58 protein-coding genes (1 of these 58 only partly in view) are annotated in these 54,688 nt (G+C 71.0%); 29 read left to right on the top strand and 29 right to left on the bottom strand.

The annotated features are described in order from the left end of the window. Positions 1-425, top strand: the final stretch of a protein-coding gene (locus tag ACGFI9_RS04560; protein ID WP_393174841.1) for an ATP-binding protein. Its footprint begins 1,000 nt before the window's first position; only the last 425 of its 1,425 coding nucleotides appear in the window; its start codon lies off the left edge, out of view; the stop codon is at positions 423-425. A gap of 138 nt (positions 426-563) precedes the next feature. Here ACGFI9_RS04560 and ACGFI9_RS04555 read toward each other — a convergent pair whose 3' ends face one another. After that, positions 564-1,319, bottom strand: coding sequence for a PIG-L deacetylase family protein (locus ACGFI9_RS04555; protein ID WP_393174839.1), 756 nt, complete (start codon positions 1,317-1,319; stop codon positions 564-566). 84 nt (positions 1,320-1,403) lie between these two features. Here ACGFI9_RS04555 and ACGFI9_RS04550 point away from each other — a divergent pair, with 84 nt between their 5' ends. The 3 genes from ACGFI9_RS04550 (at position 1,404) to ACGFI9_RS04540 (ending at position 4,909) form a co-directional block, all read left to right on the top strand. Further along, positions 1,404-2,303, top strand: a complete 900-nt coding sequence (locus ACGFI9_RS04550) for an alpha/beta hydrolase (protein ID WP_393174836.1) — start codon at positions 1,404-1,406, stop codon at positions 2,301-2,303. A 281-nt stretch (positions 2,304-2,584) separates the two neighbouring features. Next, a complete protein-coding gene (locus tag ACGFI9_RS04545; RefSeq protein ID WP_393174834.1) occupies positions 2,585-2,992 on the top strand; it encodes a DUF4345 domain-containing protein in 408 nt (135 codons plus the stop codon). A 393-nt stretch (positions 2,993-3,385) separates the two neighbouring features. Then, positions 3,386-4,909, top strand: coding sequence for a ricin-type beta-trefoil lectin domain protein (locus tag ACGFI9_RS04540; protein WP_393174832.1), 1,524 nt, complete (start codon positions 3,386-3,388; stop codon positions 4,907-4,909). Between the two features lie 365 nt (positions 4,910-5,274). On the opposite strand, the gene ACGFI9_RS04535 is transcribed toward ACGFI9_RS04540, so the two are convergent. Beyond that, entirely contained in the window at positions 5,275-6,165 is an 891-nt protein-coding gene (locus ACGFI9_RS04535) for a helix-turn-helix transcriptional regulator (RefSeq protein WP_393174830.1), read from the bottom strand. Between the two features lie 203 nt (positions 6,166-6,368). On the opposite strand from ACGFI9_RS04535, the gene ACGFI9_RS04530 reads away from it, so the two are divergent. The 3 genes from ACGFI9_RS04530 to ACGFI9_RS04520 all read left to right on the top strand — a co-directional run bounded on the left by ACGFI9_RS04530 (position 6,369) and on the right by ACGFI9_RS04520 (position 8,331). Continuing rightward, positions 6,369-7,391 carry a zinc-dependent alcohol dehydrogenase family protein gene (locus ACGFI9_RS04530; protein ID WP_393174828.1) on the top strand — a complete coding sequence of 341 codons (1,023 nt, stop codon included), beginning with the start codon at positions 6,369-6,371 and terminating at the stop codon, positions 7,389-7,391. A 135-nt stretch (positions 7,392-7,526) separates the two neighbouring features. Next, positions 7,527-7,937, top strand: a complete 411-nt coding sequence (locus ACGFI9_RS04525; RefSeq protein WP_393174826.1) for a cupin domain-containing protein — start codon at positions 7,527-7,529, stop codon at positions 7,935-7,937. Positions 7,938-8,007: 70 nt separating this feature from the next. Beyond that, the gene (locus ACGFI9_RS04520; protein WP_393174824.1) at positions 8,008-8,331 is read left to right on the top strand and encodes a carboxymuconolactone decarboxylase family protein; all 324 of its coding nucleotides are present in this window, start codon (positions 8,008-8,010) and stop codon (positions 8,329-8,331) included. A 17-nt stretch (positions 8,332-8,348) separates the two neighbouring features. Here the strand turns inward: ACGFI9_RS04520 and ACGFI9_RS04515 are convergent, their stop codons facing one another. Both ACGFI9_RS04515 and ACGFI9_RS04510 read right to left on the bottom strand, forming a co-directional pair. Then, positions 8,349-10,592: a hypothetical protein gene (locus ACGFI9_RS04515; RefSeq protein ID WP_393174822.1), complete on the bottom strand. Its 2,244-nt coding sequence runs from the start codon at positions 10,590-10,592 to the stop codon at positions 8,349-8,351. Between the two features lie 85 nt (positions 10,593-10,677). After that, positions 10,678-12,084, bottom strand: a complete 1,407-nt coding sequence (locus ACGFI9_RS04510) for a pyridoxal phosphate-dependent decarboxylase family protein (RefSeq protein WP_393174820.1) — start codon at positions 12,082-12,084, stop codon at positions 10,678-10,680. 502 nt (positions 12,085-12,586) lie between these two features. On the opposite strand from ACGFI9_RS04510, the gene helR reads away from it, so the two are divergent. Next, entirely contained in the window at positions 12,587-14,740 is a 2,154-nt protein-coding gene (gene helR / locus ACGFI9_RS04505) for an RNA polymerase recycling motor ATPase HelR (RefSeq protein ID WP_393174818.1), read from the top strand. A 66-nt stretch (positions 14,741-14,806) separates the two neighbouring features. Here helR and ACGFI9_RS04500 read toward each other — a convergent pair whose 3' ends face one another. Together ACGFI9_RS04500 and ACGFI9_RS04495 are read right to left on the bottom strand one after the other, a co-directional pair. Then, positions 14,807-15,217, bottom strand: coding sequence for a pyridoxamine 5'-phosphate oxidase family protein (locus tag ACGFI9_RS04500; protein ID WP_393174816.1), 411 nt, complete (start codon positions 15,215-15,217; stop codon positions 14,807-14,809). A 39-nt stretch (positions 15,218-15,256) separates the two neighbouring features. Further along, a complete protein-coding gene (locus tag ACGFI9_RS04495; protein WP_393174814.1) occupies positions 15,257-15,721 on the bottom strand; it encodes a MarR family winged helix-turn-helix transcriptional regulator in 465 nt (154 codons plus the stop codon). Positions 15,722-15,927: 206 nt separating this feature from the next. On the opposite strand from ACGFI9_RS04495, the gene ACGFI9_RS04490 reads away from it, so the two are divergent. The 4 genes from ACGFI9_RS04490 to ACGFI9_RS04475 all read left to right on the top strand — a co-directional run bounded on the left by ACGFI9_RS04490 (position 15,928) and on the right by ACGFI9_RS04475 (position 19,129). After that, complete coding sequence (locus tag ACGFI9_RS04490) at positions 15,928-17,139, top strand: MFS transporter (RefSeq protein ID WP_393174812.1); 1,212 nt, start codon at positions 15,928-15,930, stop codon at positions 17,137-17,139. A gap of 82 nt (positions 17,140-17,221) precedes the next feature. Further along, on the top strand, positions 17,222-17,935 hold the full coding sequence (locus tag ACGFI9_RS04485; protein WP_393174810.1) for a type 1 glutamine amidotransferase domain-containing protein: 714 nt from the start codon (positions 17,222-17,224) through the stop codon (positions 17,933-17,935). A gap of 158 nt (positions 17,936-18,093) precedes the next feature. Further along, the gene (locus ACGFI9_RS04480; protein ID WP_393174808.1) at positions 18,094-18,504 is read left to right on the top strand and encodes a VOC family protein; all 411 of its coding nucleotides are present in this window, start codon (positions 18,094-18,096) and stop codon (positions 18,502-18,504) included. A 1-nt stretch (position 18,505) separates the two neighbouring features. Beyond that, positions 18,506-19,129, top strand: a complete 624-nt coding sequence (locus ACGFI9_RS04475) for a glyoxalase (RefSeq protein WP_393174806.1) — start codon at positions 18,506-18,508, stop codon at positions 19,127-19,129. Positions 19,130-19,214: 85 nt separating this feature from the next. Here the strand turns inward: ACGFI9_RS04475 and ACGFI9_RS04470 are convergent, their stop codons facing one another. The 4 genes from ACGFI9_RS04470 to ACGFI9_RS04455 form a co-directional block, all read right to left on the bottom strand. Then, a complete protein-coding gene (locus ACGFI9_RS04470) occupies positions 19,215-21,392 on the bottom strand; it encodes an MMPL family transporter (protein ID WP_393174804.1) in 2,178 nt (725 codons plus the stop codon). A gap of 69 nt (positions 21,393-21,461) precedes the next feature. Next, entirely contained in the window at positions 21,462-22,025 is a 564-nt protein-coding gene (locus tag ACGFI9_RS04465; RefSeq protein WP_393174802.1) for a YceI family protein, read from the bottom strand. Between the two features lie 67 nt (positions 22,026-22,092). After that, positions 22,093-24,090 (bottom strand): multicopper oxidase family protein, encoded by a 1,998-nt coding sequence (locus ACGFI9_RS04460; protein ID WP_393174800.1) that lies wholly within the window; start codon positions 24,088-24,090, stop codon positions 22,093-22,095. After that, on the bottom strand, positions 24,087-24,509 hold the full coding sequence (locus ACGFI9_RS04455) for a DUF6220 domain-containing protein (protein WP_393174798.1): 423 nt from the start codon (positions 24,507-24,509) through the stop codon (positions 24,087-24,089). The genes ACGFI9_RS04460 and ACGFI9_RS04455 overlap by 4 nt, the downstream gene beginning before the upstream one ends. Positions 24,510-24,711: 202 nt before the next feature. Here ACGFI9_RS04455 and ACGFI9_RS04450 point away from each other — a divergent pair, with 202 nt between their 5' ends. From ACGFI9_RS04450 to ACGFI9_RS04440, 3 genes are all read left to right on the top strand, one after another. After that, a complete protein-coding gene (locus ACGFI9_RS04450) occupies positions 24,712-25,950 on the top strand; it encodes a sensor histidine kinase (RefSeq protein WP_393174796.1) in 1,239 nt (412 codons plus the stop codon). Then, positions 25,947-26,648 (top strand): response regulator, encoded by a 702-nt coding sequence (locus tag ACGFI9_RS04445; RefSeq protein WP_393174794.1) that lies wholly within the window; start codon positions 25,947-25,949, stop codon positions 26,646-26,648. The genes ACGFI9_RS04450 and ACGFI9_RS04445 overlap by 4 nt, the downstream gene beginning before the upstream one ends. A gap of 107 nt (positions 26,649-26,755) precedes the next feature. Then, complete coding sequence (locus ACGFI9_RS04440) at positions 26,756-27,706, top strand: exo-alpha-sialidase (protein ID WP_393174792.1); 951 nt, start codon at positions 26,756-26,758, stop codon at positions 27,704-27,706. 30 nt (positions 27,707-27,736) lie between these two features. Here the strand turns inward: ACGFI9_RS04440 and ACGFI9_RS04435 are convergent, their stop codons facing one another. Next, positions 27,737-28,150 (bottom strand): contact-dependent growth inhibition system immunity protein, encoded by a 414-nt coding sequence (locus tag ACGFI9_RS04435; RefSeq protein WP_393174790.1) that lies wholly within the window; start codon positions 28,148-28,150, stop codon positions 27,737-27,739. Positions 28,151-28,172: 22 nt separating this feature from the next. Next, positions 28,173-28,613 (bottom strand): hypothetical protein, encoded by a 441-nt coding sequence (locus tag ACGFI9_RS04430; protein WP_393174788.1) that lies wholly within the window; start codon positions 28,611-28,613, stop codon positions 28,173-28,175. 312 nt (positions 28,614-28,925) lie between these two features. Here ACGFI9_RS04430 and ACGFI9_RS04425 point away from each other — a divergent pair, with 312 nt between their 5' ends. After that, on the top strand, positions 28,926-29,354 hold the full coding sequence (locus ACGFI9_RS04425; RefSeq protein ID WP_393174786.1) for a MerR family transcriptional regulator: 429 nt from the start codon (positions 28,926-28,928) through the stop codon (positions 29,352-29,354). Positions 29,355-29,473: 119 nt separating this feature from the next. Here ACGFI9_RS04425 and ACGFI9_RS04420 read toward each other — a convergent pair whose 3' ends face one another. Next, positions 29,474-30,232 carry a methyltransferase domain-containing protein gene (locus tag ACGFI9_RS04420; RefSeq protein WP_393174784.1) on the bottom strand — a complete coding sequence of 253 codons (759 nt, stop codon included), beginning with the start codon at positions 30,230-30,232 and terminating at the stop codon, positions 29,474-29,476. Positions 30,233-30,344: 112 nt separating this feature from the next. On the opposite strand from ACGFI9_RS04420, the gene ACGFI9_RS04415 reads away from it, so the two are divergent. Further along, complete coding sequence (locus ACGFI9_RS04415; protein WP_393174782.1) at positions 30,345-31,517, top strand: glycoside hydrolase family 3 protein; 1,173 nt, start codon at positions 30,345-30,347, stop codon at positions 31,515-31,517. Positions 31,518-31,615: 98 nt separating this feature from the next. Here ACGFI9_RS04415 and ACGFI9_RS04410 read toward each other — a convergent pair whose 3' ends face one another. Then, a complete protein-coding gene (locus tag ACGFI9_RS04410; RefSeq protein ID WP_393174780.1) occupies positions 31,616-31,921 on the bottom strand; it encodes a glutaredoxin family protein in 306 nt (101 codons plus the stop codon). A gap of 315 nt (positions 31,922-32,236) precedes the next feature. On the opposite strand from ACGFI9_RS04410, the gene ACGFI9_RS04405 reads away from it, so the two are divergent. Further along, a complete protein-coding gene (locus tag ACGFI9_RS04405) occupies positions 32,237-33,658 on the top strand; it encodes an MFS transporter (protein ID WP_393174778.1) in 1,422 nt (473 codons plus the stop codon). Positions 33,659-33,896: 238 nt separating this feature from the next. Beyond that, positions 33,897-34,259 (top strand): YybH family protein, encoded by a 363-nt coding sequence (locus tag ACGFI9_RS04400; protein ID WP_393174776.1) that lies wholly within the window; start codon positions 33,897-33,899, stop codon positions 34,257-34,259. 53 nt (positions 34,260-34,312) lie between these two features. Here the strand turns inward: ACGFI9_RS04400 and ACGFI9_RS04395 are convergent, their stop codons facing one another. From ACGFI9_RS04395 to ACGFI9_RS04380, 4 genes are all read right to left on the bottom strand, one after another. Next, the gene (locus tag ACGFI9_RS04395) at positions 34,313-34,960 is read right to left on the bottom strand and encodes a class I SAM-dependent methyltransferase (protein ID WP_393174774.1); all 648 of its coding nucleotides are present in this window, start codon (positions 34,958-34,960) and stop codon (positions 34,313-34,315) included. A gap of 231 nt (positions 34,961-35,191) precedes the next feature. Further along, positions 35,192-35,599: an arsenate reductase ArsC gene (locus ACGFI9_RS04390; RefSeq protein WP_393174772.1), complete on the bottom strand. Its 408-nt coding sequence runs from the start codon at positions 35,597-35,599 to the stop codon at positions 35,192-35,194. Then, positions 35,596-35,763 (bottom strand): hypothetical protein, encoded by a 168-nt coding sequence (locus tag ACGFI9_RS04385; RefSeq protein WP_393174770.1) that lies wholly within the window; start codon positions 35,761-35,763, stop codon positions 35,596-35,598. The genes ACGFI9_RS04390 and ACGFI9_RS04385 overlap by 4 nt, the downstream gene beginning before the upstream one ends. Continuing rightward, positions 35,760-36,827, bottom strand: a complete 1,068-nt coding sequence (locus tag ACGFI9_RS04380) for an aquaporin (RefSeq protein ID WP_393174768.1) — start codon at positions 36,825-36,827, stop codon at positions 35,760-35,762. Before ACGFI9_RS04380 ends, ACGFI9_RS04385 begins: the two co-directional genes overlap by 4 nt. Positions 36,828-36,841: 14 nt before the next feature. On the opposite strand from ACGFI9_RS04380, the gene ACGFI9_RS04375 reads away from it, so the two are divergent. After that, on the top strand, positions 36,842-37,312 hold the full coding sequence (locus tag ACGFI9_RS04375) for a hypothetical protein (RefSeq protein ID WP_393174766.1): 471 nt from the start codon (positions 36,842-36,844) through the stop codon (positions 37,310-37,312). Positions 37,313-37,390: 78 nt separating this feature from the next. Here ACGFI9_RS04375 and ACGFI9_RS04370 read toward each other — a convergent pair whose 3' ends face one another. Both ACGFI9_RS04370 and ACGFI9_RS04365 read right to left on the bottom strand, forming a co-directional pair. After that, positions 37,391-39,403, bottom strand: a complete 2,013-nt coding sequence (locus tag ACGFI9_RS04370; RefSeq protein ID WP_393174764.1) for a tachylectin-related carbohydrate-binding protein — start codon at positions 39,401-39,403, stop codon at positions 37,391-37,393. Between the two features lie 179 nt (positions 39,404-39,582). Further along, positions 39,583-39,999, bottom strand: a complete 417-nt coding sequence (locus ACGFI9_RS04365) for a hypothetical protein (protein WP_393174762.1) — start codon at positions 39,997-39,999, stop codon at positions 39,583-39,585. 13 nt (positions 40,000-40,012) lie between these two features. Between ACGFI9_RS04365 and ACGFI9_RS04360 the strand changes: the two genes are divergently transcribed. From ACGFI9_RS04360 to ACGFI9_RS04345, 4 genes are all read left to right on the top strand, one after another. Further along, entirely contained in the window at positions 40,013-40,192 is a 180-nt protein-coding gene (locus ACGFI9_RS04360; RefSeq protein WP_393174760.1) for a hypothetical protein, read from the top strand. A gap of 117 nt (positions 40,193-40,309) precedes the next feature. Further along, positions 40,310-40,792, top strand: coding sequence for a HEAT repeat domain-containing protein (locus ACGFI9_RS04355; RefSeq protein WP_393174758.1), 483 nt, complete (start codon positions 40,310-40,312; stop codon positions 40,790-40,792). A gap of 361 nt (positions 40,793-41,153) precedes the next feature. Next, on the top strand, positions 41,154-41,936 hold the full coding sequence (locus ACGFI9_RS04350; protein WP_393174756.1) for a class I SAM-dependent methyltransferase: 783 nt from the start codon (positions 41,154-41,156) through the stop codon (positions 41,934-41,936). 211 nt (positions 41,937-42,147) lie between these two features. Further along, on the top strand, positions 42,148-43,047 hold the full coding sequence (locus ACGFI9_RS04345) for an oxidoreductase (protein ID WP_393174754.1): 900 nt from the start codon (positions 42,148-42,150) through the stop codon (positions 43,045-43,047). Positions 43,048-43,156: 109 nt separating this feature from the next. Here the strand turns inward: ACGFI9_RS04345 and ACGFI9_RS04340 are convergent, their stop codons facing one another. Further along, positions 43,157-44,059 carry a cyclase family protein gene (locus ACGFI9_RS04340; RefSeq protein WP_393174752.1) on the bottom strand — a complete coding sequence of 301 codons (903 nt, stop codon included), beginning with the start codon at positions 44,057-44,059 and terminating at the stop codon, positions 43,157-43,159. Between the two features lie 106 nt (positions 44,060-44,165). On the opposite strand from ACGFI9_RS04340, the gene ACGFI9_RS04335 reads away from it, so the two are divergent. Continuing rightward, positions 44,166-45,089, top strand: a complete 924-nt coding sequence (locus ACGFI9_RS04335; protein ID WP_393174750.1) for a LysR family transcriptional regulator — start codon at positions 44,166-44,168, stop codon at positions 45,087-45,089. Positions 45,090-45,113: 24 nt separating this feature from the next. Here ACGFI9_RS04335 and ACGFI9_RS04330 read toward each other — a convergent pair whose 3' ends face one another. From ACGFI9_RS04330 to ACGFI9_RS04320, 3 genes are read right to left on the bottom strand one after another with little or no spacing between them, the layout of a single operon-like run. After that, positions 45,114-45,449, bottom strand: a complete 336-nt coding sequence (locus ACGFI9_RS04330) for a YnfA family protein (RefSeq protein WP_393174748.1) — start codon at positions 45,447-45,449, stop codon at positions 45,114-45,116. After that, a complete protein-coding gene (locus tag ACGFI9_RS04325) occupies positions 45,446-45,919 on the bottom strand; it encodes a MerR family transcriptional regulator (protein ID WP_393174746.1) in 474 nt (157 codons plus the stop codon). The genes ACGFI9_RS04330 and ACGFI9_RS04325 overlap by 4 nt, the downstream gene beginning before the upstream one ends. Beyond that, positions 45,916-46,272, bottom strand: coding sequence for a hypothetical protein (locus tag ACGFI9_RS04320; RefSeq protein ID WP_393174744.1), 357 nt, complete (start codon positions 46,270-46,272; stop codon positions 45,916-45,918). The genes ACGFI9_RS04325 and ACGFI9_RS04320 overlap by 4 nt, the downstream gene beginning before the upstream one ends. A gap of 402 nt (positions 46,273-46,674) precedes the next feature. Here ACGFI9_RS04320 and ACGFI9_RS04315 point away from each other — a divergent pair, with 402 nt between their 5' ends. Both ACGFI9_RS04315 and ACGFI9_RS04310 read left to right on the top strand, forming a co-directional pair. Next, positions 46,675-47,148 (top strand): hypothetical protein, encoded by a 474-nt coding sequence (locus ACGFI9_RS04315; protein WP_393174742.1) that lies wholly within the window; start codon positions 46,675-46,677, stop codon positions 47,146-47,148. Further along, complete coding sequence (locus tag ACGFI9_RS04310; RefSeq protein ID WP_393174740.1) at positions 47,145-47,558, top strand: hypothetical protein; 414 nt, start codon at positions 47,145-47,147, stop codon at positions 47,556-47,558. Before ACGFI9_RS04315 ends, ACGFI9_RS04310 begins: the two co-directional genes overlap by 4 nt. 81 nt (positions 47,559-47,639) lie before the next feature. Here the strand turns inward: ACGFI9_RS04310 and ACGFI9_RS04305 are convergent, their stop codons facing one another. Continuing rightward, entirely contained in the window at positions 47,640-48,875 is a 1,236-nt protein-coding gene (locus tag ACGFI9_RS04305) for a phosphatidylserine/phosphatidylglycerophosphate/cardiolipin synthase family protein (RefSeq protein ID WP_393174738.1), read from the bottom strand. 201 nt (positions 48,876-49,076) lie between these two features. Here ACGFI9_RS04305 and ACGFI9_RS04300 point away from each other — a divergent pair, with 201 nt between their 5' ends. Then, entirely contained in the window at positions 49,077-49,817 is a 741-nt protein-coding gene (locus ACGFI9_RS04300) for a hypothetical protein (RefSeq protein ID WP_393174736.1), read from the top strand. A 146-nt stretch (positions 49,818-49,963) separates the two neighbouring features. On the opposite strand, the gene ACGFI9_RS04295 is transcribed toward ACGFI9_RS04300, so the two are convergent. The 3 genes from ACGFI9_RS04295 to ACGFI9_RS04285 all read right to left on the bottom strand — a co-directional run bounded on the left by ACGFI9_RS04295 (position 49,964) and on the right by ACGFI9_RS04285 (position 52,621). After that, positions 49,964-50,122, bottom strand: a complete 159-nt coding sequence (locus ACGFI9_RS04295) for a hypothetical protein (RefSeq protein ID WP_393174734.1) — start codon at positions 50,120-50,122, stop codon at positions 49,964-49,966. Between the two features lie 156 nt (positions 50,123-50,278). Further along, positions 50,279-52,111 (bottom strand): glycoside hydrolase family 15 protein, encoded by a 1,833-nt coding sequence (locus ACGFI9_RS04290; RefSeq protein ID WP_393174732.1) that lies wholly within the window; start codon positions 52,109-52,111, stop codon positions 50,279-50,281. A 33-nt stretch (positions 52,112-52,144) separates the two neighbouring features. Next, entirely contained in the window at positions 52,145-52,621 is a 477-nt protein-coding gene (locus ACGFI9_RS04285) for a hypothetical protein (protein ID WP_393174730.1), read from the bottom strand. A gap of 521 nt (positions 52,622-53,142) precedes the next feature. Between ACGFI9_RS04285 and ACGFI9_RS04280 the strand changes: the two genes are divergently transcribed. Further along, positions 53,143-54,210, top strand: a complete 1,068-nt coding sequence (locus ACGFI9_RS04280) for an aromatic acid exporter family protein (RefSeq protein ID WP_393174728.1) — start codon at positions 53,143-53,145, stop codon at positions 54,208-54,210. 49 nt (positions 54,211-54,259) lie between these two features. On the opposite strand, the gene ACGFI9_RS04275 is transcribed toward ACGFI9_RS04280, so the two are convergent. After that, positions 54,260-54,646 carry a winged helix-turn-helix domain-containing protein gene (locus tag ACGFI9_RS04275; protein WP_393174726.1) on the bottom strand — a complete coding sequence of 129 codons (387 nt, stop codon included), beginning with the start codon at positions 54,644-54,646 and terminating at the stop codon, positions 54,260-54,262. Positions 54,647-54,688 lie beyond the last annotated feature (42 nt).

The raw sequence follows: 54,688 nt of genomic DNA, 5'->3' as shown, positions 1-54,688 counted from the left end.
TGCTCGACGCCACCCTGGTCATGCTCCAGGCCAAGATCCCCGCCGGGGTCCGGGTCGTCAAGGAGTACGACCAGGGCCTGCCTCCGGTCCCGGCGTACGCGGCCGAGCTGAACCAGGTCTGGACCAACCTCATCGACAACGCGCTCGGCGCGATGGGCGGGGCCGGTACGTTGACCATCCGGACCGGTCGCAAGGAGGACCGGCTGATCGTCGAGGTCCGCGACACCGGCAGCGGGATCCCGCCGGAGATCCGGCCCCGCATCTTCGAGCCGTTCTTCACCACCAAACCGGTCGGCGAGGGCACCGGCCTCGGGCTGGACATCTCCTACCGGATCATCGTCAACAAGCACCACGGGGACATCCGGGTGCAGTCCCAGCCCGGCGACACCCGGATGATCGTGCTGCTGCCGATCACGCCCGCCTGACGGTGGCGCAGCTGAGCAGGCGGACGGGGCCAGCGGCATCGCCCGCGCCGGGCTTCGCGCACTCAGGACGGACGGGACCTCCGGCGGTCGCCGGCGTCAGATCGCCCGACGGGCTCTCGCAGTGAGTGCCGGCCGGTCTCAGAGCCAGGGTGGTGGGCCCTCGAAGCCGAGGGAGTACACGTCGAACAGGACGGCCGCCTCCACGCCCAGCGCCGGCCCACCCCGGCGCGCCGCCCAGGTGAGGAAGGGCCCCGGTTCCGGACCGGCCACGCCCAGGCCCTTGGTGTACTCGGCGTGCGCGGCCAGCGAGGCGATGCCGCGCTGCAGCGGCTCACCGGTGACGTCCACGCCGTGCGTGGGACGCTCGGCGCCGGCGAAGCAGACGTAGCGCACCCCGCCCCAGGGTGACAGCCCCTCGTCAACCAGCTCGGGGAAGATCCACCGGTTGCCCGCGTCGCGGGCGGCGTCCAGCGTGGCCAGCCCCACCACCCGGTGGTCGGCTTGATTGGCCATCCCGCCCACCATGCGGACACCGAAGTCACCCGAGACGATGACCTCGGGCCGGTGCCGGCGGATCGCCCGTACGATGTCGCGGCGCAGGTCCGGACTGTACTCGACGACGCCGTCGCGGTGGTCGAGAAACTCCACCACGTCCACGCCGACCGCCCGGGCCGCGGCGCGCTGCTCCTCCTCGCGCAACGGCGCGACCTGGTCGGGGTGCATGGCGTCGATTCCTGCCTCGCCCCGGGTGGCCAGCAGGTAGGTGACGTGCTTGCCCTGCGCGGTCCAGCGGGCGATCGCCGAGGCCGCGCCGTACTCGATGTCGTCGGGGTGTGCGGCCACCGCGAGGCAGCGCTCCCAGTCCTCCGGCAGTGCCGGTAGAAGCTCATCCACGGTCCACACCGTAGTCGCCTCTCCGCCGATCCGGCACCGCCGTGTCGGCAACACGGCCCTCCGCCGAGCAGCGATAATGACCGGGTGGACCCCAGCCGGCTCCACCCGCAGGCGCGGGCGGCGATGCAAGTCCAGCAGCGTGTTCCGCTCACCCGGGCGACCCTGCCGGCGGCCCGGCTCAGCATGGTCCAGGCGACTCCGGCCGAGGTGGGCAGCGGACCGGCGGTAAGGTCCGTGGCGACCGTCGATGCCGGCGGCGTGCCCGCCCGCCTCTACCGCGACGGCGCTCACGACCCGGCGCCGGTGGTCCTCTACGCGCACGGCGGGGGCTGGGTGATGGGCAGCGTGGAGACCCACGACGGGCTGTGCCGGCACCTGGCGGCCGCATCCGGCTGGGCCGTGCTCTCCGTGGACTACCGGCTCGCCCCCGAGCACCCGTACCCGGCCGCGGTGGACGACATGGCGTGCGCGCTCGCCTGGCTGCGCGGGCCTGGGGCGGCTCGGCACGGCCTCGACCCGGGCCGGATAGCGGTGGCCGGTGACTCCGTGGGGGGCCACCTCGCGGCGGTGACCGCCCGGCGCGCCCGGGATTCGGGGATCCCTCTCGCGGGACAGATCCTCATCTGCCCGGTCATCGACCCTGCGGCCGACTATCCGGCCCTCGACGAGTACGGCCTGGACCGGGAGGAGATGCGGTTCTTCTGGGACGCGTTCGCCCCGCCCGACGTGGACCGTACGCAGCCGGATCTGGACCCGCTGCGGGCCGACTTCGCCGGCCTGCCTCCCGCGGTGGTCATCACCGCCGAGCTCGACCTGTTGTCGGCCGAGGGGGAGCGGTACGCGGCCGGGCTGCTGGCGGCTGGCGTTTCCGTCACGGCGGCCCGCTACCAGGGGATGATCCACAACTTCCCGCGGAAACTGGCCCTGTTCGACGCCGCCCATGTCGTCCTCGCCCAGTTGGCCGCCGCGTTGCAGAGCTGGTGAGCAGGGCCGCGGTGATCGACGCTGCGGGCCGTGCCGGCCGGGACGCGCCGCGATCCGGGCGCCGAGAACGGCGGCAGCGTGCTCCGTCGAGATGACCCTGGCGGCGAAGGGCGTCAATAGGATCATGGGCGGCCACAGCATGTTCAGGCCCTCGACCGGGGTCGGATTACCGGTCACTAGGGGCCTGGCGCCACCCGACGCCCCGCCATAGAGTGACGGCGATCGGTCTGTGCGTGGCCAGCGACACGACGGCGGGGGCGATGGCGGGGCGGAGAGCACTCATGGTCGTGCTGGCGGCACTCGGCACGGTGCCCGTCGTGTCAGGGCTGGCCGGGCTCCTCATCGGGCCGGCCTTCATACCCGGCGGCACGTCGACCCCGGTCAGCGTCGACAACAACTACCGCTTCATCGACGCCTACTGGCTGGCGGCCGGCGTCGCGATCTGGTGGTCACTGTTCCGGCTCGAGGAGCGGGCGATCGTCACCCGGGCGATCCTCGTGATCGCGGTGGTCGGCGGGTTCGGCCGGTTGATGTCGGTCCTGGCCGTGGGCTGGCCGACTCCGGTGTTCGGGACGGCGTTGGTGTTGGAACTCGTCGCGCTGCCGCTCGTCGTCTGGTGGCACGCCCGGGTCGTCCGCGCGGCCGGGAGGCACCGCGAGCCGGCTACGGAAGCACAGCCGGTGAAGTGACCGCACCGTCGGTGGCGGGCGGGGTGCGGATGTGCTCGTTGCCGCCGGCCCTCACCTGACGGAACGACCCCGCCGGGCCTCTCGCCGGGCGGGAGGAGGCCGGCAGGATGCGATCCACGGCACCCGGCGGGCTGCTTTCGTATTGATATCGGTCAACTCTGTTGCAATGATTAACTTCCTTAACTGTTAACCCCGCCGTCCCCGGCCGAGCTTCCCGACACCGACCCGACCGGCCAGCCCGGACGGCCCCCGGTGACCGGCCTGCCGATCCGGCGGATCGTCCCGCATCGATGACGGTGCGGAAAGGACCAGGACATGTCGCGACGATCGGCCGCCTCCCGGCCCCGTGTCAGATTGGCCGCCGCGGTCGCCGCGGTCACGCTTGTCGTACCCGTGAGCCTGACCGTCGGCATGCCCGCGGCATCCGCGGCCGTCGTGGGAGCGATCATCGGGTACGGCGGCAAGTGTGTCGACGTGGCCGGGGCGAATCCGGCCAACGGCACCGCGGTACAGCTCTACACCTGCAACGGCACTGCGGCGCAGCAGTGGACGGTCGCCGACGACGGCACGATCCGGGCGCTGGGCAAGTGCCTCGACGTCGCCGCGGCCGGCACCGCCGACGGCACCAAGGTGCAGATCTACGACTGCAACGGCACCGGTGCCCAGCAGTGGTCGCACGCGAGCGGACAGCTGGTCAACCCGGCCTCCGGAAAGTGCCTCGATGCGACCGGCCCGAGCTCGGCCGACGGCACCCAGCTGCAGATCTGGACCTGCACCGGCGCCGCCAACCAGAGCTGGACGCTGCCCACCGGTGGCGGCACCCCACCCCCCTCGGGCGGGTTCACGCATCCCGGCGTACTGGTCAACCGTGGCCAGCTCGACTTCGTCCGGTCCCGGGTGCAGGCCGGCGCGCAGCCCTGGGCCTCGGCCTACAACCAGATGATGAGCAGCTGGTACGCCAATCTGTCGCGGAACCCGGCGCCCCGCTCGGTCGTCGAGTGTGGTTCCTACTCCAACCCCAACTACGGCTGCACCGATGAGCGCGAGGACGCCATCGCCGCGTACACCACCGCGCTCGCCTGGTACCTCACCGGGGACGGCCGGTACGCCCAGAAGTCGATCCAGATCATGGACTCCTGGTCGGCGACGATCACGTCACACACCGGCAGCAACGCCCCGTTGCAGACCGGCTGGGCCGGTTCGGTCTGGCCCCGGGCCGCGGAGCTCATCCGGTACACCTACGGCAGCTGGCCCAACGCCGCCCGGTTCGCCACCATGCTGCGCAACGTCTACCTGCCGGTGGTCCGCAGCGGCTCCAACAGCAACGGCAACTGGGAACTGACCATGATGGAGGCGGCGGTCGGCATCTCCGTCTTCCTGGACGACCAGGCGAGCTACGACGCGGCGGTCACCCGCTACCTCAACCGCACCCGGGCCTTCATCTACCTGCCCAGCGACGGCGCCCTGCCGTACACGGTGCCGGGCAGCGGACTTGACACCAGCAGCGAAATCATCAACTACTGGCACGGCCAGTCGACCTTCGTCGCCGGCCTCGCCCAGGAGACCTGCCGCGACTTCACCCACACCGGATACGGCATCTCCGCCATATCGCACATCGCGGAGACCTCCCGTATTCAGGGACGGGACCTGTACCCGCAGGTCGGCGAGCGGTTGCGGCACGCCCTCGGCTTCCACTCGAAGTACCAGCTCGGCGAGCCGGTGCCGTCCTGGCTCTGCGGCGGCAGCCTCAACCGCGGTCTCGGGCCGATCACCGAGGTCGGCTACAACGCGATGGCCAACCGCCTCGGTTACGCGATGACCAACACCCAGACCCTGACCCTGCAGCAACGCCCCGCCGGCAGCAACAACCTCTTCGTCGCCTGGGAGACCCTGACCCACGGCGACAACCCGAGCTGACCACCGCACAGGCACGGACAATCGACCGGGGACCGGGTGCCGGAGGCTCCGCCCGGCCGCGGGGTCGGCCGAGCGGAGCCGGTCGGCGGGTTGGGCCGCGACGCGGCCGGTTGGGCTGACGGGCGCATGCCTCCAGCAGCGCGTCGAGTTGCGTTGCGGAGGGCGCCGTCGCCGCTTGATGACGTGGGGGTCAGGCGAGCGGCTGGCTGCTCGGACTGGTCGCCGACGCCAGCGAGGCGGGCGAGGAACGGCCAGCCGTCATCGCCATCCAGGAAACCTGGTCGCTGAACTGCGGGGGAGTCTCTGATGAGAGGTGTACTGGCAGGGCACCCCTGGCGTGGACCTGCATCACCCGCGGAGCCGCCTCACTCCGTGAAAGCGTTCTGTGCTTCGGTGTTGGTTTCCTGTGACGCGGCCCAGGAGGCGAGCAGGCGTAGCGCGTCCTCCGACGGGGAGGCGGGCTCGGCGGTGTAGATCGTGAAGGTGAGGCCCGGCTCTGCGACCATTTCCAGCCCTTCGTAGGCGAGGGTCAGGTCGCCGACGATGTGATGGCGGAAGTTCTTGGCGCCCGTGCCGTGGTGCCGGACGTTGTGCGCTCCCCAGCGTTTCCGGAACTCGTCGCTGCGGGTGGAGAGCTCACCCACGAGGTCGTGGAGATCCTTGTCGTGCGGATCACGGCCGGCTTCGGTACGCAGGATCGCGACACAGACGTCGGCGGCGACGTCCCATTCGGGGTAGAAGCGGTGCGCCCTCTCGTCGAGGAACGTGTGCCGGGCGAGGTTGGCGGGGCGTTGCGGCTGGGCGTACACCTCGGCGTAGAACGCGCGGCCGAGCTGGTTCGCGGCGAGCAGGTCCATGCGGCCGTTGCGCACGAAGGCGGGGCCCTGGGTGACGGCGTCGAGGGCCCATTGCAGGCTGGGGCGCACCGACCACTGCCTGGCGGCGCGGCGGCGGGGCCGCATGAGGGCCGTGCTGCCGTCCGCGGCGCGGGCCAGGTCGAACAGGTGCGCCCGTTCTGCGTCGTCGAGCTGGAGCGCCCGGGCGATGGCGTTGAGCACGGCGGGTGACGCCCCGGCGAGGGCGCCCCGTTCGAGTTTCGAGTAGTACTCGATGCTCATGCCGGCCAGCGCCGCGACCTCGCTGCGGCGCAGGCCCGGGACCCGCCGGTTGGTGCCGGCGGGCAGACCGGCCTGCTCCGGGCTGATCTTGGCACGTCGCGAGACGAGGAACTCGCGGACCTCGGTGCGGTTGTCCACGCCTCGACCGTACGTGTCACCGCCGGCCGGTGGGGTGCCCTGTCAGTACACCTTCCAGGAGAAACTCCCTGACGGGGCGGTGCGGGGGTTTGCTGGTGGACGGCGACGGACCCAGCCCGATGGCGGCATCATCGCGGCTTGCTCGGGTAGGCCGGCGCGGATAACAGGCCGGATCGCGGCCGGTCCCTGGGAAAGGAAGAACCATGCGCGGTGTTGTGATGCACGCCCCCGGCGACGTCCGGGTGGAAGAGCGGGAGGATCCCCGGAACCTGCTCCCGACCGACGCGATCATTCGCTTGTCCGCGACCTGCGTCTGCGGATCGGACCTGTGGCCGTACCGTGGCGTCGAGGCGGTCAAGGGGCCGGCCCCGATGGGCCACGAGTATGTCGGCGTCGTCCAGGAGGTCGGCAGCGAGGTCAAGAACGTCAAGCCGGGCCAGTTCGTGATCGGCTCGTTCTTCGCCTCGGACAACACGTGCGTCATCTGCCAGGCTGGCTACCAGTCCTCGTGCATCCACCGGGAACTCGTCGGCGGGCTCGGCGCCCAGGCCGAGTACCTGCGCGTCCCGCTGGCCGACGGCACCCTGGTCGCCACGCCCGACACTCCCTCGGACGACCTGATCCCGAGCTTCCTCGCCGCCTCCGACGTGCTGGGCACCGGCTGGTTCGGCGCCGTCGCCGCCGAGGTCGGCCCGGGCAAGACCGTCGCGGTCGTCGGTGACGGTGCGGTCGGGCTGCTCGCCGTGCTGGCCGCCAAGCAGCTCGGCGCGGAACGGATCATCGCGATGAGCCGGCACGAGCCGCGCCAGAAACTGGCCGCCCAGTACGGTGCGACCCACATCGTCACCGAGCGGGGCGATGAGGGCGTCGCGCGCATCAAGGAGCTCACGGACGGTCTCGGGGCGCACTCGGTCATCGAGGCGGTCGGCACCCAGGAGTCGATGATGCAGGCCATCCGCTCCACCCGTCCGGGCGGCCACGTCGGCTACGTCGGTGTCGCCCACGGCGTACAGCTCCCCGGCGAGGAGCTGTTCTTCTCCCACGTCCACCTGCACGGCGGTCCGGCGCCGGTGCGTCGCTTCCTGCCCGAGCTGATCGACCTGATCTGGAACCGGCAGATCGACCCTGGCAAGGTCTTCGATCTCACCCTCCCGCTCGAGGAGGCCGCCGAGGGATACCGGGCCATGGACGAGCGTCGCGCCATCAAGGTCCTTCTCAATCCCTGACATCTGTGCCCCGGAGGAGATGGCCGCCCTTGCAGCGCGGGGACGGCTCAATGAGCTGCAGCGGGAACCAGACCATCTGACCGAATCCGACCATCCGCCGCCGCACACAGGGCAGGGCGTAGACAGGAGGACACCGTGGAGCTTCTGACCACGCACCCGTCGGTGCAGGGACCGGCCGACTGGTTCACCGGCGAGGTCTGGTTCGACCAGATCGTACCCATGACCGGCCCCACCATCGGCCGGTGCAACGCCGTGCATTTCGCCCCCGGTGCCCGCACCGCCTGGCACCGGCACGCCAACGGGCAGCTGCTGCACGTCACCGAGGGCGTCGGGCTGACCCAGTCGCGCGGCGGTGAGGTCGTCGTCATTCGTCCGGGCGACACGGTCTGGTGCCCGCCGGGGGAATGGCACTGGCACGGTGCCGCCCCTGACCACTTCATGACGCACCTGGCCATCTGGGACGGCCTCATGTCCGGGCAGGACGGGCCGGAAACGCAGTGGGGCGAACACGTGACCGACGACGAGTACGGCCGGCAGCCGGCATGACGACCTGCCGTCGGCCGCGTCGTCCCGCGGGCCGGCGGCCCACCACCGGACCACCATGAGGAGCACGGACATGTCCGAACCCGCTCGGCAGAGCGCCGCCCAGAAGATGCTCGGCGACTTCGCGCCCAAGCTCGTCTCCCTCACGGACGACGTGCTCTTCGCCGACGTCTGGGAACGCGCCGACCTCGCGCCCCGCGACCGCAGCCTGATCACCATCGCGGCCCTGGTCGCCGGCGGCAACAGCGAACAGTTGCCGTTCCACCTCAACCTCGGCAAGCAGAACGGGCTCACGCAGGCCGAGATCGTCGAGGCCATCACCCATCTGGCGTTCTACACCGGATGGCCCCGGGCCATGTCCGCCATCGCGGCGGCCAAGCAGACCTTCGAGGGCTGACCATCGGGCCAGCCGGGTCAACGGTCCCCGGGCACCGTACGGCGCAGCCGCTCGGCGAGCTCTCGGACGGCCTCGCTGAAGCGTGGATCGGACTCACCCGGCCAGTGCCCGACGATGGGGGGTGGGACGGTGTCGCTCGGCGGCACCACGACGTCCCAGGGATCGCGCATCCGCCGGTCGACCGAACCGGCCGGCCCGGCGACGGTGGGCGGCTCGCCGGGCCGGTGCGGGGAGAAAACCCAGCTGCCGATCGGGTCCGTGTCCCGCCACAGGTTCAGCCACCGCCAGCCGACCCGCTCGCCCACCTCGTGCAGCACCCTGTCGTCGACGTAGGCCGGGAAGAGCCGCGCGTAGAGGCGGCGCAGCGGCGAGCCGTACGTCAGCAGCGCCACCCGGTCGGCGACGTCCGGTGGCAGTTGGAGCACGGTCGCGGCGAGCAGCACCGAGCCGTGGCTGTGTCCGGTGAGCAGCACCGTGTCGCCGCAGGAGGTCAGGTATGTGATGCGCCGGGTCAGCTCCGGCACGGCGCGTTCGGCGTAGCACGGGGGCGCGAAGGGATGTGCCACCCGGGGCCAGAAGGTGCCCAGGTCCCACAGCACGCCGACGTAGCGGCGAAACTCGGCCGTCCGGTAGGCGAAGAGGCCACCGACCAGGAGTCCGAGGAAGATCGCCGCGATCACGTAGCTGCCCAGCGCGATGCCGAAGTTGACCATTGCTTCGGGTATCCCGGTCCACCGCTCGATCACGTACCCCGGATACCACTCCAGCAGCCCGAGGGTGCTGGTGGCCAGGCCGAGCCCGGCGAGCCAGGCGTACACCAGGGCGAGCGGCTCCAGCCGCTCGGTGAAGCGCGCCCGAGCGATCGCCTTCTCGACCTGCCGGAGCCGCGGCGCGGCCTCGGGTGGGGCGTTCGGGAAGTCGCGGGCAACGGTTGCGGCGGCGGCGCGCCGCCGGCCGGGCCTGGACACCACGGTCACCACGGCGGCTACGAGCAGCGCCGCGAGCACCGCGAGGAAGAAGCCGAAGATCGCCCACTTGTAGGCGAGCGGTGGGCTGGTGGGCGCGCGGTGCACGGTCGGCGCGTCGCGGTCGAGGAAGTCCGCCACCCGATAGACCAGCTCCGCCGAGAACGCCACGGCCACGCCGGCGGCGACGGCGGCGAGGACCGGCGCGCCGAGGCCACGCAGCGGGGCGTCGTCGTGCATGCCATGCCGCTGGCGTAGTACCACCGCCCAGAGCGCGACCAGCAGGACCGTCTGCGCGGCGAACAGTGCGGCGACCATCACGGCGTACCCCGGCAGGCCGTCCCCCGATGGCCACGGTGCCGGATCCGCCGCCACCACGACGACCACCAGTCCGGTGAGCCCGCATGCCACCGCCCGCAGCGCGCGGATCGCCCGGTCGACACCACCGCCCCGCTCCCGACGGTCGACCAGCGGATGGGCGCACACCAGCGCGACGCAGACGACCAGTACCGCGCCGGCGGCCACCGCCAGCGCGACCGTGCCGGCAGAGGCGCCTCCGCCGGCGCGGGCGGCGAGCAGGCTGAGGTCCAGGGTGGCGAACGCGGCGGCAACGTGGATCGCGCGAAGCCGCCCCACCGGTGGCGCGCTGTCCCACTGCGCCAACGCGCTGAGCTGGGGCGCATCGGCGATGGCGGTTCCCGGAAACGCCTCGAAGGCCCGTCTTCTGCGGGCACCGAGCCACCAGACCAGGCCGACGGCACCGGCCGGAACGAGCGCGAGCACCGCCAGCCGCAGACCCGTCGGGCGTCCACCGAGCCAGGACATCCAGGTCCGCCCGGCAAGGCAGCTCGGCAGCGCCATGCACTTCCAGGCGACGATGTCCAGCGCCACGCCGGCGATGGAGAGCACGTACAGCGCGGTCAGCGCCAGCGCCAGTGTCCGGCACAGCCCCTTCACCACCAGTACAGTCCTGCCCTGACTGGCCGGGCGCATCCAGATCGCCACGTTGCAGAGCATGAACGGCAGCAGGAACAACAGCGACAGCGTGCGTACCGCGGTCCCGGAGGGCAGATCACTCCAGCGGTACGCCTCCAGGACCACCCCGCCCGCCCCGCGGCTGTCCGGGTAGCCCGGCCGGGGGCGGTAGAAGCCGCCGCTGCGGTCACCCGCGACCTGCCGGGTGTGGGGCCGGTCCAGAACCAGCGCGGCGTTGGCGCCGGAAACCCCGTGTACCCGCAGTTCGACGACCTCGCGGGAGGCGGCGGGTCGCTCCGACGGCGCTGGCACGTCCGACATTGACCCCCCGAGGCGTCTCTGGCGGCCGGTGGCTCGCCGGCTCGCCGCCGCTACGGCCCCCACACGGCGACCCGCATCTACCCGTTCAGCCGCCGATCATGTGTGCCGATGACGACGAGTGGGGTCGGGTGGCGAGGCGGGTGATCACGGCGATCGACCGGTCCACGTCCGCCTCGCTCGTGGTGGCGTTCGACACCGAGATCCGCATCAGTCGCCGTCCTCGCCAGGTCGTCGCGCCCGCCCAGCAGGTGCCGTCGGCCTGCACGGCCGCCACCACCTGGTCGGTGCGCGTGTCGTCGCCGAAGCCGACCAGCACCTGGTTGAGGACCACCTCGTTCACCACCTCGAACCCGGCCGCGGTCAGGCCCTCGGCGAACCGGCGGGCCAGCGCGCAGCAGCGGTCGACCAGTGCCGCGATCCCGTCGCGGCCGAGTTCCCGTAGACCGGCCCACACGGCGAAGCCGCGGGCCCGGCGCGAGGACTCGGCGGTGAGGTCCGCGCCCGCCGGCACACCACCGGAACCGACCAGGTACGCGGCGGCGTAGGACATCGCCGCCGCATGCACCTCGGGCCGCGCGCAGAACGCGAAGGCCGAGTCGTACGGCAGGTTCAGCCACTTGTGGCCGTCACAGGCCCACGAGTCCGCCGATTCCAGCCCGTCCACCAGATACCGGGTCGCGGGGCTCGCCCCGGCCCACAGACCGAACGCCCCGTCCACATGCACCCACCCGCCGTGCCGGTGGACCAGGTCGCACGCTTCCCGAAGCTCGTCGCAGGCGCCGGTGTTCACGTTGCCGGCCTGGAGACACACGATGGTGGGGCCAGGGGAAGCGGCTCGCAGCACGTCCCGTAGCGCTGCGGGGCCGATGGCGCCGTTCGGCCCGGCGGGCACGGGCTCCACCACGTCCACGCCGAGGCCGAGCAGACGCAGTGACCGGTCGATGGTCCCGTGCCGCTCGGCCCCGGCGATCACCCGGATCGGCGGCGCCCCGAGCAGCCCGCGTTGCTCCACGTCCCAACCCACGTCGGCGAGCACCTGGTGCCGGGCGGCGGCGAGCCCGACGGTGTTGGCCGCCTGGCAACCGGTGACGAATCCGACCGATGCCGACGCCGGGATTCCCAGCAGTTCCTTGAGCCAGGTGCCGGCGGCAGCCTCGGCGGCGACCGCCGCCGGTGACGTGACGGCGTTGAACGCGAGTTGGTCCCAACCGGCGGCGAGGATGTCCGCCGCGGTCGCGGCCGGCAGGGCGCCGCCCACCACGAACCCGAAGTACCGTGGGCCGGCGCTCGCGACCAGACCGGGCTCGGCCGCGGCCAGTAGCTCCGCCAGCACCTGCTCCGGTGGGGACGGGGCGGAGGGCAACGGCCCGGAGAACGTCTTGGCCAGCGCGGCCTGGTCGAGTGGCACTCCGACCGGCCGGTCCGGCAACGACCGCCGGTAGTCGGCGGCGTGGTCGGCGGCCAAGCGGAACAGGCGACTCAGTTCCTCCACCGACGCACCCTAACCCGAGGGGCCCGCCGGCCATGACGGCGCCGACGGCCACGGTCGCACTCGGCGCGCCGCCGCTTCGCAGGGAGGTTGCCCATCCACTGGACGATCAAGGGAAGGGCAGAAATCCCCTCCATTTTCAAGGTATAGCGCACCGGGGGGCTTGCGGCAAGACCCGGGTCGTGCCGCAGAATCGCTGGCCTGGCCCAGAAAGCTGGGGAAATGGGGGACTTGCGAAGTGCGTGTGGTGTTGTCGACGTACGGGTCACGCGGGGACGTCGGAGCCGCTGGTGGCACTCGCGGTACGCAGCTGAACCATGCCGGAACGGCCAGGCAGGACCGGAACGCGAGACCCGGCACGCCCTGGTGACCTGAACCGACAGCGGTCACCGGCTCCACGTCCGGCGGCCCGCTGCTCGTCCTGCCCACCACGTTCGTCACCCCCGCGCACGGACGCCTTGCTGCGCGCACTGGTTGCAACCGACCTCAGATCGGAACCGATGAGATGACTCTCCAGACCGGCAGCTTCTTCGACCTTCCCGCCCACCTCGCTCCCAAGGCCGATCCGGCACTGATCGCCGGCGACGAGCAGCACTTCGCGGCCATCGCCGAGAGCCTCGAGCAGGTGATCGCCGACCTGTCCGACCGCCTCGACGCCGCGCGTAGGGCACCCGGCGGCAAAGGCCGCCAGGCGGTGGACCGGGACCAGGAGGTCCACCGGCTGAGCGGCCGCCTGCGTACCCTGCGTCGCTTCGGTGTGGACCTGTGCCTCGGACACGTGGTCAGCGCGGACAACCCCGAGCCCGTGTACATCGGACGGCGTGGCCTCACCGACAGCGCGGGCCGTCGGCTGTTGCTCGACTGGCGTTCCCCCGCGGCTGAGCCGTTCTTCGGAGCGACCCACGCCAACCCGATGGGGCTGGTGAGCCGCCGCAGGTATCGCTGGACCCGCGGCCGGATCAGCGACTACTGGGACGAGGTGTTCACCCCGGACGGGCTCGAAGGGCACGCCGCGCTCGACGACCAGTCCGCCTTCATCGCCAGCCTCGGCGGCGCCCGGTCGAACCGGATGCGAGACGTGCTCGCCACCATCCAGGCCGATCAGGACGCCATCATCCGCGCGGGATCCAGCGGCGCGCTCGTCGTCGACGGCGGTCCGGGCACCGGCAAGACCGTCGTCGCACTCCACCGCACCGCCTACCTCCTCTACGCCGACCCTCGCCTCGGTCACCGCCGGGGCGGCGTGCTGTTCATCGGACCGCACCAGCCCTACCTCGCGTACGTCGGCGACGTCCTCCCCAGCCTCGGCGAGGAGGACGTGCAGACCTGCACCCTGCGGGACCTCGTCCCCGAGGGTGCCGCGGCCACCGTCGAGACCGACCCGGACGTGGCCCTGCTGAAGTCGTCCGCGGACCTCGTCAAGGCGATCGAGGCGGCCGTCCGGTTCTACGAGGAGCCGCCGGCAAAGGGGATGACGGTCACGATCGGCGACTCCGACATCTGGCTGAGCGCCGACGACTGGGCCGAGGCGTTCGAGGCGGCGGGGCCCGGAACCCCGCACAACGAGGCGCGTGACGAGATCTGGGAGGAACTGCTCACCATCCTGTTGGACAAGTACGACGGCGATGAGCCGGATGACCTGGTCCGCCGGTCGCTGCTGCGGAACAGGGAGCTGCTCACGACCTTCAACCGCGCCTGGCCGCTGCTCGACGCGGCCGACCTCGTCGGAGACCTCTGGTCGGTCCCCGCCTATCTGCGGAAATGCGCTCCCTGGCTCGGCCCGGACGCGGTCCGGAAGCTCCAGCGCCGCGACGCCCAGGCGTGGACGGTGTCCGACCTGCCGCTGCTGGACGCCGCACGGCAGCGGCTCGGCGACCCGGAGGCGTCACGACGCCGGCAGCGGCGCGACGCCGCCGTCGCCGGCCAGCGCGAGCAGATGGCCAGGGTCGTCGACGACCTGATCGCGTCGAACGAGTACGACGACGGCGAAGGTCTGATGACGATGCTGCATCAACAGGACCTGCGGGACGTCCTGGTCGACGAGACCGGACTGCCCGGCGCTGATCGGGACCCGCTCGCCGGCCCGTTCGCGCACATCGTCGTGGACGAGGCTCAGGAGCTGACCGACGCGGAGTGGCAGATGTTGCTGCTGCGCTGCCCGTCCCGAAGCTTCACCATCGTCGGGGACCGCGCCCAGGCCCGGCACGGCTTCACGGAGTCCTGGCAGGAACGGCTCGAGCGGATCGGGCTCGACCGGATCAACCTGGCCTCCCTGACCATCAACTACCGGACGCCGAAGGAGGTCATGGCGGAGGCCGAGCCGGTCATCCGGGCCGTGCTCCCCGACGCGAACGTACCGACCTCCATCCGCGGCAGCGGCGTCCCCGTCGTCCACGGTTCCGCGTCGGAGCTGGGCCCGATCCTCGACGCGTGGCTGGCGGCGCACGCCGACGGGATCGCCTGCGTCATCGGCGATCCCACGTTCCCGGGGACGTCGCGCGTCCGGTCACTGACCCCGGAACTGTCGAAGGGGCTCGAGTTCGACCTGGTCGTCCTCGTCGACCCCGAGGCGTTCGGCGAAGGCATCGAAGGAGCGGTCGACCGCTATGTCGCGATGACCCGAGCGACCCAGCAACTGGTCATCCTCACCAGCTCCTGACGTCGCCCGAGCGCCGTGGTCAAGGGGCGATGGCGGGGTCGCGCCGCGGGTACCGGCCGTCGTGGATCACTGGGCCGTGCCCGCGAGCAGCCACCGTCGGACGGGAATCTCCAGCAACACCCGGTCACCCTCCGGCACGGCCCGCTCCCTGACGTCCCATCCTGCGTACTTGCTCGCGAACGCCTCGACGACCGGGGCGGGGAAGTCGCCGCGGTGCACGCGGGCGACGCCCTCTGCCACGACGGGGTTGGCCCCATCCTCCAAGGCCAGGGACACCCGCGCGTCGGCCACGACGTTCCGGGCCTTGACGCTGCGACCGTCGCAGCCGATCCACCAGGTGCCGTCGGCGTAGACGAACCAGACCGGCGTCACGTGGGGGGAGCCGTCGCGGCGCACGGTGCGCAGCCACACGTTCAGCTCTTGCGCGAGTCGGACCTCGACGTCCGGCGGGGGAGGTGTCGACAGAGGTTGAGTCACTCGGGAAGTGGATCACATCCGAGCGGACGCAAGGAGGCGTCAGGCGCCGGCTTGTGATGCCTGTGCCGGTAGCCGGTGCAGCGCGTCGACCAGCGGTGCCAGCTCCGGGAGGTCCTCGGCCTGCGCCAACGTGGTGGCGAGAACCTCGTTGTGCGTGGGGCGCGCCTGGTTGAGCAGCGCCCAGCCCTGCTCGGTGAGCTCGGTGTAGATGCCGCGACGGTCGTCCTGGCACAGGACGCGGGTGAGCAGGCCACGGTCTTCGAGCCGGTTGACCAGCCGGGTGGTGGCGCTGCTGGACAGGGCGGCGGCGCGGGCGAGTTGCTGCATGCGCATGTGCCAGCCGTCCTGCCGGGACAGGGCGTCGAGCACGGTGTATTCCACGACCGAGAGGTGGTGCTCGGCCTGCAGGGCCTTCTCCAGCGCGGTGTCGATGAGGCCGTGCAGGGCCGCGAGAGTCCGCCAGCCCTGGGCGCGGATCTCGACCGCGTCGTCGCCGATGCCCACGTCCCGCTCCTTGCCGTCACCGTTTGCTGCCGGCCGTCCGGATCCGGCCAGGTAATCCGCAGCAATTCTAGCCGCGCACGCCGATAGTTGCAGACGCCGACTATGTGACCGGTGGCACGCTTGCGCCGATAGGCGGCGCGCGCAAGTATTGGCGTTGCGCGCGCCGGTAGTTGCAGGCGCGGCACATGTCCGCCACGGGAGAACTCATGTCTGCTCAACCGAAGAAGCTGCCACTGGGCCTGGTCGCTCTCGCGATCGGTGGGTTCGGTATCGGCCTCACCGAATTCGTGATCATGGGCCTGCTGCCCGAGGTCGCCACCGACTTCGCCGTCACCGAATCCGCCGCCGGGTGGCTGATCTCCGGCTACGCCCTGTCCGTCGCCGTCGGCGCGATCGGCCTGACCGCCGCCGTCACCCGGTTCAACCGCAAGCACGTCCTGATGGGCCTGATGCTCCTGTTCGTCGCCGGAAACCTGACCTCGGCGCTGGCCGGGACGTACGAGCTGATGATGGCCGGCCGCATCCTCGCTGCCCTGAGCCACGGCGCGTTCTTCGGCATCGGCTCGGTCGTCGCGGCGAGCCTCGTCGCACCGTCGCGCCAGGCGGCCGCGATCGCCATGATGTTCACCGGCCTCACCGCCGCCAACGTGCTCGGCGTCCCGTTCGGCACGTTCCTCGGCCAGCAACTGGGCTGGCGATCCACCTTCTGGACGATCACCGCGATCGGCATCGTCGCCCTGGCCGGCGTGGCCGCCCTGGTCCCGTCGCACCCGACCACCGCCGCCACCGGCGGCCTGCGCCACGAACTCAAGGCCTTCGCCCACCCGCAGGTGTGGTTCTCCCTCCTGATCACGATCCTCGGCTTCGGGGGCATGTTCGGCGCGTTCACCTACATCGCGTACACCCTGACCGAGGTCAGCGGCTTCGCCACCGCGACCGTCCCGTGGCTGCTGGTCCTGTTCGGCCTGGGCCTGTTCGCCGGCAACACCCTCGGCGGCAGGGCCGCCGACCGGTCGGTGCCCGCGACGCTCATCGCGGTCCTGGCCGCCCTGACCGCCGTCCTGGTCGTCTTCGCCGTCACCGCGCCGAGCCAGATCATGACCGTCGTCTCGCTGGCGCTCATGGGCGCGTTCGGCTTCGCCACCGTGCCCGGCCTGCAGATGCGGATCATGCAGTACGCCGGGCAGGCGCCCACGCTGGCCTCCGGCGCCAACATCGCCGCCTTCAACGTCGGCAACGCCCTCGGCGCCTGGCTCGGCGGCGTGACCATCACCGCCGGACTCGGCTACACCTCCACCCTGTGGGACGGCGCCGCGCTCAGCTTCGCCGGCCTCCTGGTCCTGCTGATCGCCACCCGGCACGCCGTACGCCGTGACCCGACGCCCGCCGCGGTCAACGCCGCCGGCACCTGGGCATGAGGTCGAGCCTCGGGACCACGACGTCCGGCTGCACGAGCCTCCCATCCACGACACCTCGATCCCCTCGCACAAGGAACCTGCCATGACCAAGATCCTGATGATCGTCACCGGCGCCGACCGCTTGACCCTCGCCGATGGCTCCAGCCACCCGACCGGCTTCTGGGCCGAGGAACTCGCCGCCTCGCACAAGGTCTTCCGCGACGCCGGCGTCGAGGTCGACATCGCCACGCCCGGCGGCGTCGCCCCGACCGTCGACGCGATCAGCCTCGACTCCCGGGGCGGAGTCAGCGACGCCGACGCCGCCACCTTCCGCGACTACCTCGCCAGCATCTCCGCCGACCTGGCCAAGCCCCTCGCCATCGCCGACGTGGACGGGTCCGCGTACGACGCCATCTACATCCCGGGCGGGCACGGCCCGATGGCCGACCTGGCCAGCGACGCCGACCTCGGGCGGCTGCTCACCGACGCCGACGGTCGTGGCCAGGTCGTCGCCGCGCTCTGCCACGGGCCGGCGGCGCTGCTCGCCGCCCGCCGCCCGGACGGCACGTTCACCTTCGCCGGCCGCCGCCTGGTCGCCTTCACCGACGAGGAGGAACGCCAGGGCGGCCTCGCCGACGCCACCCCGTGGTGGGTCGAGACGACGCTGCGCGAGCGTGGTGCGGTGGTGGAGGCGGGTACGCCGTGGTCGAACACCGTCGTGGTCGACGGCAACCTCGTCACCGGTCAGAACCCGCAGTCCAGTGTCGCCACCGCCCAGCGGGTCCTGCAGAAGCTCGGCGTCGCCACCGGCGACTGAACCATGCTCCGCCAGCAGCCGCGGCCGTACGCCGCGGTTGCCGGCGAGGTGGGCCCAGGCGCTGCACCCGGCGATGCCGTCGTGCGTGGCGAGCAGGCGGCCAGACCGGTCAGGAATCAAGAAGCACCGGCCACGGCGCCGCAACTAGCGTGGCCGGCATGGACATCACGATTCACCAGACCTTCCTGCCGCAGGACGACCCGGACGCCGCCCTGGCCTTCTATCGGGACACCCTCGGCTTCGAGGTCCGCAACGACGTCGGACACAACGGGATGCGTTGGATCACGGTCGGTCCGGCCGGCCGGCCCGGCACGTCCGTCGTCCTGCACCCGCCGGCCGCCACCCCCGGCATCACCGATGACGAGCGCCGCACCATCGCCGAGATGATGGCCAAGGGCACCTACGCCAGCATCATCCTGGCCACCAAGGATCTCGACGGGACCTTCGAGCGACTGCAGGCCGGCGACGTCGAGGTCGTCCAGGAGCCGACCGACCAGCCGTACGGCGTCCGTGACTGCGCCTTCCGCGATCCCGCCGGCAACATGGTCCGGATCCAGGAGGTGCGCTGAGATGGCCGCCATCGACTCCGTCATCCTGGGAGTGCCCGACCCCGCGACCGCCGACGCCTTCTACGCCGCGGCGTTCGGGTTGGGCAGCGTGCTGGGCGTCCGCGCCGCCGAGGAGCCGACGAGCGGCTTCCGCGGGTTCACGCTGTCGCTCGTGGTGTCCCAGCCGAGCACCGTCGACAGCCTCGTCGGCAGCGCCCTCGACGGCGGCGCCACCGTCCTGAAGCCGGTCAAGAAGAGTTTCTGGGGCTACGGCGGCGTCGTGCAGGCCCCGGACGGGGCGATCTGGAAGGTCGCCACGTCGGCGAAGAAGGACACCGGTCCGGCCACCCGGCAGGTCGACGACGTCGTGCTGCTGCTCGGCGTCGCGGACGTCAAGGCGAGCAAGCAGTTCTACGTCGACCACGGCCTGGCCGTGGCGAAGAGCTTCGGCAGCAAGTACGTCGAGTTCGACACCGCGGGGTCGCCCGTCAAGCTCGCGCTGTACAGCCGCCGTGCCGCCGCCAAGGACGCCGGCGTCTCCCCGGACGGCACCGGATCGCACCGGATCGTCGTCACCGGCGACGCCGGACCCTTCACCGATCCGGACGGGTTCGCCTGGGAGGCCGCGCCGGTTCGAGCTGGCTGAAGCCCCCTCGGCCGCCGGGCTGCTCCGTGCGCGTGCGGGGAACCCGCCCGACCGAGGGTTCCCCGCGCGCCGGCTCCTGGACGGGTCAGACTCCGGACCCTTCGCCGACCCTGGCCGGTGCGGCCGGGGTCGCCTTCGGTGCCCGGCGTCCGGGCATCCACCAGTTGGCGTTGCCGCACAGTTCCATCACCGCGGGAACGAGGACCATCCGGATGATGGTGGCGTCGACGAGCACGGCGACGGCCATGCCCAGACCGATCTGCTTGACCGAGACGTCGGGGCCGAGCAGGGCGGTGGTGAAGATGGCGATCATGATGGCGGCGGCGGCCGTGATGACCTTGGCGGTCCGCGCCAGCCCGCGGGTGACGGCCCTGCGCGTGTCACCGGTGCGTTCGTACTCCTCCCGGATCCGCGAGATCAGGAAGACCTCGTAGTCCATCGACAGGCCGAACAGGAGCGGGAACATCATCATCGGCACCCAGGTCGTGACCGGCATGTCGGTGGGGAAGCCGAGGAGCGAGCCCAACCATCCCCATTGCACCACCGCGACCAGCACACCGTAGGCGGCGCCGATCGACAGGAGGTTCATCACGGCGGCCTGGAGCGCGATCGTGACCGACCGGACCAGCACGATCAGCAGCACGAGCGACAGCGCGATGACGACCGCGATCATCAGGGGCAGGCGGGAACTGGTGTCCTCGGCGAAGTCGATCGCGCCGGCGTTCGGGCCGCCGACGTACACGTCTTCGCCGCCGGGCACCGTGGGCAGCACGTCGTCGCGGAGTTCGTGCACCAGGTCCGCGGTCGCCTCCTCCTGGTATCCGGTCCTGGGAAAGGCCATGAAGGTGGCGGCCTGCCCGTCCGTGCTGATCCGAGGCGGCGTGGCGTAGGCGATGCCCTCGGTCTTCCTGACCGCTTCGACGACGGGACCCAGCTCGGCGTCCGTGGAGTCGACCTCGGTGGCGAGGATCAGGGGTGCCCCGTAACCGGGGCCGAAGCCCTCGGAGAGGATCTCGTAGGAGGTGTAGCTGCTCCGGTCGCGGGGCTGGACGCTGGCGTCGGGCAGGCTCAGCCGCATCGACAGCGCGGGTGCGGCCAGCACCAGCAGGCCGGCACCGGCCAGGACCGCGGCGACCAGCGGTCTGCGCTGCACCACGCCCGCCCAGCGCTCGGCCGGGGTACGGCGCTCCCGGGACGGGCCACCGTCCGCCGATTGCCGGCGGGACGCGCGACGGGGCAGGCGCAGCGAGTTGATCCGGTGGCCGGTGAAGCCCAGGAACGCCGGGACCAGGGTCACCGCGGCGATCATCGTCACCAGTACGGTCACCGACGCGCCGATGGCCACGCCGGTCATCATCTTCTGTCCCATGGCGATCAGGCCCAGCAGCGCGATCACCACGGTCGTGCCGGCGAACAGCACGGCCCGGCCCGCTGTGGAGATGGCCTTGACCGTGGCGCTCTCGGGCTCGTCGCCGTCCTGCAGGCTGTCCTTGTAGCGGGTCAGGATGAACAGCGCGTAGTCGATGCCGACACCGAGCCCGATCAACGCGGCGACGAGCACCGTGAAATCCGGCGAGGGGACCACGTATCCCACGATCTTCATCAGCGCGATGCCGCCGAGGACCGCCATCAGACCGGTCACGATCGGCAGGCCCATCGCCACCAGTGAGCCGAAGGCGATGAACAGGATGACCGCTGCCGCCAGGACGCCCACGCTCTCGGCCGAGCCCTGCGGCGGTGTTTCGGCCTTCTCCGCCTTGTCCCCGCCGAGCCCCAGGGTCACGCCGCCACCGGAGGCCGCCTTGACCGTCTCCACCAGTGGCTTGACCTCGGTCTTCTGCACATCCTTGGCGGTCAGCGGGATGATCGTACGGGCGATACGCCGATCCTTCGTCACCAGCTGCTCGTCCTGATACGGCGAGGTCACCGGTCCGGTGACGGGTGAGGCATCGAGATCGGCGATGACCTTTTCGATCTTTCGCCGCGCGTCGGGATCGTCGATCCCCTTCTCCGCCTTGATCGCGAGAGTCAGCGTGTCCCCTTGCTGCTCGGGGAAGTGTTTCTCGATCAGCACCTGCGCCCTGGCCGAATCGGAGTCGCCACCGGAGTAGTCGTTGTCGGAGGCGGCGCCGTAGCCGAAGCCGATGAACGCCAGGGCGATCACGCCGACGATCCAGGTGAAGAGGACCAGGCGACGGCGGCGGTAACAGAACCGGGCCAGGCCCGGCAGCGCTCCGTCCGTGCGGGGAGCCTCGCTTGTCATCATTTCTCCTCAAGATGTTGCGCGTTGCACTCAAGCACCTCGCTCCGTTGCCCGGAGCGAAGGTGGCGATCAAGGAAGTCGTGGGCCTGGTTCACGTCCGCCGCACCGCCGGATCGCGGTCACGTCGAACTCCAGCCGGACTCTTTCGCTGATGAGGACCCAGGTCGCGGTGTTCCAGTTGACGCCCCAGTCCTTGCGGCTGATCGTGATGCTTCCCTGGAAACCGACCGTGAAGGTGCCCCACCGATCGTTCTCGGCGCTGATCAGCTGGAAGTTGACCGTCACCGGTTTCGTCACGCCACGGATGGTGAGGTGGCCGGCGACTGCGAAGCCGTTCTCCTCGGCCTGCCGCACCGTCGTCGAGTTGAAGCTGATGGTCGGGTGGCTGGTGGTGTCCAGGAACCTGGCGCGGAGCTGCTTGTCGCGCTGCCGGTTGCGGGTCTGGATGCTCTTCGCCTGGATGATGAGCTGGACACTCGACTTCGACGGGTCCTCGCCGTCCAGGTACGCGACACCTTCGAATTCGTCGAATTGTCCGCGTACCTTCGTGCTCATCGCGTGCCGGGCGACGAATCCGATCCGCGAGTCGGTGCGGAGGATGTAGTCACCGGTCAGCTCGCCGAGCCTGGTCATGCTTGTCAATTTTCGCTGCTCCTTGCGGGAAGAGGCTGTTGCGGGATGACGAGCGGCGCGGGCCGGATCAGTGGCCATGGCTTGCGCTTCCGCCGTGCGTGCCGGCGAATGGCGTCGTGACGCCGTCGTAGCAGAGCCGCAGCATCATGCCCTGATGCGCGTGGGGCAGGTTGTGACAATGGTTCATCCAGATTCCGGGATTGGTGGCGCGGAATGCGACCTGCCATGTCTCGCCCGGCCGCACGTCGAAGGTGTCCATCCACAGCGGACTGCCGGTCGACGGCGTCCCGTCCCTGGACAGGATCAGCACCGGATGGCCGTGCAGGTGCCAGGGGTGCGTTTCGAGGCTTCGGTTGACGATGGTGAACCGGACGATGTCGCCCTCGGTGACCAGCTGGTCGGGGATGGCGGGGTGGCCCCGGCCGTTGACGGTCTGCGCGTACGCCGGTCTGCCGTCGACCATGGCCACTCCGCGGTCGAGGACCATGGTGAAGCGCCGGTCGGCGGTGCGGGGGTCGAAGGGGACGGCGGCCGGAGTTCCGTACCGCAGCAGGTCGAGCTCGGGCAGGTCGGACGTGTCCCCGAGGCGCGGCTCATCGGGGGCATCGCCGGGCGGGCGCAGGCGCAGCCCGCCGTCACGATCGTCGTCGACGACGAGTGCCACGGACGTGTCCGGCATGCGGAACACCAGGTCGTACCGCCCGCCCGCCGGCAGGTGCAGTCCGATGTCACTGACCTCGCCGGGCTGGTTGAGGTCCCGGCCGTCGACGGCCGCGATCCGGAACGGGGTCCCCGCGAGGACGATCCGGTGCGGCTCCGAGTCGGTGTTGATCAGTCGCAGCCGCACGGGTGTGCCGGCCGGGGCGGGGTGTTCGGCCCGACCGTCGCTGCCGGCGATCACGACGGTGCCGTCGAAGGTGTGTACGGGCAGGGTCAGGTCCACCGGCTCGGCCGCGGAGTGCTCGCCGGCTCGCTGTCCGCCGCGCGGCTCGACCACGAGGGTCCCGTACAGCCCCTTGCGTACACCGAGGTGGGACGCGTGATGGGTGTGGTACCAGTAGGTGCCGATCTGGTCGGCGCGGAACTGGTAGACGAACTCCTCACCGGGTCTCACGGCCATCTGGGTCACCCCCGGCGCGCCGTCCTCGCCGCAGGGCACGTCGTAGCCGTGCCAGTGCAGGGTGACGCCGTCCTCGACGTCGGCGTTGCGCAGGCGTACCTCGATCAGGTCTCCCTGGGTCGCGGTGATCGCCGGCCCCGGGACCTCGCCGTTGTAGGTCCAGGCGTCGATCTCCCGCCCGGAGGCGAGCCGTACGGTGGCCTTCCTCGCGGTGAGCACGTGCCGCCGCACGGTGCCACCCGCTGCCGGTGAGCCGGGGCCCCGAAGGCCGGCCACCGACGCGGCCGGCCGGGACGAGCGTCCGGGGCGGCCTCCCAGGCTCACCGTTTCGGCCGGGAGGAACGACAGCCCGGCGCCGGCACCGGCCGCCGTCACCACCACCGCGCCACCGGTCCAGCCGATGAACCGGCGGCGCGAGATCCCGCCCCGCCCCTCCGACGCGCGTGCGACACCGGCCGCAGCGGTGTGCTCGGCGGGCGGCGCGACCACTCGCGCGGTCAGCAATGCGCCGGCGACCACGAGCGAGACCGTGATCAGGGCCGTGCCCCAGGTGAGCGGATACCCGACCAGGAGGGTCACCACGAGGCCGGCCAGCGCCGCGTACGCCGCGGTGAGCACCGAGACCACGCCACCCGCCGACCTACCGTCGGCCCGTCCCCGCCTCGCCGCGAGCAGGTGCCGGCCGCCGAGCAGCACGGCGACCGCCGCCGCGGCCGCCAGCATCGGCAGCCCCAGCAGCACCTTCTCCTGGACGAACCACCAGCCCCGGCCGGCCAGTATCGCCACGGTGACCACCCGGACCAGCGTCACGAGCACCGCCGCGACCCCGACGGCGAGCGCCGGCCCGGTGCGCCGGAGCGCCAGTGCCACGCCGGCCGCGAACCACGTGGCGATGGTCAGCAGCGCGACGACGTGGTCCAGGATGATCCACAGCCCGGTGGTCATGGCGCCGGTCGCGCGGGCGTGGCCGGCCCGGACAGCTGCCTGGCCTGGCGGAGGATCCTCCCGGTCACCGCCACGATGGCGAGACCGTTGACCGCGTGCAGACCGAAGACGAGCTCGCCGGCGGTCGTGCTGCCGCCGGTGCCGTCCAGCGCGGTGGCGATCGCCTTGATCACGAACTGGACAACCGCGAGCCCGGCGACCAGGCCGCTCATCCCGATGAGCCGCCCGGGCATCCGGGCTGTCGCGGCGACGACAGTCACCAGGACCGTGAGCAGGACGAGTACGCCGCCCAGCATGCGGTGCGCCTGGAAGGACTCGTCGTTGGGTGCCGTGTCGAACGCGCCGCTGGCAGCGAGGAAGAACTGTGCGACGACGGCCAGCAGCTGCAGGGTCGCCAGGCCGGCGAAGGCTCTACGCATGACGCGCTCCTCGACGTGGGTGAGGGTGACCGTTCATGGCGGTGATCGTCGCGCCGGCGTGGCCGCCGTGGCCTCTGACAGCGGACGGCAGTGCCTACGCAATCGGGCGTAGACCGGTCCGTGTCCCGCTACGCCTGTCGGCGTAGCTGGTCGCGCGTCTGAGCTGAGCGTCGCCCGTGGGCGCGAACTGTAGGCTCACGGCATGGAACAGCGCGCCGTGTCGCTCCCCCTGCGGGTGGTGGCGCAGGACGTGGCGCTCGCGCTCTTCGTCACCGTGATGCAGGTGCAGGGCACGGTCGCCCGCGTCGCCGTCGAGGGGGCACCGCGCCCGCTCACCGACTTCGGAAACCTCGGATTCGCGCTGCTGGTGGTGAGCGGCCTGGCCGTGACCGTCCGCCGCCGGTGGCCGCTTCCGGTGTTCCTCACCACCGCGCTCGCCAGCTTGGTCTACTACAGCCTCGACTTTCCGGACGGGCCCGGCTGGCTCGGGCTCTTCGTCGCCCTGTACACCCTCGCCGCGTACGGTGACGGCCGCCGGTCGCTGGTGATCGCCGGCGTGGGCACCACGGTGCTCGCCGTCGAGTGGCTGGTCGCCGCGGCCGACATCGAGCCACGCGCGGCCGTCGGCTGGGTGTTCTTCCGGATCGGTGCGTCGGTGATGAGCGCAGCGCTCGGCGAGTCCGTCCGCTCCCGACGGGTGATCGCGGCCGAGGCTCAGGAACGTGCTGAGCTGGCTGAACGGACCCGTGAGGAGGAAGCGCGGGCGCGGGTCGACGCCGAACGGCTCCGGATCGCCCGCGAGGTCCACGACACCGTCGCGCACGCCATCGCCATCATCAACGTCCAGTCCGGTGTCACCGCGCACGTGCTCGACAAGAGGCCGGACGTGGCCCGCGAGGCGCTGCAAGCCATCGAGCAGACCAGTTCCCGGGCGCTGCGCGAGATGCGCGCCATCCTGGGGGTGCTCCGCGACGACCACGACGGGCGCGTGCCGTACCCCGGGCTCGGGCAGATCGACGAACTCACCGCCAAGGCACGCGACGCCGGACTCGACATCAACATCGAGGAGACCTCGCCGGCGACGCCGGTGCCGAGCGCGGTCGGGAGTGCCGTCTACCGAATCGTGCAGGAATCGATCACCAACGTGATCCGCCATGTCGGCCCGACCCGGGTGACAGTGGCGCTGAACCCAGGGGTCGACGTCCTGGAGATCCGCGTGACCGACGAGGGCCGCCCTGCCGCACCAGCCGACCGGGTCCCGCACCTACCGGCCCAGCATCCGACCAGTACGGGCAGCGCGGCCAAGCCCGGCCGCGGGATCCTCGGCATGCGTGAGCGCTGCCAGCTGCTGGGCGGAGAACTCGACGCCGGGCCGACCCCGGGCGGAGGGTTCGAGGTCACCGCCCGGCTGCCCCTCGCGCCGACCGGATCGCACCTATGAACGCAGCCGCCACGTCACCGTTGACCGACGCGCCGATCAAGGTGCTGCTCGCCGACGACGAAGGTCTCGTCCGGTCCGGGTTCAAGGTCCTGCTCGACGTCGAGGACGACATCACGGTGGTGGGAGAGGCCACCAACGGCGCCGAAGCCGTCGAGCGAGCCCGCGCCACCCGCCCCGACGTCGTCCTCATGGACATCCGCATGCCGAAGCTGGACGGGATCCAGGCCACCGCCCGCATCGCCGAGACGCGCGGGTTGGAGCAGGTCCGCGTCCTCATCCTCACCACCTACGACACCGACGAGTACGTCTTCGACGCACTACAGGCCGGCGCCAGCGGATTCCTGCTCAAGGACGCCGGACCGGCCGAACTCCTGCATGCCATCCGGGTGGTCGCCGGCGGAGACGCGCTGCTCGCGCCACGGATCACCCGACGCCTCATCGGCCAGTTCACCGCCCGACGAACAGCTGCGCAGGCCGCGGAGGACCGGCTCGCGGTGCTGACCCAGCGCGAGCGGGAGGTGCTGGCCCTGGTGGGACAGGGCCTGAGCAACCACGAGATCGGTGCCGAGTTGTTTCTCAGCCCGGCCACCGCGCGTACCCATGTCAGCCACGCGATGGCGAAACTCAGTGCCCGCGACCGCGCCCAACTGGTTGTCATCGCCTACCAGACCGGACTGGTCAGCCCGCACCAGCCCTGAATACCGGCCCGGGATGTTCGTCCACCGTTCGCCGCGGGGCCGCCCGTCCGTCGGCTGCGGACCCTAGCGTGGTCGGCCGGACCGGACGCCTCAGGAGGCCGCCGCGCATGACCCCGCCACCGATCGGCCGCATCGTGGACGCCGAGGTCACGGCGGTGAGCCGGATCGGCGACACCGCCCCGCACAGCGCCTTCACCGACCTGGTCCGGCACGGCGGTGACTGGTTCTGCGCCTTTCGCGAGGGGACGTCGCACGTCTCCGGGGACGGCGTGATCCGGGTGCTCGCCTCGCCGGACGGCCGCTCCTGGACGTCCGCGGCGGTGCTGCGCCGGGACGGCAGCGACCTGCGCGACCCCCGCTTCGTCCCCCGGCCCGACGGCCGGCTGCACCTGTACGCCGCCGCGGCGACCGGCGAGGCCACGAAGTCGTTCCGCACCATGGCGTGGCTCTCGCCGGACGGGCACCGCTGGGGCGACCCGACACCGGTCGGCGAGCCGGACGTCTGGCTGTGGCGGGCCGTGTGGCACGCCGGCGCGATGTACGGCGTCGGCTACGCCACCCGGGAGCCGCGGTTCGTCCGGCTGTACCGCAGCGGCGACGGGGTCGACCTGCACCCGGTCGTGCAGACCCTGTTCGCCGGCGGCTACCCGAACGAGTCGGGCCTGGTCTTCGAGCCGGACGGCACGGCCGTCTGCCTGCTGCGCCGGGACCGGGACAGCGCCACCGCCCAACTCGGCCGGGCCCGCCCGCCGTACCGGGACTGGCACTGGACGGACCTGGGCGTGCAGGTGGGCGGGCCGGCCCTGCTCCGGCTGCCGGACGGCCGGCTGGTGGCCGGGGTACGCCTGCTCGACGGCCGCGCGCGCACCGCGATCTGCGCGGTCGACGCGGAGCGGCGCGAGCTGACCGAACTGGTCACCCTGCCCTCCGGCGGTGACACCAGCTACCCCGGCCTGGTCTGGCACGACGACCTGCTGTGGGTCAGCTACTACTCGTCGCACGAGGGGCGCACCTGCGTCTACCTCGCCGAGGTGGCGATCGGGCCGGCTCACCGCTGATCACGACACTCTCCCGGGGATCGCCACCGCTCACCGATCAAGAAACCGCACGATGTCATCGCGAAGTGGCCGGAGCGGGTCGCGGTGAGGCAGGCCAGGGTCGGAGAGTGAGGGCCTGGCAAGGAGTTCGGTCAGAACGGCTGCCAACTGCTTTCGTTCCACTCGCCGGTCGGACCACGCCGATTCCGGCAGGCGCAGCACGGTGGAGAGCAGGTCGCCGGGGTAGTAGTCGCCCTCCGCCAACGGGTTCCGGAGCAGAACGCGTACCGCGTGAGGCAGGAGTGCCGCTACGCCAACCTGCTGCCCGAGCATGATGCGTAGGTCTTCGACCGTGAAGTCGACCAACGGCTTACGTCGCAGCTGTGCACAGCGGCTTACGAGAGACGAGGCATCCGGACCGGGGTCCGGCCACACGTCCCGCTCCAGCTGCTCGATCGTTGTCACGGCGGTAGTTCCCAGCTGTCGGCTACGGCAGTTGTAGCAGGTGAAGGCTGGGGCCGTAATTGATCTTCCAGTCGACGGGGACTGCGAGAACGCCGTCAGCGACGCACCGAACACCGACACTGATCCACTTGACGTCCTCTCGGGTTCCCCGCAGCGCGAACCCAACGGCAACGTCGAAGATGTCGGCGCCGCACGGGCAGACGACTCGTCCGACAGCCTCGTCTTCCCAGTAGTCCTCGCTGTCGGCGATGAAGGCGGAACTGCCGCACCCGACGCAGGTTCGGTGAGCGCCATCGTTGCTCAGCGCGTTGATCGTTAACCGAAACGTGCGGCCGTCGCACGAGGCGCATACCGAGTCCGCAACGTGGTCGACTGGGTAGCCTTCGGCCGCATACTCGCGCAAGTAGTCGGCGACGTCTGCGGCGTTGTCACCCGTCCACCACTCGCCGGTGGTATCGATCACGAGCATCTCCCGGCCAAGACCGTCGGTACAGGTGGGTGAACCTCAGTCCGCGGCAACTTCCCCAAGCGCCGCTGCCACCGTATCCCGGGCGGCCAGCCGAACACGTGGCCGGTGCCGGTGCACCGCTGCCGGCCGGTGCGGCGCATACGCTCCGGGCCGGCCGGCGGATCTGCAACGTCATCTCTCTTGTCCGATACGGCACGCCGCCGGGGCAGGTGACAACGCGGAGCTGTCGCCGTGTGAGCGCCATACCGCACGCGCCGGCCAGCCGGCGGCTTGCCGTGATCTACCGGGCTGCGGCCTACTGTCGGCATGCAGCCGGGCGACGACGCGACGATGACGATCGGTGAGATTGCCGGCAGGTTCGGTCTGGCCACCCACGTGTTGCGGCACTGGGAGTCGGTCGGCCTGCTGGCGCCGGCCCGGGTCGTCGCCGGGCGCCGCCGCTACCGCGCCGCCGACCTGTACCGGGTCGCGACCATCCTGCGGGCCAAGGAGGCGGGACTGTCGCTGGAGCAGATCCGTGAGCTGCTGACCGCCGCGGTGCCGGCGCGGCGGCGGGAGATCCTGCTTCGTCACCGGGAGGACCTCGCCGCACGGATCGACGCGCTGCGGGAATCCCTGCGGTTCATCGACGGGGGCCTGGAGTGCGAGCACGAGGACTTCACCGCGTGCCCGCATTACCAGGCGATGGTGCGCGCCCGAATCGGACCGCAGGCCGCACCTCACGTACCGTCATGACGGCCCGAGCGGCAACCCCGGACGGCCTTGCCGGGATGGTTACCAGGCATGGTCGCCGCCCCGGCCCGCCGCTGACACGCGTAGGGAGCGTCACGACAGGCCTGGCATTGCGAAAGGGATCATGGTCGGCGGGCTGAGGCGACGAACATCGGAAAGGCCACGAACAGTCGGTCATGGCGCGCCCGAAACCGCTGGTCCCCGGCCCAGACGGCGCCCTGCTCGGCGGTCACGCTGCCCGCGGTGACCGCCCTCGCGCCGAACGCCTCGACCATGGGCAGGAATCCGGGGTCGGTGAAGATGCCGGTGTGCGCCTCGACGGCCACGTCGTGGAATCCGGCGTCGAGGAGCAGGTTCCGGTAGGCCCGGGCCACCCGAGGGTTCGGGCGGGAGTCGGCCTGGCTGCGCAGGATCGTTCTGGTGAGGTCGGGGTGGGACGAGTCGATCATCAGGGCGTCCCAGTCCTGTCCGACCAGCACGATCCGCCCGCCCGGGCTCAGCACCCGGTGCGCCTCCGCCAGCGCCGCGGCGGGGTCCGGCACCTCGTGCAGCACCTTGTCGGCCCGGTAGCCCGACACGGCCTGGTCGGGGAGGGGGAGAGACTCGGCGCTGCCCGTCCGGAACTCGGCCCCCGGCCAGCGGCGGCGTGCCGTGGCGAGCATCAGCTCATCCGGGTCGACGCCGAGGGCGGCGGCGCCGCGCTGGTGGAGTTCGGCCACCGCGCGTCCCGTGCCGCAGCCCACGTCGACCACCGAAGCGCCGGGGGAGAGGTCCAGCAGGTCGTAGCTGCGGTGCCGTAGGCGCACCGCCGCCGCCTCGGTCTCCGCGGCGTCGAGTCGTGCGATCAGCCCGGCGGTGGCATCCATCGTGTCTTCGGTCATGGACGCCACCCTCCGACTTCAGGTCGACCTGAAGTCAAGCGTCCGTCCCACCGGTGGATGACGTTTCGCCGGTGAGCGGGTGTGGGGTGGAGGTGGGCCGTAGCGTGCGGGGGTGGACAGCGGACACCTGCCCCGTCGGCTGCTGCTCGCCGGGATCGGCTCAGCCGCGGTGGCAGCCGCGGCCGGCTGCGAGTCGCGCCGCGCCACGTCCTCGACCCCGCGGCCGACGAGCAGCCCGCGCCCGTCGGGCCCATCGCGCGGGGGTGCGGCCGCGTTGCGGCGAAAGATCGCCAGCCTGCTCGTGGTCGGCTTTCGCGGCGCCCAGGCCCCGAACTGGATCATCAAGGCGGTGCGGGACGGTCTCGGCGGCGTCATCCTCTTCGACCAGGACCTGGAGACCAGGTCGGTGCGGAACATCCGCTCGCCGGAGCAGGTCACGCGACTGGTGAAGAGTTTGAAGGACGCCTCACCGGGCCGGCTCATCGTGTCGATCGATCAGGAAGGCGGCCGTACCTCCCGCCTCAACCCGAGCAACGGCTTCCCGGCGACGAAGTCGGAGGCCGAGGTCGGCGCGGAGAACTCGGCGTCGGCGACTCGCGACTGGGCGCGAGGACTGGTGGCGGGGCTGACGCGGATCGGGGTCACCATGAACTACGCCCCGGTCGTTGACGTGAACGTCAACCCGGACAGCCGGGCGATCGGCAAACTCGGCCGTAGCTTCTCCGCCGACCCGGACGTGGTGGTCAGCAATGCCGCCGAGGAGATCCAGGCGCACCGGGCGGCTGGTGTGAAGACCTGCCTGAAGCACTTTCCCGGATCGGGTAGCGCCGCCGGAAACACCGACTTCGAGGTCGTCGATGTCAGTGACACCTGGCGGGAGGCCGAACTGGAGCCGTTCCAGCGACTGATTCGGGCTGGCCTGGCCGACTCGGTCATGGCGGCCCACGTGCTCAACAAGCAGCTTGATCCGGCGTATCCGGCGTCGCTGTCGACCGCGACCGTGACCGACCTGCTGCGCGGCCGGCTCGGCTGGCGTGGGCCGGTGGTGAGCGACGACATGCAGGCGGTGGCGATCACCGACCGGTACGGCGCCGCCGAGGCGGTCGCCCTGGCGTTGCAGGCCGGCCTGGACCTGCTCGTCTTCGCCAACCAGCAGGTGTACGACCCGCGAGTCGTCGACGAGACAGTCGACACGATCGTCAAGCTGGTCCGGACAGGACGGCTCACCGAAGATCGCATCGACCAGTCCGTCGCACGGGTGGACTCCCTCCGCCCGAAACGCTGACCCACAGGCTCCGGCAGCCTCCAACCCCGAGCACGCGGACGTCCGCTACCACCGCGCCGCACGTCCGAGGTTCCGGGTGTGCCGGCGTCGCTGATGCCTCAGTCAGGCAGGTCAGCTGGCTTGCGATCCCCGGTGCCCAGGTGGGCTCGTAGCTGGTCGTCGGTGGGCTCGACCAGGAAGCTGCCGTCGGGCCAGAGCAGGGTGGGAACACGTCGTCGCCCCCGCTGCAGCTGGCGGACTAGTTCCGTTGCGGTCTCGTCCTCGTCGAGGTCGACATAGGTGTACGCGATGCCGGCCTGGTCGAGCAGGGAACGGCTGCGTCGAACGTCGGGACACCAACTAGTGCCGTACACCACCAGCTCGGGTTCGGCCGCACGGTGGTGCGGGCGGTGGTCTCCGTTCATGTCAATCTCCCTGAGCGTTACGAACAGACGGGCAAGCCGCATCTCCGCGACACGTGGCCGTGGGGACGCGGCGCTGCTGGAGCCCAGCCGACGAGGTGGTAGCCGCCGTCACGGACGGCCGTGCACTGCCAAGGGTCGACAGCCGGCCGCCCACCGGACTGAAGATACCCCGCACCCGTATCGCGCTCAAGGGTTCGGCGGATCTCGCACGTCGGCAGGGGATGCGAGTGGGGATCGCTTGACACGGCATACCGGTGGGGGGTAAGCATATCGCGTTACCAATACCCCCTAGGGGTAACCGAAGGAGTGATTACGATGTGGTCCGGCTCGAAGCGCTGGTGGGCTCTCGCGCTCATCGCCCTCGCCCAGTTCATGGTCATCATGGACACCTCGATCATCGGCGTCGCACTACCACGCATCCAGGCCGACCTCGGCTTCTCACCCGAGAACCTGTCCTGGGTCTTCAACGCCTACGTCGTCGCGTTCGGCGGTCTGCTGCTGCTCGGTGGCCGGCTGTCCGACCTGCTCGGCGCCCGGCGCATGTTCGCCGCCGGCTGGCTCATCCTGCTCGTCGGCTCCGCCGTCGCGGGCCTGGCTGACAGCGTCGCGGTTGAGCTGGCGGCCCGCGCCGTACAGGGAGCCGGCGCGGCGCTGATCGCCCCGTCGGCGCTCACCCTGCTGATGATGCTCTTCGGCGCCGAGCCCAAGGAACTCACGCGGGCCCTCGCCCTGTACGGCGCGGCGGCGCCCGCCGGCGGCACCGCCGGTGTCTTCCTCGGCGGCGTCATCACCGAATACATCAGCTGGCCCTGGGTCTTCTACATCAACATCCCGATCGCGGCCCTCGCGCTGCTGGCCACCCCGGCCCTGATGCCCACCGGGGGGACCCGCCGTGGCTCCCTGGACGTTCTGGGCGCCCTGACGGTGACCCTCGGCCTCGGCGCCGCCGTCTACGGGATCGTCCGCGCCCCCGAGGTGGGCTGGGCCTCCGGGCAGACCTGGCTGGTCCTCGCCGGAGCCGTCGTCGCCCTGGCCGCGTTCGTCGCCATCCAGGCGGCCCGCCGCGAGCCGTTGATGCGCCTGTCGATCTTCCGCGCCCCGAACCTTGCCGCTGCCAACATTGCCCAACTGCTCCTCGGGGCGGCCTGGATCCCGATGTGGTTCTTCCTCAACCTCTACCTGCAGCAGGTCCTCGGCTACAGCGCCTTTCCCAGCGGCGCGGCGCTGCTCCCGATGACGATCCTCATCATGATCGGGATGATCTTCCTCGCCCCGCGGGCCATCGCCCGCTTCGGCGCGAAGCCCATGGTGGTCACCGGCCTCGCGGTCCTCGCCGTCGGACTCGGGTGGCTCGCGTTGGTCCGCCCCGACGGCAGCTTCACCGTCGACGTCCTACCCGCCTCCCTGGTCGCGGCGCTCGGCATGTCGCTGGCGTTCATCCCGTCGCTCGGTACGGCGATCTCCAGCGCCAGGCCCGAGGAGGGTGGCCTCGCCTCGGGCATCGTCAACACCAGCTACCAGGTGGGCTCGGCGCTCGGTCTGGCCGCGATGACCGCGGTTGCCTCCTCCGCCGGCGCCGACCGGCTCGGCGACCTGTCCGCCCTCACCGGCGGCTACTCCGCCGCCTTCGTCGGCGCCGGGATCATCGCGGCCGCAGGCGCCTTCACCGCCGCCCTGACCCTGCGTACGGCGCAGCGGCAGCCCGCCAACGACGCCGAACCGGTGCACGCGGGGTGATGCGAACCGGAAGCATTGGCCGCCCGTAGAACGCCGGTGGGTCAGCCAGATCCTGGCTGACCCACCGGCGTCTTCATGCCGAGCAGCGGGCTGAGACCTTCCTACCCGGCCCCCTCAAGCCTGTTTCGTACGTCGGCCAGTGGCTTGGCTCCTGATCGCGCTACTTTGTCGTACTCGCCTGGCATGATCGTTCGCTGCCAGTGGCGGCCTGGCCTGACCCTGACGGGAGTTGCACCCAATGAGCAGTGATGATGTCCGGCAGCGCGCTGCCAGACCGGAGGATCTCAGCCGGTTCATCGTGGAGCGGCTCAACGCCGGCGACGTCGAAGGGTTGGTCGCGCTGTATGAACCGGACGCCGTACTGGCATTGCCGAACGGTCAGATCGCCACGGGCAGCGCGGAAATCCGCCAGGCATATGAGCACCTGGTCGCTGATAGGCCCACCTTCGCGCCTGGACGGCAGCAGCCCACACTGCAGAACGGCGACCTGGCACTCACGTCGGTCCGCCTGGTCGATGGTGGCGTTACCGTCGAGGTGGCTCGTCGCCAGCCTGATGGCACGTGGTTGTGGGTGATCGACCAGCCCAGCCTTCTGGGATAGGTTCAGAGCCACAGCTCGCCGCCGATGCGAAGGCAGGCGAGGTCCGGCGTAGGTCACACCGGCTTGATCGCGTGGACACGTTCGACGGTGCCGGCCTTGAGCCGTTCGGTCTCTACGATCCGGAACCCGGCGGCTTGCACGAGGGGTAGCTGGCGGCGGGTGAAATGCTCCCCGGCTGCCCGGATCGTAATCCGTTCGAGCAGCCACTGGGCGACGTAGATCGGTGGCCAGGTGCTGCGGATGTGATCCAGCAACAGCAGCCTGCCGCCCGGCACCAGAACCCGCTTCATCTCGGCGATGGCGGTGGCCGGGTCTGGGATGGCGCACAGCGACAGCGCGCAGACCACGGTGTCGAACGAGGCGTCAGAGAAGGGCAAATGCTCGGCGTCGCCCTCGCGCAGGTCGACGTCCCGGCCGAGGTCGCCCGCGCGCCGTCGAGCGATGTCGAGCATCGCGGGGCTGAGCTCGATACCGGTGACGGTGATGTCGGCAGGATAATGGGGCAGGTTGCGGCCGGTGCCGATGGCGACCTCCAGCACGCGACCACGGGCGCGGGCAGAAAGCCACTCCCGGCCGCCACCGAACTGGATCCTCTCGAAGAACGCGATCTGTCTGTCGTAACTGGGCGCGGTCCTGTCCCAGACTCGGCGCTGCTTCGCGGCCGGTGTCTCACCGGTCTTCGCCTTGGCGGTGCGGCTCATGACGGTGGTCCTTCCATGCGTGCGGGCGGGGAAGGGAACAGTCCACGCCGGAGCTGACGGCGCCGCCGCCCATGACCGCTCGCCGCACCCGCGCCGTGGCCCGGCCAGGATCGGGTTGCCCGTCGTCTGCTGCGCGGACACCCTCGGCACCCTGCCCGACCCAACGATTCAAACATCCGACCGCCACCTGGTATCGCCGCCCGCGGGTACCGGCGGGCGATGAATCCGATGTCAGGCGGTCCCGCGCAGCTCGGCGAGCAGCTTCTCCACGCGGGTGCGGATCTCGTCCCGGATGGGGCGTACGGCTTCGACGCCCTTGCCGGCGGGGTCTTCGAGCTTCCAGTCCTCGTAGCGCTTGCCGGGAAAGACGGGGCAGGCGTCGCCGCAGCCCATGGTGACGATGACGTCTGAGGACTCGGCGGTCTCGTACGCCAGGAGCTTCGGGGTTTGAGCGGTGATGTCGATGCCGACCTCGCGCATGGCCTCGACGGCGGCCGGGTTGACGGTTTCGGCGGGGGCGGAACCGGCGGAGCGGACCTCGACGGTCTCACCGGCGAGGTGGCGCAGCCAGCCGGCGGCCATCTGGGAGCGGCCGGCGTTGTGGACGCAGACGAACAGGACGCTGGGCTTGTCGCTCATGAGGTGCCTTCCGTGCAGTACGAGGACCGGTTGACCGGCGCGTCGTCGGGCCCGCGGAACGCGTGGTCCCGGTTGCTGGTGCGGTAGCGGCCGGGGTCGTCGCGGCGGTAGACGAAGCCGTGGCCAGGCCGAGCCGTGCTGGTGTCGGGTAGGTGCGGTGTCATGGGCGGTGGCCGATGCTGGCGTCCTCGTCGGTGGGAACGACGACCTGGTCGGCGGCGGAGCCGGCGTCGGGGTAGAGGGCGGCGAGCAGGCCGACGCCGACGGTGAGGCCGACGAGCCGGGCCAGGACGAAACCGGGTACGGAGGTCGGGGCGATGCCGGCGAAGGTGTCGGTGAACGCGCGCCCGATGGTGACCGCCGGGTTGGCGAACGACGTCGAGGAGGTGAACCAGTAGGCGGCACCGATGTAGGCGCCGACGGCGGCGGGGGCGACCTGGGCGCGACCGGAGCGGGCGAGGGCGAAGATCAGCAGGATCAGTCCGGCGGTCGCGACGACCTCGCCGAGCCACAGGTGACCTGCGGCGCGGTCCTTGTGGGAGAAGTCGACGGCGGTGAGGGCGAACATCAGGTTCGCCAGCACCGATCCGGCGATCGCGCCGAGGACCTGGGCGACGGTGTAGCCAGCGAGGTCGCGGACGGTGAGGCCGGTGCCGCCGCGGCGGCCGAGGAGCCAGTCGGCGGCCGACACGACCGGGTTGAAGTGGGCGCCGGATACCGGGCCGAAGACCAGGATCAGCGCGCCGAGAGCGAAGGCGGTGGCAGTGGAGTTCTCCAGCAGTTGGAGGCCGACGTCGGCGGGGGAGAGGGAGGTGGCCATGATGCCGGAGCCGACCACGGCGGTGACCAGCAGGGCGGTGCCGATGAACTCGGCCAGCAGGCGCCGCCGAAGTGCGATGGTCATCAGTCTGTTCTCTCCCAGGGTGATCCCTTGCTGGGGTGGGCGGTCGTGTCGGTCATCGAGGACCTCCGGCAGCGCCTCGGGGCGTAGCCGCAGGTAGGTGCGGCGGCGGTCTCCCTCGGAACGGCCCTTGGCGACCAGGCCGGCGTCGGTGAGGACCTTGACGTGGTGGGCGACCAGGTTCGTCGGCATGTCGAGCGTGTGAGCGATCTCCCCGGGGGAGGCGTCGCCCAGGGTGAGCGCGTCCACGATCGCCAGGCGTGCCGGGTCACCGAGGGCGGCATGGATCCGAGCACGGCCCGCGAGAGAAGAAGGGTCGATGTTCATTGACTCAACTATTGTTGAGCAACTCTGCCGAAGCACTGACCGCCAGCGTCCTCGCCGGCGCCCTCATGGCCGTCCCGGTCGGCAGGTGGCTCGACCGGCACGGCGGAGGCGCCCTCATGACCACCGGCTCGATCACCGCCACCGTGCTGCTGATCGCCTGGTCCCAGGTCCAGACGATCGGCCAGCTCTACGCCGTCATGATCGGCATCGGGATCACCGGCGCGATGGTTCTCTACGAACCTGCCTTCGCCGTCATCGTCTCCTGGTTCACCCCCCGACCGACGCTCCACCCACGCCTCGCCGCCCCCGTCACCACGGCCAAGGCCAGCGCACCCCTGGCCGCCGCCGTCGTGCGCAACCACGGCGGATACCCGCTGGTGCTAGCAGCCGTCACCTCCGCATGTCTCCTCGCCTCCGCAGGAATGTTGGCCATGCGTGGAGGTGTGACACCGAGCGGCGGTAAGCCGGGCGAGCAGGCCAGCTGACCTCTCCGGGCAGGACGCAGGACGACCGTCGGCGCCGACCGGCCGCCCCGGAGTGCCGACCGGGGGATCCGAGCCGGGTCACCAGTTGGCACCGATGACCGTTCCGGAACTGGGGTGCCAACCTTGTACGCCCGTGACGTCCGCCTCGCCCTGCCCGGAGTAGCGGTACCAGCGTAGATCTCCGGTCGCGTCGACCCCGTAGACGACGTGGCCGAAACCGCCGACATCGCTGACCCCGCCGAACACATGGCGCATCCCCTGCCACCCCTGGCCGATCGGATTGCCCGAGTTGCGGTGCCAGCCACGAACTCCCGACGGGTCCTCTTCTCCCTGGCCGCTGTAGGAGTACCACAGCAGGTTCCCGTTCTCGTGGACGGCGAAGAACACGTTGCCCGAGCCGTGGATGTGCCGGAAGCTCTGCCAGCCGTTGCCCACGCGGTGGCCCGAGTTCGGATGCCACCCGAGGCTCCCGGAGGGGTCGTGCTCGCCGTTGCCGCTGTAGGAGTACCAGTGCAGGTCGCCGTTCTCGGCGACCGCGAAGATCTGGAGGCGGCTCGTCGTCCGTCCCGCCCTCGGGGCGACGAAGACGTGGCGGAAGTTCTGCCATCCATTGCCGATGACGTTCCCCGAGTTCAAGTCCCAGCCGAGCGCTCCGGTCACGTCACTCTCGCCGTTGCCGCTGTACGAGTACCAGTGCAGGTTCCCGTTGGGATGGATCGCCATGATCACGCCGTCGCCGCATCCGATGACCTGCCGCATGGCCGCCCAACCACGGCCGATCAGATTGCCGGTATGGCCGTCCCACACCTGCGTACCCGGCATGGCCCCGAGCGGCTCACCGTGGCCCTGGTAACGGTTCCACTCCAGATTGCCATCTCTCGTCACGCCGTAGAAGACCCCGACCAGCGGCAGCCCGCTGTCGACCGGGGTGGTGCCGTTTCCCCCGTACAGCAGCTTGAGGTGTCGGGTCTTGCCGATGCCGCCCCACGTGATCCGGAGCCCGCCGTCCCCATCGTCGGCCACGGAGATGGCGGAGCCGGTCGGCTCGCCGTTGCTCCACCGGAGTTCGGGTGTCGTCTGTCCCGCATGCCAGACCCCGGAGCCGCCTAGGGCCAGGTCGGGTGCACCCAGATGGGCGACACTCGCCCCCAGACCCTGGCGTACCCGCCAGATCAGTACGCCGTCGTCCGGGAACGAGGCGTCGTAGCGCCGGTCGCCGGCGGCCCCGCGTCTCCGCTCGACCAAGAAGTACTCGTCGGCCTGCCGACTCTCGTGCCACAGCAGAACGGAGCCGTCGGCTCCCTCGCGCACCACTGCGCTGCCGTCGACGGCGAGGGAACAACGCTGCGGCTCCACCCACCCGAGCGCCAGCTTGTGCCAGATGTCCAGGTGCACCGTTCCCTGGTCGTTGCCGAAGAACGGGTAGGCCCCCATCAGTGTCAACAGGTGGTTACCCTGCCCCGTGTTGTAGAGGTCGATCGTGCCGAGCGAATGCGACAGCTCGTGGGCGATCTGGAAGAACGGCGTGAGCGGTCCGGCACCGGCGACGTGCACGCTGACCGTAAGCTGCGCAGGTCCCTGCGGAGACTGGTACGTGAAGGTGAAGGGGCTGTTGTCCCGATTCGCGGGCAGCGCTCCGGTGATGTTTTCGACCAGCACCACGCACAACTCGTGGAACGCTATGGTGCCGTCCTGATCCGCGTCGAAGGCGGTGAAGCTTTCCGGCGCCACCTCGGCGACACGCTTCAGGATTCCGGCGCTGCGTGCCTCCGGGCCCGGATCATTGGCGTACTCGCCGAGCGGTATCGGACCGACCACCGCGACCCGATCGAACCAGAACCTGCCGTTGCTGTTCTCCCGAAAGTACTCGCGCAAGCTGGCAGGGTTCACCGGATCGTCGGTCGTGAACGGCGGGACCGGGTCACCGAAGCCAAGGCGCTCGTAGTATTCCGTCGGGTGGACAGTGTCGAAAGCCGGAAAATTGGTGTACTCGCCGAGGACGACCAGCAGCGGGCGGCCACCCTGCGCGGAGTGTCCGAGCTGGGTGATCGCACCATGCCCGAACGACTCAAGACTCGGCGTGTCGGCCATGTCCGGACGATACGGCCCGCGTCGCCCCAATGTCGGTGACATCGTCTGGGCGCCCACCATCGGCTGACTCGCGGGGCCGGGATACCGAGGCGGGCAGAAGCCCACTTCTCGGCCGTCGCCGTCCGCGACGGCTCGCAGCGGCACGTCCACCGCCGAGGGTCACGGGATTGCCCGACGGTTCAGCCGGCGAGCCTGGTCAGCGTTGCACGGCTGACCTCTCTTACGGCTGCCTCCAGCTTGCCCGCCGCGTCGGCCTCCGGCAGCTTCACGAGGGCGTTGACTGTCAGCACCATGTTGGCGTCGCGGGTGGTGACTTCGTTGACAACGCTGGTGGCGTCGTACCTACCAAAGCGTGCGAAGGCTTCTTGCCCGATGCCGGAGACGGGGCCCGATCGGGTGAGCCGGTACTTCCACATCTTGCTGCCGGCGGCAGAGGTGTACGCGGTGGTGGCGTCGGCGGTGTGATCGTGAACGACCGCGACGATGTCCAGTCGACCGCCGGCGAGCCGGATCGTGCAACTGCGGGTGGCGCGCCCCGCGCCCGTGGATTCGTGGTGGTCGCCGGTGGCCGCCAGCGGCGCGTTCGTGGACTTCAACGGCGAGGGGTCGATGACGTCGCAGAGGTTCGACGGGGCCTGGTACGGGCCGTCCGGGGTGGTGCCCGCCGTCGGCGCGGACGCGGGTGTGCCCCCGGCCTCGGTGGTGTCGCCGTCGGCGGTGCAGCCGGTCAAGGCGAGCGCGGCCAAGGTCGCCGAGGCGGCGATGACGAGCGCCTGCCGGATCGTCTGACGTACCAACGGTTCCTCCTGGAGTTAGGGCGGCTCAGCGTACCGCCGCGACGCGCGAGCACCGTCTCGCGGAGCCGGCGGACTGGTCCACCGCCCGGTGGTGTGGCATGGTGCCCGGGTGATCGACAGCCATGGAGCGTTGGAGGCTGTGGTCCGGCATGCCGTGGACCTGGAGGACGATTACGACGAGATAGCGCCCACGGTCAGGGCGCTGGCGACGTGCGGGGACACCAGCTTGGTGCCGCGGCTGCGGGAGGCGCTGGACCGGTTCCTCGATGAGGAGAACTTCTACGGTCGCGACCTGATTGCCGCTGTCCTGGCCGGCATCCAGGGCGTGGCGGCCCTGCCGGTGCTGCTGCGCGCCTCGGCGCGCGATCTCGGGGATGACCAGGACGGCTTGCAAACCGAGGTCATCGAGCTGATGCACGTGGACCCGGCGGCCAGCCGGCGCGTGGTGCGGGAGTTCGCGACCGCTACCGCGCCCGAGCTTCGTCGGGTGGGGCTGTGGGCACTCGGGTTCGTGGTCGAGGCGCAGGACGTCGAGCCGCTTGCTGCGGCCGCGACCGACCCGGATCCGATGGTCCGCCAGCGGCCGGGGTGAGGGTCCGCGAACAAACCAGGTGAAGACCGCACCAGCGACCCGGACGGAGTCAGACGCCTTGCGTCGGATCCTGGTCGCCGCGTCCGTCTCCGCCGCGCTCGCGGCCGAGGAAGAAGGCGCGCCGCGGGCGGCGCGCAGTGCGGTGACGGCACGGGCGAACCGTAGGAACGGTACGGCGAGGAAGATCAGCTGCCACCAGTTCCGCTTCCAGAACTCCCGGATGGTCGGTCGGTCACCACCCGGAAGCGTAGCCCGCATGCGGTGGGTGGGTACCGATCTCCCGCAGGCTCGGCATGGCGGCCGGCCGAGTTGCCGTGACTGGCCCCGGACCTGCGGCGGGGCCGGATGCCACAATCCCCGTATGCCGTCGGACGCTTGGGCCGCGTTGGCGAACCCGTTCGTGGAAGGTGCGTACGCCTCGGTCAAGGGCCACGTGCGGACGTACGTCCTGCACGCTCAGCTGCTGCGCCACCTCCCTGAGCCGCCGGCGAGCGTCCTCGACGTCGGAGGTGGCGCGGCCCACCAATCCTTGCCGCTGGCCCGACTCGGCTACGACGTCACCGTCCTGGACCCGTCGCCGGCCATGCTCGCGAAGGCCGAGCAGCGGCTCAACGCGGAGCCGAACGACGTCCGGCGGCGCGTCCGGCTGGTCGAGGCGCCCGGCGAGCAGGCCCGGGCGGCGACCGGCGGGCAGCGGTTTTCGGCGGTGCTCTGCCACGGCGTGCTGATGTACCTCGAGCGACCCGAGCCGCTGGTCGCCGAGCTGTGCCGGTGCGCAGCACCCGGGGGAGTCGTCTCGGTCATGGCGCTCAACGCGCGCACGCTGGCCGTCCGTCCGGCCCTCGACCACCGCTGGGCCGACGCCCTGGCTGCCTTCGACGCCACCGGTGAGGTCGGGGTGCTCGGTGTGGACACCCGCGGCGACACCGTCGAGGGCCTGTCGACCCTGCTGCAGCAGGGTGGGGTGGACCCCGAGGGCTGGTACGGGGTCTGGTTGTTTTCGGACTGGCTGGACCTGCCGTCGGACAGCACAGACGTGGCGGCCGTGGCCGCCGTCGAGCTCGAAGCGAGCCTGCGGGACCCCTACCGGCAGCTCAGCCGGGTGTTCCACCTGATCGGCCGGGCCCGGACGCCACGTCGCTGACACCAGTTGCTCAACTGGCGGGAGGCACCACATGCTCGGGTAGGAGAGCCACTGGTGACAACGGCGCGTGCCTACTGGGAATTCCCGATCCCGCTGTGACATATCTGCACTGCTCCGCGCCTTCCCGCCACGGCCGTCACCTGCGCATACTCCAGGGCCGCCGCCCTTGAACCGAAGGGCGATGGCCGATTCGGATGGAGCTGATGGAAAGATGACGTCGCACCCGGTCTCCGCGGCAGCCGCCGGCACCTGGCTGCTCGGTGACCTCAAGGTCAACAGGATCGGCTTCGGCGCCATGCGCCTCACCGGCAGCGGCACCTTCCACCAGGGCGTTCCCAGCGACCGCAGCCAGGCGATCCGCGTCCTGCGTCGCGCGGTCGAGCTGGGCGTGAACCACATCGACACCGCGGCGTTCTACTTCTCCCGGCTGCGCTCGGCCAACGAGCTGATCAACTCCGCGCTGGCGCCGTACCCGGACGATCTCGTCATCGCCACCAAGGTCGGCCCGGCCCGGGACGCCGCCGGCGAGTGGGCCACCCCGGCGCGGCCCGACCAACTGCGCGGCCAGGTGGAGGAGAACCTGCGCCAGCTCGGCCGCGACCACCTCGACGTGGTGAACCTGCGTCTCATGGGCCAGGACTCCATCAGCGAACACTTCGGGGCCCTCGCCGAGCTGCGCGAGGCGGGACTCATCCGCCACCTCGGCATCTCCGGCGCCCGCCCGGAGCATCTTGCCGAAGCCCAGGCGATCGCACCGGTGGTATGCGTCCAGAACCGCTACAGCATCGACACAGCCGGCGAGGACGAGATGCTGCGCGCCTGCGCGGAGCGCGACATCGCGTTCGTGCCCTTCTTCTCCATCGTCGGGGAGAGACGCGTGGCGGGAGCCGACCGGGCCGAGCACGACGAGGTCCACGCCGTGGCCCGCGCACACGGCGTCTCAACTGCGCAGATCCGCCTGGCCTGGATCCTGCACAAGGGCGCACACGTGCTGGCCATCCCCGGGACGGGCAACCCGGATCACCTCGTCGACAATGTGGCAGCGGGCGCACTTCGACTGACCGAGGAAGAACTCCAGCTCCTCGATGCGATTGGCCACTCCGCATCCTGATGCCGGCCGCGTCCGCCGTACTCGACGAAGAGTACGGCGGACGCGGCGAGCAGTACCGCGACACCCCGCCGGCCGACCACCTCCACCGCAGTCCCGGCCGGCGCCATGGTCAGGCATCGAGGACGGCGTACGCGCGGACGGGGAAGGTGCCCATGCCCGCGACCGGGGCGGGCGCGGCGTGGAACCGGAAACCGCTCACCGGCAACGCCCCGAGGTTGGTGAGGTGTTCGACGAGCGTGACGCCCGCGGCGAGCAGCCCGGTGTGGGCCGGGCGGGCACCGTCGGTGGTGTCGTCGACGTTGACCGAGTCGATCCCGACCAGGATCGCGCCGGCCGCGACGAGGTGGTCGACCGCCGCCCGGGTGAGGTACGGGTGACCACCGGACCCGTAGGCGGCGGTGCCGAAGTGCCGGTCCCAGCCGGTGTGCACGAGCACCGCCCGCCCCGCCACGTCGTACGGCGCGAGCAGCTCCGGCCCGATGGCGGGTCCCGGGTGATCGGTGAGCCGCACCACGACGCCGGGCAGGTCGGCGAAGCGTTCCGCCGGGACGGCGGCGAGGTCGTCGCCGTCGGCGAAGCGGTGATAGGGCGCGTCGAGGTAGGTGCCGGTGTTGGCCACCATCGTGATCTGGTCGATCTGGAAGGTGGTGCCGGGCGCGTAGGCCTGCTGGGAGGCCTCGCGGGACACATGCGCGGCGATCTGCGGCCCGGGGAGGCCCGGATAGGTGATCATGCCGGCGTGGATGCGGTGGGACAGCTCGACGATGCCGTGGGTGGCCGGTGGTGGGGCCGCGGCCCGGCGCCCCTTGTGCGGCTCGGCGAGCAGTCGCAACCCGGAGATCGCCACGTCGGCGACCATCAGCAGCCCCAGTTCGCGGACGAACGCGCTCCCCACCTCGGCCGGGCCGACGTGTTCGTCGTCGACGTCGAGCCGGAACCCGCGGGCGGTCAGTCCGCCGCCGTTGGTGAAGGTGACTTCCGCGTCGAACTCCGCCCGCCACTGCTGTGCCACGTCCCGCCCCCGTCGTATGTTCTCGCTGCCCACAACCGCCAAGAATGGGATCGCGCCGGCGCGGTGACAAGCAAGGGTTGCTGGGGCCGGCGTTAAGGAGAACTACATGGAGATCGACCCGCGCAGGTTGCGTGTGCTGTGGGCGGTGTCCCGGCGTGGCGGCATCGCCGCCGCGGCGCCGTTGCTGCATCTGACGCCGTCGGCGGTCTCCCAGCAGATCGCCCAACTCGAGCGGGAGGTGGGCGTCGCCGTTCTCGACCGGGGCCCGCGGGGGGTGACGCTCACCGAGGCCGGACGCCAGCTCGCCGCGACCGGTGAGCGGATCGAGGCGGAATTGACCGAGGCGCGGCGGGCGATCGCCGCGTTGACCGGCCGGGTCGCCGGGCCGGTCACCATCGCCGCCTTTCCGACGGCGATCGCCCACCTCGTCGTCCCGGCGGTGCGCGCCCTCGCCGCCGAACACCCGGCCATCGCGCCACGCGTCGTGGAGCTGGACGGCGAATCGGCGCTGCGGGAGCTCACCACCGGCGCCGTCGACGTGCTGATCGACGACTCGGAGCCGGGCACCGTGCCGCAACCGGCCGGCACGGAGTCGGTGGCGTTGCTCTCCGACCCGTACCGGGTGGTGGTGCCGACAGCGTGGCAACGGACCCCGCCCGGGCTCGCGGACCTCGCGCAGGACCCGTGGATCGTCGGTCCGCCCGGTTCGGCGGTCCGGCGTGCCCTCGACCGCCTCGCCGACGAGCACGGCTTCCGGCCGCTGGCCGCGCACGAGTGCCTGGAGTTTCCGGCGGTGCTGGCGCTGGTGGCGGCGGGTCTCGGGGCAGCGGTCGTACCGGCGCTCGCGCTCGCCGGCGGTGTGCCTCCCGGTGTCGCGGCCACCCGCCTGTCCGGGCTCGGCGGCCGGCACCTGTCGGCGGTGCACCGCGCCTACCGGACCGGAGCCTCGCCGGCCATCGCGGTCACGGTGACCGCGCTCATGGCGGCCGGCCGGGCGGTGACCGCGGTCGTGCCTTCGGAGAAGGCATAGCCGGCGGCCGGCGCGCATGCGGGATCAGCCACCGCGGGGGGCGTACATGATGACGGCGACGCCGGTGAGGCAGATGGCTGCGCCGATGATGTCGTAGCGGTCGGGGCGGAACTTGTCGACGACCATGCCCCAGGCGAGAGAGCCGGCGACGAAGACGCCGCCGTAGGCGGCCAGGATGCGGCCGAAGTTCGGGTCGGGTTGGAAGGTGGCGACGAAGCTGTAGAGCCCGAGCGCGATGACTCCGGCCGCGATCCACAGCAGTCCGCGGTTTTCCCGCCAGCCCTGCCAGACCAGCCAGGCGCCACCGATCTCGGCGAGAGCGGCGAGCAGGAACAGCAGGATCGAGCGGGCAACCGTCATGCCTTCGAACGTAGCGGCAGCACCATGCCCTGTTCCTCGGGCTTCGTCGCGGCGAGCTCAGCGAACGGCAGGGGACAGCAGGAGCTTCCGGCGCAGGCGACCAGGTCGTCACATCCGGCGGAGATCGCCGCCCGCAGGGTGTCGCGGATGACGCTCAGGTCCGCCAGCTTCTGTTCGACCTCGGCGAGCTTGTCCCGCGCCCCGGCCTGTAGTCCCCTGTCCGGCCGCCTGCCGTGCTGGTGCCGACCGACGTCGAGCAGGTCGGCCACCTCATCGAGCGTGAAGCCGAGACGTTGCGCGGTCTTGATCACCCGCAGCAGGGTGACCGTCTCGGCCGGGTAGAGCCGGTGGCCACCCGGCGACCGCTGCGGCGAGGTGAGCAGGCCGCGGCGCTCGTAGTAGCGCAGGGTCTGCTGGTGCACGCCGGCTGCCTCGGCCAGCTCCCCGGTGCGGAGCCCGGACGTGGTCATCTCTCGCCCCGCACGGAGGCCGACCGGTCGGCGAGAGCGTCGAGTACGTCGACCCGCCCGGCCGGCACCCGAACGTCCAGGGTCAGGGAGTCCGGGCCGGATCGGGACAGGTCGAAGGCGAAGAAGGAACAGCAGGAGGACTCCCGCGCCGTGAGGTCCCGCGCCGTCTCCTCCACCTGTGCCGCGCCGTCGAGCCGCAACCGCAGGTGCTGCGCCGACACCCGGTCGGCGCCCCGCACGGCTTCGGTGAGGAACCGATCGAACTCGGCGAGGCGCAGCGGCCGTTCGGACGCCGGCAGGGTGCACGCATCCGGGATCCAGGCGTCGTCGGTCGTGGTGTGGTGGTCACTCATACCTCCGACGGTAGGCCTGTACCTGGGTACCAGATGCAAGCCCGCCGACGGACGGGCCGGGGCAGGCTCGGGTGATCCGCGCGGTCGCCGCCGGGAGGTTGGTCGACGCCAGGAGGGCTGTCGGTAATCCGACAGCTGTCCGTGTGAGCGCTACGGTGATCCATCCGCCCGTCGGGGTGGTCGATGCGGCTCTGACCTGGGCATATGTTTGATCCATGGGTGCGACCCGCAGGGGGGCGACCGGGTTTGGCCGCATCGGCGACAGCGGATGGGTGGTAGCCCCAGCGTCCCTCTTCCCCTCCCGAACGCGGGGCTCGGCGTGCCGGTTCCGGTGCTGCTCCGCGCCTACGGCGTGGCGGTCGGCGACGGCACGCCCCTGTCGGCTTGCACACGTGCCCGCTGATGCTCGTACAGGGGAAGGAGCGCGTCGTGGGAGGCTTCCATGATCGGACGAGCCAGCGGGTCTTCGAGTTCGCGGTTCTCGGCACCGCGCCCGTCTGTGGTGTCCTGCTGACGGCGCTGGACGTCCACCCGACATCGGTGGAGGTGGCGATGCCCGCCGTGGTCAGAATCGGCTGGGAGGTCGGCCTCATCGTGGTCGGCCTCGCGGGCCTGCTCGGGATGTTCTGGCCGGGAGAACTCGGTACCGGGCTCGGTATCGAACTCGCCGCGGTGCTCATGCTGGGTGCGCTTGCCGCGATGTACGTGGTCGCCGTCCTGGCGGTCGCCGGCGCGCAGGCGGTGGTGGCCGCGTCGTTCGTCGGCGCGGTGGCGGTCGGTTCCTGGCTGCGCTCGGCCGAGATAGTGCGGTCGCTGCGGTGGCTCGTCCGCATGCATCAGGCCGGCTTGGATCCTTGCGTTGAGAGGCGGACGTGAACACCGCGCAGGCGTCCGGCTCCCCCTACTGGGCGCAGGTCCTGATCTCCGCTCTCGGGCTGTTCGGTGGTGCCAGCGGCCTCGGTGTCCTGGCCACGATCGCGGTGCAACGGCGAAAGCTGAAGGCCGACACGGCAGGAGCGCTGACCGACGCGGCGCTGGCGCTCGTGCAGCCGCTGCGTACCCGGGTCACCGAACTGGAGGCCGAGGCGCTGGCCGTGCGGCAGCAGTTGGCGGCGTCACAGCGGGAACTGCAGGAGTTGCGAGCGACGGTATGGGACCTGACCAGGACACTGGAACGATGGCGGGAAGCGATCAAGGCGCCGGGCGCGACGATGCGCCGGATACAGGCTCTCGTGGCGGAGGAGGAGCGACGCCCGCACGGCCATCCTCGACGCCGCGCCCCCTGAACCCGGCCGCCGCATCAAGTGGCGCGGAGGGAAGGATCTGGTCGCCTCCGCGGTGGGGTTCGAGCGGGAGGTCCGCGGGGCTCAGGATCGGCAGGGGAAGTTGCTCTTCGAGCAGGTCACCCCGTAGTTGTACGCGTCGTTGAAGTGTGTGTAGTAGGCGTCGTAGAGCGGGTGTGTGGTGCCGCTCTCCGGGGCCATCTTGACGAAGATCTCGTCGTTCTCGTTGAGGGCGTCCTGCGTCCAGTTCTGTGAGCCGGTGTAGACGCGGTACTGGTAGGCGCTGCCGTACTTGCCGTAGGCCATGAAGAACTTGTCGTGCACGTTGTCCTTGCGGCGGATGGCCACTCCAGCGTCGAGCAGCTCGTTGTAGACCGACTGGCTCATCGCGATGCCGCCGTCGGCGTTCGTGCCGATCACCATCCAGACCTTGCACCCGGCGGCGCGGAACCGGGTGACGAGATCGACGATCTGCGGCCGACCGGTGGTCACCGCGGCCATCCCCACCCGCAGCCGGCAGTTGGCGTCGGGGCTCAGGTCGTTGAGCCGCGTGACGACGGTGTCGGTCTGCCCCAACCCTTCCGGAGACGCGTACGCGTCGGCGGCGGCCGCCTGGTAGTAGCCCCGGCCGGAGGCGGAGTCGTAGTAGTCGTTGCCGCTGTAGTGCCGGCGGTTCCACATGTCGCTGAAGTTGGCGTTGAGCCCGCCGGCGAGCGCCGCGTCGCCGTAGACGGTGATGGCGTTGTTGAACGCGTCCGGGCCGGTGGCGTAGGTGAGGTTGCTCGAACCGAACCAGACAACGTTGCTGCGCAACACACCGTTCGGATCGGTGGTGCTGGTGAAGGTGAACAACTTCGTGTGCATGTCACCGTCGGCGCTGGTGCTGATGCAACCGTGGCCGCCGCCGCTGTCCAGGCAGAACTGGTAGTTGTTCAGCTGCTTGATCTTGGCAATGGCCGAGTCGGTCGAGGCCGCGTTCTTGCCGTCGAGGACCACCATCACCGTGACACCGCGGGTCTGGGCGCGCAGCAGCGCGTCCGCGATCGAGTCCACGCTGAGCGAGTGGATGGCGCCCCGGATGGTGGAGCCGGCCGGCGCCGCGTCGATCAGCCGCTGCAGTTCGGTGAGGATGGTGTAGTCCCGCCCGGCGGTGGGGTCGGTGAAGTGCGCCCAGACCGGGTAGCCGGCCAGGGTGGCCGACGCCGTCGACACGCCCGCGGTTGCCGCCGCGGCGGGCGCCGGCTCGACCGGCGACACCACCGGGAGCGCGACGCCCGCGACGAGGGACCACGCCAGCGTACGACGGAGAGCGGCACCCACCCGGTTGGACCTCATAGACAACGATGATTGAAAGAAATTGCCGGCGCGTCAATATCCCGACGGGGTCCTCCCGCGCCCGGGCCCGCTGTCGCTTGGCGGAGGCTCTCCGTTCACCTGGCGCGGGGGGCCCGCTTCCACATCTTGCACAAAAGTTTCAACGCTGTTACGTTGGCGCGCACCCGTCAAGCGAAGGGTGTCAATATGCGAACGCTGGACAGGATTGCCGCGGTGGCCACGGCGGCGACGACCAGGACAGGGCGGGCCCTGCGGCGCCGCGGTCGCGCCGCCACCGTGCTCGCGTTGGCGACCGCGCTCGTCGGCCTGCTGCCGGCCGCCGCCGCGCAGGCGAATGTGAACAGGTACACCGTCCAGCCGAACTCCCCCAAGCCGGCGGTGTGCAACAACTCCGGCACCATCCCGCCCGGCACCTGGATGCAGAACAGGCCGTGCGGCTACTGGGTCGGCACCGCCATGGCCGGCTCGTCCTTCGACGTCCACCAGACCAACCCCAGCAACTACCACTACGGGCGCAGCTGGGGCAACAACAACATCTGCACCTGGATCCCGCCCGGCGCCCTCAGCTCCAGCCCGACGGCATCCGTCGCGGAGTCGTGCAGCGACGCGACGAAGGACAACATCTCGCACCGCCGGACGATCGGCTACAACTTCAACGCGGCGGCGCACGCGGCCACGGACGGCACGGCGATCACCGTCAACCCGGCGTGCACGGCCTACTACAACTACTACACGACCAGCACGTACAGCGACGGCTCCCTGCGTGACGTGGCCGGCCACCCGGGCTCCACGGTGATGTACCGCTTCACGGCGAACGGATCGAATCCGGCGATCGTCGTCCGGGACGGCGTGATCGGCTGGGTGTTCCTCAGCCGCTCGTGCGTCACGGACTGGCGCGGCATCACCTTCTACAACGACAACGACTGATCCGACACCTGCCCCGGTCCGCGGCGCTTGCGCCGACCGGCACCAGGTCAGAGCCGCAGGTCACGCGGCGTGCCAGGACGGGCTCGCCGCGCTCGGCTGATCCGGGCGGCACCGGCACCGAGCCGGTGCCGGCGCCGTCAGGCGTTTCAGCGTTTGGCCTGTTGCTTGGCCATCTCGGGGCGCTCGCCCTTGCCGACCCTCTGCAGCGCGTCGCGCAGTTGCTCCTCGGTCATCTTGGAGTTGCCCTCGATGCCCGCGTTGTGGGCCTTCTGGCGCAGATCGTGCAGCTGCTCCCGGTTACCCATGTCGACCTCCCGTGTCGCGGTGGCGCAGGCGGCTCCGCGCGCCACTCCGCTCGTCGCCTTCCCGGGTGAGCCGGGGGCAAACCGCGCCAGCTGGCACGCACTCGCGTGGCTGCTGCGGTAACTGCTGTCGGCTTGACCTCAGGTCTTCCATCGGGATCAGGGCAGACCGGACCGAGGCTCACCGGTGGGGGCGTCGCGGATGGCGAGTGCGGCTTGGATGAGCGCGGCGTGCGTCAGCGTCTGGGGATAGTTGCCGAGGTGGGCGCCGGTCGCGGGGTCCAGTTCCTCGGCGTAGAGGCCGATCGGGTTGGCGTGGTCGAGCATGGTCCGGAACAGGTCGACGGCCTCGGCGCGGCGCCCGGTGCGGGCGAGGGCCTGGACGAGCCAGAACGAGCAGGGCAGAAAGGCGCCTTCGGCGCCGGGGAAGCCGTCACTCCCTGGCGGGTAGCGGTAGAGAAGCGGACCGCCGGCGGAAAGCCGGTCCCGGATGGCGTCGATGGTGCCACGCACCCGGGGCGATTCGATGTCGTCGAAGTCGAGCAGCGGCAGGACCAGTAGGGCCGCGTCGAGGTCCGGGGAGCCGTAGGTACGGACGTAGCTGCCCGCCGTTGGATCGAAGCCCCGGGTCCGGACCTCGGCGGCGATGGCGTCCCGGGCCTTCTGCCACTGTCGTCGTTGGCGCTCCGGCAGCGGGTGCGTCTCGGCGATGCACAGGGCCCGGTCCAGGGCGAGCCAGCCCATCAGCTTGGAATGTACGTGGTGGGCGGGTGCGCGAACCTCCCAGATGCCGGCGTCCGGCTCCGGCCAGCGACGGGCGACCACGTCGGCGAAGCCACGCACGGCCCGCCACGTCTCGCTGTAGAGGAGGTGCCCGGCCTGCGCGAACGCCCAGGCGGCATCCACCACCCAGCCGTAGCCGTCGAGTTGGTGTTGCTCGGCGGCGCCGTTGCCGATCCGTACCGGAACGCTGTCGAGATAGCCGGGCCAGCCAGGCAGATCCCGTTCCGCTGGTACGTGGCGGCCGTGCAGGGTGAGCAGGGCCGGCAGGCGTGGCCGCTGCAGCCGGCTGGCGTGCAGCAGCCAGGCGAGGAAACCGTGGGCCTCATCGGGTTTGCCGACACTGAGGAAGGCACTGACGGCGATGCTGGCGTCACGGGGCCAGACATAGCGGTAGTCCCAGTTGCGTACCCCGCCGGGATCCTCGGGCAATGACGTCGTGGGTGCCGCCACCGGCGCGCGTGAGGGCGAGTAGGTCAACAGTCGCAGGGTCAGCAGACTCCGTACGACGTGCTCCCGGAAGGGCAGCGATTCGTCGATGTCGGCGGTCCAGGCCCGCCATCGGGCTTCGTCGGCGACGAGCAGTTCCCAGGCTGCGGCGGGCTCGACGTGCATCAGCGGTTCGCGGTGGGCCACGGCCAGCACGAGGATGACCGGACTTCCCGGCCTGACCGTGACCGCGGTAGGCCGGCCCGGCTCGATGGTGAGCGCAGGTGCGCTGTCCAGCGAGACCGCGAGCGAGCCCCACTCACAGACGGCGCGACGTCGGTGGCGGACGCGGGGCCGGCGTCGCCGCACGCCGAGGCGGGGGTCGAACTCGACGACGGCGTCGACCGCTGCCTCCTCGGCCGACAGCCGCCGCACGATCAGTGTCGTGGGCAGCAGGCGGTGGCGGACCTCGGCCACCATGCCCTCGGTGAGGGTGAGACGTCCGCCGCCTACCGTCCAGGTTGTCTCCAAGGTGGCGGTGTGCTGCCGGTAACGCCGTTCGACGACCGTGCTCGGCCCGGCCGGGCCGACCCGGAACGTTCCCGCGTCCGGGCCGCCGACCAACCGGCCGAACAGGGGCTCGCCGTCGAAGCGGGGCACGCAGAGCCAGTCGATCCCGCCGTCGCTCGCGACGAGGGCAGCGGTACGGGTGTCACCGAGCAGCCCGTAGTCGCTGATCGGCGCTGGCGGCCGAGGGTAGGTCGCGTTCGGCCCACCAGCCATGGCATCGCTCCCTGGCGAGTCGTGCGGCGCGGGTCAACCGGCCTGCAGGAGCAGTCCCAGGACGACCCCGTAGATGACGTGGACGACGGCCGCGACCGTCGGAGTCTGGACGCCGTAGTTCAGGCTGAACAGGCCGGGCGGCTCCAGCACGGCCCTGCTGGCCGGGCCGGCCCGCTGCGAGGCCATGCGCGGGTGGACACCCGGAAGCAGCGGCAGGAGCACCGTCAGCGCGATCCCGACGTGGAGCGTCCCGAGCAACGCCCCGATCCACCAGGTGGCGCGGTGCAGCAGGGCGAACGTGGCCGCGTAACCGAGGGCGAAGCCCTGGCCGGCGCAGAGGTGGATGAAGAAGCCGATGACCCGGGCCCGGTCGGGGTCCTCGGTGACGAGCGTCCCGAGCACCAGGGGAAGGTCGAGGCGGGTGAGGCCGGCCAGTTGCGCGGTGATCAGCGCCGCCGTGAGCGCCACGGTGGCCACCAACCCGAACAACGCCCATCCGGCCCAGTCCATCTCAGCAGTGGTCGACGCCGCGCGGGTCCGGCCCGCCAGTGAGCGGCCCAACTGGCCGGATCCGAGTTGTCGAGCAGTGGCTGCGCGCCGTCGGCAGGCGGCCTGGCGTCCGCTCCGTCATCGGTCACCCCGGCTGGACAACGTGAAGCTCCTACTTGATTGAAACGACCGCATCGCGCTGATATGCGACGACAGTGACGGTTACGGCTTTCCACCATAAGCCACCCGGCCGGTAACCCTGGCCTGCTCGCCGAGATGCGCCCGGTACCAGGCCTTCCGGTGAAGCGAGCCGCCGAGGGCGGCGGGCGTGACCGTTCCTTCGGGGGTGTCTTCGCGGTTGGCCGGACTCCAGGGCGCGGGCGTGGTACGAGTGCTCGGTGAGTGCTGACGACCGCCAGGCCGGCGCCGACCGGTCCCGGCGTGATCGGGTGGCGGAGAACGTGAGGGACACTGCGGTCCGGATCCGCGGCCGAGGGGGTCGCGCCGGTCGACTGCGCCTGCATCAGCTGGAAGTCGCGGTCGTGATCTCCCTGCAGGCGGGGCTCGCCGCGGCACTGGCCTGGTGGATCGGACACGATGTGCTCGGCAACCCGTCGCCGGTCTTCGCACCCTCCGCCGCGGTGGGCACGATCGTCGCCGCCCTCGGCCAACGGGCCCGCCGTACCGTCGAGCTCCTCCTCGGCGTCGGGCTGGGTATCGCCACCACCGACGTCCTGCTGGCGTTCCTGGGCACCGGCATCTGGCAGACCGGGCTGATCGTCGGACTCGCCATCCTGGCCACGCTCGTGCTGTTCGGTCGCAGCGGGTCAGCCGTCGGACAGGCCGGCGGCACCGCGGTGCTGCTCGCCACCCTGGCGCCGGCCCAGCACAACCTTGAATGGCCGCGGATCGTCGAGGCGACCGTCGGCGGCGTCGTCGGCCTCGCGGTGGTCGCGTTGCTGGTCCCGATCAACCCGATGCGGATCCTCGACCGCGACGCGGCCCCCATCTACCAGTGCCTCGCCGGTCAACTGAGAGAGGTCTCCGCAGCGCTGGCCACCCGCGATCAGCAACGGGCGGTCCGGGCGCTGGACACGCTGCGCGGTATGGGACCCGACCTCGACCGGATGCACCAGGCGCTCAGCGGCGCCGAGGAGGTCGTGAGCCTGGCGCCTGCCCGCTGGCGGCGCCGCCAGGACGTGGAACGCTTCGCCCGCGCAACCGTGTACCTGGAACGAGTCATCGAACACAGCCGGGGGTTGGCCCGCCGGTCAGCGCTGGCGCTGCAGTACCACGAGCGGGCACCTTACGACCTGTCCGTCGGCGTCGACCGCCTCGCCGACGCGGTCGAGCTCCTGCGCCGTGAGCATCGTGCCGGGCGCCCCACCGAGCAGACCCACCAGAATGTACGCGACGCCGTGCAGCAGGCCGGCCGAGCCCGAGCGCTGGGCGTCGACGAGTTCGGAGAGGCGGTGGTGACGCAGCTACGCACCGCCGCGAGCGACCTGCTGCGGGCGATCGGCTCCGACCCGACGTCGGCGAACCAGGAGATCCGCAGTGCCATGCGAGCCGGCGAGGAATCCGTTCACCATGGTGGCGCATCCGAGTGAGTAGACGCCGCAGACAGCGGGGCGTCGATGATCGTGCGTTCGACTCTGGCTACCGACTGTGCGAGCTCGTGTCCACCAGGGAGTAGCCGACACCCCGCGCGGACTCGACCGCGACGGTGGCGCTCGCCTCGCGGAGCTTGGCCCGCAGTCGCTTCACGGTCGAGCGGACGGCCGCGGCGTCGTCCAGGTAGTCCGCGCCCCAGACCCGTTCGTAGAGCTGCTGGTAGGTCCATACGCGCAGCGGCGGGTTCGCGAGGGCGGTGAGCACGTCTCGCTCCAGCCGGGTCAGGGGGAGGATGCGCCCGGCCCAGCTGACCTGCTGCCGCTGCTGGTCGACGACGAGACGCCCCAGCGCCACCGCACCCGTCTCCTGGGAGGTGGAGCTGTCGGTGTCGTCGAACAGCAGGGCGCGGACCGTCTGTAGGTCGGGAAACATCAGTACGACTCCGTTGCCGCTCATGAGCCGAGCGACCTGTGC

It is taken from the genome of Micromonospora sp. NPDC048930 (assembly GCF_043197935.1).
Lineage (GTDB): Bacteria > Actinomycetota > Actinomycetes > Mycobacteriales > Micromonosporaceae > Micromonospora.
The sequence above is the reverse complement of the archived record's forward strand: the minus strand, read 5'-3'. Positions and strand labels throughout refer to the sequence as shown.

Bases quoted from the DNA above. Each gene is read 5' to 3' on its own strand.
- ACGFI9_RS04515 (WP_393174822.1), bottom strand. From the start codon at position 10,592: ATGTCGGACGTGCCAGCGCCGTCGGAGCGACCCGCCGCCTCCCGCGAG.
- ACGFI9_RS04285 (WP_393174730.1), bottom strand. From the start codon at position 52,621: ATGGACTGGGCCGGATGGGCGTTGTTCGGGTTGGTGGCCACCGTGGCG.
- ACGFI9_RS04530 (WP_393174828.1), top strand. From the start codon at position 6,369: ATGCGCGGTGTTGTGATGCACGCCCCCGGCGACGTCCGGGTGGAAGAG.
- ACGFI9_RS04480 (WP_393174808.1), top strand. From the start codon at position 18,094: ATGGACATCACGATTCACCAGACCTTCCTGCCGCAGGACGACCCGGAC.
- ACGFI9_RS04290 (WP_393174732.1), bottom strand. From the start codon at position 52,111: ATGGCTGGTGGGCCGAACGCGACCTACCCTCGGCCGCCAGCGCCGATC.
- ACGFI9_RS04345 (WP_393174754.1), top strand. From the start codon at position 42,148: ATGACGTCGCACCCGGTCTCCGCGGCAGCCGCCGGCACCTGGCTGCTC.
- ACGFI9_RS04395 (WP_393174774.1), bottom strand. From the start codon at position 34,960: ATGAGCCGCACCGCCAAGGCGAAGACCGGTGAGACACCGGCCGCGAAG.
- ACGFI9_RS04465 (WP_393174802.1), bottom strand. From the start codon at position 22,025: ATGACCAGGCTCGGCGAGCTGACCGGTGACTACATCCTCCGCACCGAC.
- ACGFI9_RS04385 (WP_393174770.1), bottom strand. From the start codon at position 35,763: ATGACACCGCACCTACCCGACACCAGCACGGCTCGGCCTGGCCACGGC.
- ACGFI9_RS04335 (WP_393174750.1), top strand. From the start codon at position 44,166: ATGGAGATCGACCCGCGCAGGTTGCGTGTGCTGTGGGCGGTGTCCCGG.
- ACGFI9_RS04370 (WP_393174764.1), bottom strand. From the start codon at position 39,403: ATGGCCGACACGCCGAGTCTTGAGTCGTTCGGGCATGGTGCGATCACC.
- ACGFI9_RS04300 (WP_393174736.1), top strand. From the start codon at position 49,077: ATGCGAACGCTGGACAGGATTGCCGCGGTGGCCACGGCGGCGACGACC.
- ACGFI9_RS04475 (WP_393174806.1), top strand. From the start codon at position 18,506: ATGGCCGCCATCGACTCCGTCATCCTGGGAGTGCCCGACCCCGCGACC.
- helR (WP_393174818.1), top strand. From the start codon at position 12,587: ATGACTCTCCAGACCGGCAGCTTCTTCGACCTTCCCGCCCACCTCGCT.
- ACGFI9_RS04325 (WP_393174746.1), bottom strand. From the start codon at position 45,919: ATGACCACGTCCGGGCTCCGCACCGGGGAGCTGGCCGAGGCAGCCGGC.
- ACGFI9_RS04400 (WP_393174776.1), top strand. From the start codon at position 33,897: ATGAGCAGTGATGATGTCCGGCAGCGCGCTGCCAGACCGGAGGATCTC.
- ACGFI9_RS04460 (WP_393174800.1), bottom strand. From the start codon at position 24,090: ATGACCACCGGGCTGTGGATCATCCTGGACCACGTCGTCGCGCTGCTG.
- ACGFI9_RS04350 (WP_393174756.1), top strand. From the start codon at position 41,154: ATGCCGTCGGACGCTTGGGCCGCGTTGGCGAACCCGTTCGTGGAAGGT.
- ACGFI9_RS04545 (WP_393174834.1), top strand. From the start codon at position 2,585: ATGGTCGTGCTGGCGGCACTCGGCACGGTGCCCGTCGTGTCAGGGCTG.
- ACGFI9_RS04405 (WP_393174778.1), top strand. From the start codon at position 32,237: ATGTGGTCCGGCTCGAAGCGCTGGTGGGCTCTCGCGCTCATCGCCCTC.
- ACGFI9_RS04450 (WP_393174796.1), top strand. From the start codon at position 24,712: ATGGAACAGCGCGCCGTGTCGCTCCCCCTGCGGGTGGTGGCGCAGGAC.
- ACGFI9_RS04420 (WP_393174784.1), bottom strand. From the start codon at position 30,232: ATGACCGAAGACACGATGGATGCCACCGCCGGGCTGATCGCACGACTC.
- ACGFI9_RS04315 (WP_393174742.1), top strand. From the start codon at position 46,675: ATGCTCGTACAGGGGAAGGAGCGCGTCGTGGGAGGCTTCCATGATCGG.
- ACGFI9_RS04425 (WP_393174786.1), top strand. From the start codon at position 28,926: ATGCAGCCGGGCGACGACGCGACGATGACGATCGGTGAGATTGCCGGC.
- ACGFI9_RS04320 (WP_393174744.1), bottom strand. From the start codon at position 46,272: ATGAGTGACCACCACACCACGACCGACGACGCCTGGATCCCGGATGCG.
- ACGFI9_RS04485 (WP_393174810.1), top strand. From the start codon at position 17,222: ATGACCAAGATCCTGATGATCGTCACCGGCGCCGACCGCTTGACCCTC.
- ACGFI9_RS04380 (WP_393174768.1), bottom strand. From the start codon at position 36,827: ATGAACATCGACCCTTCTTCTCTCGCGGGCCGTGCTCGGATCCATGCC.
- ACGFI9_RS04445 (WP_393174794.1), top strand. From the start codon at position 25,947: ATGAACGCAGCCGCCACGTCACCGTTGACCGACGCGCCGATCAAGGTG.
- ACGFI9_RS04440 (WP_393174792.1), top strand. From the start codon at position 26,756: ATGACCCCGCCACCGATCGGCCGCATCGTGGACGCCGAGGTCACGGCG.
- ACGFI9_RS04470 (WP_393174804.1), bottom strand. From the start codon at position 21,392: ATGACAAGCGAGGCTCCCCGCACGGACGGAGCGCTGCCGGGCCTGGCC.
- ACGFI9_RS04390 (WP_393174772.1), bottom strand. From the start codon at position 35,599: ATGAGCGACAAGCCCAGCGTCCTGTTCGTCTGCGTCCACAACGCCGGC.
- ACGFI9_RS04410 (WP_393174780.1), bottom strand. From the start codon at position 31,921: ATGAACGGAGACCACCGCCCGCACCACCGTGCGGCCGAACCCGAGCTG.
- ACGFI9_RS04275 (WP_393174726.1), bottom strand. From the start codon at position 54,646: ATGTTTCCCGACCTACAGACGGTCCGCGCCCTGCTGTTCGACGACACC.
- ACGFI9_RS04455 (WP_393174798.1), bottom strand. From the start codon at position 24,509: ATGCGTAGAGCCTTCGCCGGCCTGGCGACCCTGCAGCTGCTGGCCGTC.
- ACGFI9_RS04490 (WP_393174812.1), top strand. From the start codon at position 15,928: ATGTCTGCTCAACCGAAGAAGCTGCCACTGGGCCTGGTCGCTCTCGCG.
- ACGFI9_RS04295 (WP_393174734.1), bottom strand. From the start codon at position 50,122: ATGGGTAACCGGGAGCAGCTGCACGATCTGCGCCAGAAGGCCCACAAC.
- ACGFI9_RS04330 (WP_393174748.1), bottom strand. From the start codon at position 45,449: ATGACGGTTGCCCGCTCGATCCTGCTGTTCCTGCTCGCCGCTCTCGCC.
- ACGFI9_RS04360 (WP_393174760.1), top strand. From the start codon at position 40,013: ATGACGTCGCAGAGGTTCGACGGGGCCTGGTACGGGCCGTCCGGGGTG.
- ACGFI9_RS04520 (WP_393174824.1), top strand. From the start codon at position 8,008: ATGTCCGAACCCGCTCGGCAGAGCGCCGCCCAGAAGATGCTCGGCGAC.